The 57,671-nt window shown below is 40.6% G+C and carries 54 protein-coding genes and 2 pseudogenes (1 of these 56 running past the window's edge); 44 read left to right on the top strand and 12 right to left on the bottom strand.

The window, feature by feature from the left end; all coding sequences use genetic code 11:
• Positions 1 to 930: the 3' portion of a glycoside hydrolase family 2 protein gene (locus tag AC1D69_RS22595; RefSeq protein WP_495458387.1), read on the top strand. 753 nt of this gene lie to the left of the window's left edge; 930 of the gene's 1,683 nt are visible here — the last part of the coding sequence; its start codon lies beyond the left edge, outside the window; the stop codon is at positions 928 to 930.
• A gap of 30 nt (positions 931 to 960) precedes the next feature.
• Positions 961 to 3,489, top strand: coding sequence for a beta-mannosidase (locus AC1D69_RS22590; protein ID WP_495458386.1), 2,529 nt, complete (start codon positions 961 to 963; stop codon positions 3,487 to 3,489).
• 118 nt (positions 3,490 to 3,607) lie between these two features.
• On the opposite strand, the gene AC1D69_RS22585 is transcribed toward AC1D69_RS22590, so the two are convergent.
• Positions 3,608 to 3,769 (bottom strand): aspartyl-phosphate phosphatase Spo0E family protein, encoded by a 162-nt coding sequence (locus tag AC1D69_RS22585; RefSeq protein WP_495458385.1) that lies wholly within the window; start codon positions 3,767 to 3,769, stop codon positions 3,608 to 3,610.
• A 559-nt stretch (positions 3,770 to 4,328) separates the two neighbouring features.
• On the opposite strand from AC1D69_RS22585, the gene AC1D69_RS22580 reads away from it, so the two are divergent.
• Complete coding sequence (locus tag AC1D69_RS22580) at positions 4,329 to 4,859, top strand: GNAT family N-acetyltransferase (RefSeq protein ID WP_495458384.1); 531 nt, start codon at positions 4,329 to 4,331, stop codon at positions 4,857 to 4,859.
• 303 nt (positions 4,860 to 5,162) lie between these two features.
• Positions 5,163 to 7,754, top strand: coding sequence for a glycosyl hydrolase (locus AC1D69_RS22575; RefSeq protein WP_495458383.1), 2,592 nt, complete (start codon positions 5,163 to 5,165; stop codon positions 7,752 to 7,754).
• 108 nt (positions 7,755 to 7,862) lie between these two features.
• Here AC1D69_RS22575 and AC1D69_RS22570 read toward each other — a convergent pair whose 3' ends face one another.
• Complete coding sequence (locus AC1D69_RS22570) at positions 7,863 to 8,831, bottom strand: helix-turn-helix transcriptional regulator (protein WP_495458382.1); 969 nt, start codon at positions 8,829 to 8,831, stop codon at positions 7,863 to 7,865.
• Positions 8,832 to 8,940: 109 nt separating this feature from the next.
• Here AC1D69_RS22570 and AC1D69_RS22565 point away from each other — a divergent pair, with 109 nt between their 5' ends.
• The 3 genes from AC1D69_RS22565 to AC1D69_RS22555 all read left to right on the top strand — a co-directional run bounded on the left by AC1D69_RS22565 (position 8,941) and on the right by AC1D69_RS22555 (position 11,597).
• Complete coding sequence (locus tag AC1D69_RS22565; RefSeq protein WP_495458381.1) at positions 8,941 to 9,420, top strand: GyrI-like domain-containing protein; 480 nt, start codon at positions 8,941 to 8,943, stop codon at positions 9,418 to 9,420.
• Between the two features lie 339 nt (positions 9,421 to 9,759).
• A complete protein-coding gene (locus AC1D69_RS22560) occupies positions 9,760 to 10,371 on the top strand; it encodes a DUF8580 domain-containing lipoprotein (protein ID WP_495458380.1) in 612 nt (203 codons plus the stop codon).
• Positions 10,372 to 10,523: 152 nt separating this feature from the next.
• Positions 10,524 to 11,597, top strand: coding sequence for a phosphotransferase enzyme family protein (locus AC1D69_RS22555; RefSeq protein WP_495458379.1), 1,074 nt, complete (start codon positions 10,524 to 10,526; stop codon positions 11,595 to 11,597).
• 95 nt (positions 11,598 to 11,692) lie between these two features.
• On the opposite strand, the gene AC1D69_RS22550 is transcribed toward AC1D69_RS22555, so the two are convergent.
• The gene (locus AC1D69_RS22550; RefSeq protein WP_495458378.1) at positions 11,693 to 12,694 is read right to left on the bottom strand and encodes an aldo/keto reductase; all 1,002 of its coding nucleotides are present in this window, start codon (positions 12,692 to 12,694) and stop codon (positions 11,693 to 11,695) included.
• Positions 12,695 to 12,806: 112 nt separating this feature from the next.
• On the opposite strand from AC1D69_RS22550, the gene pdxR reads away from it, so the two are divergent.
• The 16 genes from pdxR to AC1D69_RS22470 all read left to right on the top strand — a co-directional run bounded on the left by pdxR (position 12,807) and on the right by AC1D69_RS22470 (position 33,066).
• Positions 12,807 to 14,222: a MocR-like pyridoxine biosynthesis transcription factor PdxR gene (gene pdxR / locus AC1D69_RS22545; RefSeq protein WP_495458377.1), complete on the top strand. Its 1,416-nt coding sequence runs from the start codon at positions 12,807 to 12,809 to the stop codon at positions 14,220 to 14,222.
• Positions 14,223 to 14,279: 57 nt separating this feature from the next.
• Positions 14,280 to 14,915, top strand: a complete 636-nt coding sequence (locus AC1D69_RS22540; protein ID WP_495458376.1) for a Vat family streptogramin A O-acetyltransferase — start codon at positions 14,280 to 14,282, stop codon at positions 14,913 to 14,915.
• A gap of 378 nt (positions 14,916 to 15,293) precedes the next feature.
• Positions 15,294 to 15,659, top strand: coding sequence for a GntR family transcriptional regulator (locus AC1D69_RS22535; RefSeq protein WP_495458375.1), 366 nt, complete (start codon positions 15,294 to 15,296; stop codon positions 15,657 to 15,659).
• On the top strand, positions 15,659 to 16,531 hold the full coding sequence (locus AC1D69_RS22530) for an ABC transporter ATP-binding protein (RefSeq protein ID WP_495458374.1): 873 nt from the start codon (positions 15,659 to 15,661) through the stop codon (positions 16,529 to 16,531). The genes AC1D69_RS22535 and AC1D69_RS22530 overlap by 1 nt, the downstream gene beginning before the upstream one ends.
• Complete coding sequence (locus tag AC1D69_RS22525; RefSeq protein ID WP_495458373.1) at positions 16,528 to 17,244, top strand: hypothetical protein; 717 nt, start codon at positions 16,528 to 16,530, stop codon at positions 17,242 to 17,244. Before AC1D69_RS22530 ends, AC1D69_RS22525 begins: the two co-directional genes overlap by 4 nt.
• Positions 17,245 to 17,447: 203 nt before the next feature.
• The gene (map, locus tag AC1D69_RS22520; RefSeq protein WP_495458372.1) at positions 17,448 to 18,188 is read left to right on the top strand and encodes a type I methionyl aminopeptidase; all 741 of its coding nucleotides are present in this window, start codon (positions 17,448 to 17,450) and stop codon (positions 18,186 to 18,188) included.
• Between the two features lie 262 nt (positions 18,189 to 18,450).
• Positions 18,451 to 19,542, top strand: coding sequence for a stalk domain-containing protein (locus AC1D69_RS22515; RefSeq protein ID WP_495458395.1), 1,092 nt, complete (start codon positions 18,451 to 18,453; stop codon positions 19,540 to 19,542).
• 128 nt (positions 19,543 to 19,670) lie between these two features.
• Entirely contained in the window at positions 19,671 to 20,165 is a 495-nt protein-coding gene (locus AC1D69_RS22510) for a pyridoxamine 5'-phosphate oxidase family protein (RefSeq protein ID WP_495458371.1), read from the top strand.
• Positions 20,166 to 20,454: 289 nt separating this feature from the next.
• Positions 20,455 to 23,016, top strand: a complete 2,562-nt coding sequence (locus AC1D69_RS22505) for a rhamnogalacturonan lyase (RefSeq protein WP_495458370.1) — start codon at positions 20,455 to 20,457, stop codon at positions 23,014 to 23,016.
• 237 nt (positions 23,017 to 23,253) lie between these two features.
• Entirely contained in the window at positions 23,254 to 23,967 is a 714-nt protein-coding gene (locus AC1D69_RS22500) for an alpha/beta hydrolase (RefSeq protein WP_495458369.1), read from the top strand.
• Between the two features lie 74 nt (positions 23,968 to 24,041).
• Positions 24,042 to 24,458, top strand: coding sequence for a MarR family winged helix-turn-helix transcriptional regulator (locus AC1D69_RS22495; protein ID WP_495458368.1), 417 nt, complete (start codon positions 24,042 to 24,044; stop codon positions 24,456 to 24,458).
• 63 nt (positions 24,459 to 24,521) lie between these two features.
• Positions 24,522 to 26,282 (top strand): ABC transporter ATP-binding protein, encoded by a 1,761-nt coding sequence (locus AC1D69_RS22490; protein WP_495458367.1) that lies wholly within the window; start codon positions 24,522 to 24,524, stop codon positions 26,280 to 26,282.
• Complete coding sequence (locus tag AC1D69_RS22485; protein WP_495458366.1) at positions 26,275 to 28,110, top strand: ABC transporter ATP-binding protein; 1,836 nt, start codon at positions 26,275 to 26,277, stop codon at positions 28,108 to 28,110. The genes AC1D69_RS22490 and AC1D69_RS22485 overlap by 8 nt, the downstream gene beginning before the upstream one ends.
• Positions 28,111 to 28,349: 239 nt before the next feature.
• Positions 28,350 to 31,007, top strand: coding sequence for a phosphoenolpyruvate synthase (gene ppsA, locus AC1D69_RS22480; protein WP_495458365.1), 2,658 nt, complete (start codon positions 28,350 to 28,352; stop codon positions 31,005 to 31,007).
• 64 nt (positions 31,008 to 31,071) lie between these two features.
• Entirely contained in the window at positions 31,072 to 31,914 is an 843-nt protein-coding gene (gene mle, locus AC1D69_RS22475; protein WP_495458364.1) for an alpha/beta fold macrolide esterase, read from the top strand.
• A 258-nt stretch (positions 31,915 to 32,172) separates the two neighbouring features.
• Positions 32,173 to 33,066 carry a S8 family peptidase gene (locus AC1D69_RS22470; protein WP_495458363.1) on the top strand — a complete coding sequence of 298 codons (894 nt, stop codon included), beginning with the start codon at positions 32,173 to 32,175 and terminating at the stop codon, positions 33,064 to 33,066.
• A 147-nt stretch (positions 33,067 to 33,213) separates the two neighbouring features.
• On the opposite strand, the gene AC1D69_RS22465 is transcribed toward AC1D69_RS22470, so the two are convergent.
• The 5 genes from AC1D69_RS22465 to AC1D69_RS22445 all read right to left on the bottom strand — a co-directional run bounded on the left by AC1D69_RS22465 (position 33,214) and on the right by AC1D69_RS22445 (position 38,177).
• Entirely contained in the window at positions 33,214 to 33,564 is a 351-nt protein-coding gene (locus AC1D69_RS22465) for a YxeA family protein (RefSeq protein ID WP_495458362.1), read from the bottom strand.
• A 26-nt stretch (positions 33,565 to 33,590) separates the two neighbouring features.
• Complete coding sequence (locus AC1D69_RS22460) at positions 33,591 to 35,522, bottom strand: FtsX-like permease family protein (RefSeq protein WP_495458361.1); 1,932 nt, start codon at positions 35,520 to 35,522, stop codon at positions 33,591 to 33,593.
• Positions 35,509 to 36,294 carry an ABC transporter ATP-binding protein gene (locus AC1D69_RS22455; RefSeq protein ID WP_495458360.1) on the bottom strand — a complete coding sequence of 262 codons (786 nt, stop codon included), beginning with the start codon at positions 36,292 to 36,294 and terminating at the stop codon, positions 35,509 to 35,511. Before AC1D69_RS22455 ends, AC1D69_RS22460 begins: the two co-directional genes overlap by 14 nt.
• A gap of 140 nt (positions 36,295 to 36,434) precedes the next feature.
• Positions 36,435 to 37,481: a sensor histidine kinase gene (locus tag AC1D69_RS22450; protein ID WP_495458359.1), complete on the bottom strand. Its 1,047-nt coding sequence runs from the start codon at positions 37,479 to 37,481 to the stop codon at positions 36,435 to 36,437.
• Positions 37,482 to 37,493: 12 nt separating this feature from the next.
• Complete coding sequence (locus AC1D69_RS22445; protein WP_495458358.1) at positions 37,494 to 38,177, bottom strand: response regulator transcription factor; 684 nt, start codon at positions 38,175 to 38,177, stop codon at positions 37,494 to 37,496.
• 133 nt (positions 38,178 to 38,310) lie between these two features.
• On the opposite strand from AC1D69_RS22445, the gene AC1D69_RS22440 reads away from it, so the two are divergent.
• From AC1D69_RS22440 to AC1D69_RS22385, 12 genes and pseudogenes are all read left to right on the top strand, one after another.
• Positions 38,311 to 38,472: a hypothetical protein gene (locus AC1D69_RS22440; RefSeq protein ID WP_495458357.1), complete on the top strand. Its 162-nt coding sequence runs from the start codon at positions 38,311 to 38,313 to the stop codon at positions 38,470 to 38,472.
• Between the two features lie 82 nt (positions 38,473 to 38,554).
• On the top strand, positions 38,555 to 38,860 hold the full coding sequence (locus AC1D69_RS22435; protein ID WP_495458356.1) for an ArsR/SmtB family transcription factor: 306 nt from the start codon (positions 38,555 to 38,557) through the stop codon (positions 38,858 to 38,860).
• 253 nt (positions 38,861 to 39,113) lie between these two features.
• Entirely contained in the window at positions 39,114 to 40,127 is a 1,014-nt protein-coding gene (locus AC1D69_RS22430; RefSeq protein ID WP_495458355.1) for a zinc-dependent alcohol dehydrogenase family protein, read from the top strand.
• A gap of 245 nt (positions 40,128 to 40,372) precedes the next feature.
• On the top strand, positions 40,373 to 40,855 hold the full coding sequence (locus AC1D69_RS22425; RefSeq protein ID WP_495458354.1) for a DUF2975 domain-containing protein: 483 nt from the start codon (positions 40,373 to 40,375) through the stop codon (positions 40,853 to 40,855).
• A 10-nt stretch (positions 40,856 to 40,865) separates the two neighbouring features.
• Positions 40,866 to 41,114, top strand: a complete 249-nt coding sequence (locus AC1D69_RS22420) for a helix-turn-helix domain-containing protein (RefSeq protein ID WP_495458353.1) — start codon at positions 40,866 to 40,868, stop codon at positions 41,112 to 41,114.
• Positions 41,115 to 41,311: 197 nt separating this feature from the next.
• Entirely contained in the window at positions 41,312 to 41,440 is a 129-nt protein-coding gene (locus AC1D69_RS22415) for a hypothetical protein (protein WP_495458352.1), read from the top strand.
• Positions 41,441 to 41,816: 376 nt separating this feature from the next.
• Entirely contained in the window at positions 41,817 to 42,104 is a 288-nt protein-coding gene (locus AC1D69_RS22410; RefSeq protein WP_495458351.1) for a hypothetical protein, read from the top strand.
• A 697-nt stretch (positions 42,105 to 42,801) separates the two neighbouring features.
• Positions 42,802 to 43,443: a hypothetical protein gene (locus tag AC1D69_RS22405; RefSeq protein ID WP_495458350.1), complete on the top strand. Its 642-nt coding sequence runs from the start codon at positions 42,802 to 42,804 to the stop codon at positions 43,441 to 43,443.
• A gap of 205 nt (positions 43,444 to 43,648) precedes the next feature.
• A pseudogene (locus AC1D69_RS22400) lies at positions 43,649 to 43,799 on the top strand (IS110 family transposase); the annotation flags it as partial.
• A 181-nt stretch (positions 43,800 to 43,980) separates the two neighbouring features.
• The gene (locus AC1D69_RS22395; RefSeq protein ID WP_495458349.1) at positions 43,981 to 44,334 is read left to right on the top strand and encodes a hypothetical protein; all 354 of its coding nucleotides are present in this window, start codon (positions 43,981 to 43,983) and stop codon (positions 44,332 to 44,334) included.
• Between the two features lie 120 nt (positions 44,335 to 44,454).
• The gene (locus AC1D69_RS22390) at positions 44,455 to 44,763 is read left to right on the top strand and encodes a hypothetical protein (protein ID WP_495458348.1); all 309 of its coding nucleotides are present in this window, start codon (positions 44,455 to 44,457) and stop codon (positions 44,761 to 44,763) included.
• 148 nt (positions 44,764 to 44,911) lie between these two features.
• Complete coding sequence (locus tag AC1D69_RS22385) at positions 44,912 to 45,412, top strand: DinB family protein (RefSeq protein WP_495458347.1); 501 nt, start codon at positions 44,912 to 44,914, stop codon at positions 45,410 to 45,412.
• A 123-nt stretch (positions 45,413 to 45,535) separates the two neighbouring features.
• Here AC1D69_RS22385 and AC1D69_RS22380 read toward each other — a convergent pair whose 3' ends face one another.
• From AC1D69_RS22380 to AC1D69_RS22370, 3 genes are all read right to left on the bottom strand, one after another.
• Positions 45,536 to 46,693 carry a DUF4179 domain-containing protein gene (locus AC1D69_RS22380; RefSeq protein WP_495458346.1) on the bottom strand — a complete coding sequence of 386 codons (1,158 nt, stop codon included), beginning with the start codon at positions 46,691 to 46,693 and terminating at the stop codon, positions 45,536 to 45,538.
• The gene (locus AC1D69_RS22375; protein ID WP_495458345.1) at positions 46,687 to 47,214 is read right to left on the bottom strand and encodes an RNA polymerase sigma factor; all 528 of its coding nucleotides are present in this window, start codon (positions 47,212 to 47,214) and stop codon (positions 46,687 to 46,689) included. The genes AC1D69_RS22380 and AC1D69_RS22375 overlap by 7 nt, the downstream gene beginning before the upstream one ends.
• Positions 47,215 to 47,420: 206 nt before the next feature.
• The gene (locus AC1D69_RS22370) at positions 47,421 to 47,981 is read right to left on the bottom strand and encodes a TetR/AcrR family transcriptional regulator (RefSeq protein ID WP_495458344.1); all 561 of its coding nucleotides are present in this window, start codon (positions 47,979 to 47,981) and stop codon (positions 47,421 to 47,423) included.
• 158 nt (positions 47,982 to 48,139) lie between these two features.
• Between AC1D69_RS22370 and AC1D69_RS22365 the strand changes: the two genes are divergently transcribed.
• From AC1D69_RS22365 to AC1D69_RS22335, 7 genes and pseudogenes are all read left to right on the top strand, one after another.
• Complete coding sequence (locus AC1D69_RS22365) at positions 48,140 to 49,081, top strand: ketopantoate reductase family protein (protein WP_495458343.1); 942 nt, start codon at positions 48,140 to 48,142, stop codon at positions 49,079 to 49,081.
• Between the two features lie 98 nt (positions 49,082 to 49,179).
• Positions 49,180 to 49,853: pseudogene (locus AC1D69_RS22360) on the top strand (response regulator transcription factor).
• The gene (locus AC1D69_RS22355; protein ID WP_495458342.1) at positions 49,850 to 51,391 is read left to right on the top strand and encodes a sensor histidine kinase; all 1,542 of its coding nucleotides are present in this window, start codon (positions 49,850 to 49,852) and stop codon (positions 51,389 to 51,391) included. Before AC1D69_RS22360 ends, AC1D69_RS22355 begins: the two are co-directional and overlap by 4 nt.
• A 268-nt stretch (positions 51,392 to 51,659) precedes the next feature.
• Positions 51,660 to 52,664, top strand: coding sequence for a hypothetical protein (locus tag AC1D69_RS22350; RefSeq protein ID WP_495458341.1), 1,005 nt, complete (start codon positions 51,660 to 51,662; stop codon positions 52,662 to 52,664).
• Between the two features lie 105 nt (positions 52,665 to 52,769).
• Complete coding sequence (locus AC1D69_RS22345) at positions 52,770 to 53,357, top strand: TVP38/TMEM64 family protein (protein ID WP_495458340.1); 588 nt, start codon at positions 52,770 to 52,772, stop codon at positions 53,355 to 53,357.
• A 276-nt stretch (positions 53,358 to 53,633) separates the two neighbouring features.
• Positions 53,634 to 54,278 carry a hypothetical protein gene (locus AC1D69_RS22340; RefSeq protein WP_495458339.1) on the top strand — a complete coding sequence of 215 codons (645 nt, stop codon included), beginning with the start codon at positions 53,634 to 53,636 and terminating at the stop codon, positions 54,276 to 54,278.
• A gap of 143 nt (positions 54,279 to 54,421) precedes the next feature.
• Positions 54,422 to 54,526: a DUF6254 family protein gene (locus tag AC1D69_RS22335; protein WP_015735743.1), complete on the top strand. Its 105-nt coding sequence runs from the start codon at positions 54,422 to 54,424 to the stop codon at positions 54,524 to 54,526.
• Between the two features lie 75 nt (positions 54,527 to 54,601).
• Here the strand turns inward: AC1D69_RS22335 and AC1D69_RS22330 are convergent, their stop codons facing one another.
• Complete coding sequence (locus tag AC1D69_RS22330) at positions 54,602 to 55,822, bottom strand: sugar efflux transporter (protein ID WP_495458338.1); 1,221 nt, start codon at positions 55,820 to 55,822, stop codon at positions 54,602 to 54,604.
• Positions 55,823 to 56,079: 257 nt separating this feature from the next.
• On the opposite strand from AC1D69_RS22330, the gene AC1D69_RS22325 reads away from it, so the two are divergent.
• Complete coding sequence (locus AC1D69_RS22325) at positions 56,080 to 56,700, top strand: TetR/AcrR family transcriptional regulator (protein WP_495458337.1); 621 nt, start codon at positions 56,080 to 56,082, stop codon at positions 56,698 to 56,700.
• 4 nt (positions 56,701 to 56,704) lie between these two features.
• A complete protein-coding gene (locus tag AC1D69_RS22320) occupies positions 56,705 to 57,052 on the top strand; it encodes a DUF4260 domain-containing protein (protein WP_495458336.1) in 348 nt (115 codons plus the stop codon).
• Positions 57,053 to 57,671: the final 619 nt, after the last annotated feature.

Raw genomic sequence — 57,671 nt, 5'->3', positions numbered from 1 at the left:
CGGGTAGGCTTTCGTGAGATCACAACATTAAACGGCAAGATACAAGTCAATGGTAAGGATATCGTATTAAAAGGATTCAACCGTCATGAGGATCATGGCAGCATTGGCGCGTCTTTTCCACTTTCACTAATGGTTCATGATCTCGATTTGATGACCGATATGGGCTGCAACAGTGTCAGAACAAGTCATTATCCGAATGATGAGCTATTTCTTGATCTGTGTGACGAACGTGGATTCTATGTCTGGGAAGAGAATCACGCGCGGGGCTTGACGATTGAGCTAATGCGCAACCCGAATTTCATCCAGCAGTGTGAGGATGTCAACCGTGAAATGGTTGAACAGCATATTAACCACCCTTCGATTATCATCTGGGCCATACTGAATGAATGCGCGAGTTATTGTGAAGAAGGAAAAGTTCATTACAAACGGCAGCTGGATCAGCTCCGGTCGATGGACCAGAGCCGTCCGCTAACCTTTGCCTCCCATCATCGCGAGAGGGAAATATGTTTTGATCTGGCTGATATTGTATCGTTTAATCTGTACCCGGGTTGGTACGGTCCGGAAGACCCAGGGGAACTGTGCGAGCAAGCTCGGAGCTGGGCAGATGCGGCATGTGGCTTGGGCAAGCCAATGATTATGAGTGAATTCGGCGGGGACGCTGTGTATGGATATAGAATGCCTAATCGTGTCAAAGGAACAGAAGAGCGCCAATCCGATATTATTGAAGAAAATCTGAAGGCGTATCTTAGCAGAGAGTTTATCTCGGGAATGTACATCTGGCAATTCAGCGACTGTCGAGTAACTGAAGAAATCGTTGGACCTTTATGGAGAGTGACCACACAGAATCTTAAAGGAATTGTGGATGTTTACCGGCGACCCAAGCTAGCGTATGAGATCGTCAAAAAAATGTATACTTCATCCAATCACTGAGTTCAATCGAAAATAAGGGAGTAGTGGACTTTGATTATAACTAACAACTGGAAGTTAAAAGGATTCAATGTAGGAGAAGTCCGCGATTTGGAGATTGCGCACCCGGATTATATTGATCATTTTTGGATAGCGGCTTCAGTACCGGGAGATGTTCATTCCAACTTACTGGCAAAGAATCTGATTGAGGATCCGTTCGTAGGACATAACGATATTAAGTGTCAGTGGATAGAAGAAAAAGTATGGTGGTACCGAACAAACCTCATATGGGACAAGGCTCTAGAGGGTAGCGAGAGATGTGAGCTTACATTTGATGGCTTAGATACTTATGCAACGGTGTTTCTTAATGGTATTGAAATCGGTAGTACAGAGAATATGTTTATTGGGCATACCTTTGATGTCACACGAGAACTTCGAGATGGCAAAAATGTCATTGCTGTTAAATTAGATCCACTGTCCAAGCACATCGCGGAGAAAAAACCGAATCCAGGTTTTTATTCCAGTTATGCCAAGGAGCGTATCTGGGTGCGTAAAGCACAAATGCATTTTGGCTGGGACTGGGGTCCACGTCTTGTAGCTGTGGGAATTTGGCAGCCGGTTCGGTTGGAGAGAAGGAAGATAGCGAAGCTAGATCATATTTTTGCCCGGACTGTGAATCTTCAGAAAGACGTTGCTAATCTTGAGGTGAATGTGAAGATTGAAACGTTTGTAGAGACGGATTACTTACAGGTGATCATCCGTTTGAACGATCGAGATAGCCGCTTGGAGAAATGCCATGCTGTAACCAGTGAACACATCCAAATAAGTTTAGAGGTTGAGAATCCTAAGCTATGGTGGACTCATGATTTGGGCGAACCCCATTTATATCAACTTGAGGTGGAACTGTGGAAGGATAATGAGCTTCTCGATACTTATGTTAAAGATTTCGGAATTCGTACGATTGAAGTACTTCAGAAGGACGAGCAGGGAAATAACCGATTTACTTTTGTATTGAATGGAGTGAGTCTGTTCTCAAAGGGAGCGAACTGGATTCCTGTACATAGCTTCTTCGGTACAACTCCAGATTCACGGTATCGTCACTTGATCAGACTATCTCGGGAATCCAACCTGAATATGTTGCGTGTATGGGCTGGTGGAATTTATGAAAAAGATGTCTTCTATGAGGAATGTGACCGTCAAGGGCTACTCGTATGGCAAGATTTCATGTTTGCCTGTGCGTTATATCCTGATTTCAATAAGAATTTCATGCGTAATGTCAGTGAAGAAATTACAGAAGTCGTGAAACGTCTGCGCAATCATACCTGTATAGCGATTTGGTGCGGAAACAATGAAATCGATTGGTGTTATGAGTTTAAATATGCAGATCATAGTATCGAACAGACTCCTTTTTATGGCGAGAAAATATTCCACGAATTAATGCCAAAGCTTCTGAAGGAGCTGGACCCAACGAGATTGTATTGGCCGAGCTCACCTTATGGAGGTAACGACCACAATGATGACAGCGTGGGGGACCGACATAACTGGCAAGTCTGGCACGGCAATGTTTACCCTCGGAAATTTGGAGAACGTACGGTCACAGATTACAGCGTTGAAGGAGTTAGCTTTAAGCATTTTAAAAGTGATAAGGCTTTGTTCATCAGTGAATTCGGAATGCATGCCTCTGCCAGCCGTCATACGCTACAGCGACATATTCCTGAAGGTAAGTTCTATTGGGGTAGCGATGAAATGGAGTACCGTAACAAAGATTTCCACCGACCGAAGGGGATACTTCTAATGGAGGGTTACACGGGCATTCCAGCAGATATTGAACAATACCTGATGTTCTCCATGCTTACACAGGCAGAGGGACTGAAATATGGAATTGAGCACTATCGCCGCAATATGCCTGTGACAAGCGGTGCGATCTATTGGCAATTGAATGATTGTTGGCCAGGGACGAGTTGGTCCGTCATTGATTACGATCTCATTCCAAAAGCCGCCTATTACTATTCTAAGAAATTCTTTTCTAACGTGTTGCTGACCCTGAACCATGATCGAGGACAAGATTTGAAAATATGGGTGGTAAATGATCTGCTTGAGCCCTATGAGGATGTTATTGAGCTAGCCGTATATGATTTTACAGGGATTGAGGTATTCAGCATTGAAATTCCAGTCAGTCTTTCTGCACAATCGGCAAGTCAAATTGGGCAACTGGAGGAGAAGGAGGCGTTAAACGGGTATTTAGCTGGAGATGTTGTCGTATTGCTCCGGTCACAGCAAGGGAAAGCAAGGGATAACACCTATCATCTAATTGAGCAAAAGGAAGTGCGCCTGCTACCAACTGAGCTTGAAGTTGAGGTGAGTATGGAGAGGAATCAAGTGACAATCCGTGCGGATCGCTTCGCCCGTTGTGTCCGTTTGGAAATAGCTCAAGACATGGTTACATTCAGCGACAATTATTTTGATCTGTTACCGGGAGAGACCATAACGGTGAACATAGGGCATTTAGAAGAATCGCCCTTGTTATGGGAGTCACTACGCATATCAACTTTAAATGAAATTATCCATTTGGAAACGAAATAGCGAATGAAATATGAAAGTGAAGGTGAAGGTGTTAAGCAGTTCAATAATGAACTGCTTAACCTTTTTTTAGCTAAGAGGAATACATTAGTTAAGGAGCCGCTTTCGCGACTCCCGTCTATCAATTAACCGTTTTCTGTTTTAATAACATGTAGTATTGATTCAACGCTTCATCTAGATGTTGGCTAGTTTCGATGATTTCCCGGTCAGCTAGACGTTTAATCATAGATAGTTTATTCAACTCTAACCGGAGTTCTTCAATTCTCTGGATAATTCTATCCAAATTGAACAGCTCCCAAGATCAAATATCTATATAATACGTTCGCCGTGCACTGCGACCGTGGGGCGGATCTCCGCGACCAACCAAAAGATAACGGTAGGTTTCGTCTATTCCGTTCTAGACTCATCAGGCGGATAATTGTGATTAAGGGTCAGCAAGGGAATGACCACAGAGGTTATATAACCCAAGTGGCCATTATTTCAATGAATAAATTGATTACTCGTGATACGTGTTCTCCAACTATAACGGGTACCCTCAGCGTTCATTTCTGAAACGGGTCGGAATCGCTCATTATTTATATTAATTTGTTATATTTTATCATCTAATTCATCACAAACCACCACCATCTCCTAATATTCAACAAAATATACAGAAAACCTCTAAAAATCTTATATGGACTTTAGAAAATGCTATTTTGTTGTATAATCATCGATACAAGCGTGTGGCTTGGATTATTGAAACGATGGAGCAAGTGCAAGTGCTGATGTCAGTAGATATAGTTTAACAAGAACTTTTCTTAATCTAATGAATTGAAGATAGCAATTCAAAGGAGAGATCAACGATGTACAGCTACTTAGAGTTTGAAAATAACATGGTTGATGAATTAGTAGATTTTTTAACATCTGAAACATGGAGCTTTCATGGACAAGAGAATCCTACTGCGGAGTCTATAAGAAAAAATTTAGCCAACGGAAATTATAATGGAAATGAAAATCAGACATTTTGGATCATGGATAATGATACAAAGATTGGTTTGATAAGGATTTTTGATTTAGAAGATCCCGTATGTGTATTCGATTTGCGATTGAAAGAAAACGTTAGAGGCAAAGGAATAGCAAAGCATGTCCTTCATTGGTTAAGTACACATGTATTCAATAATTACTCTCATATTATTAGAATCGAAGGTCATACTAGATTTGATAATCTTGCGATGAGAAGAACGTTCCTTAATAGCGGATTTGTAAAAGAATCTTATAACCGTAGATCTTGGAGACAAAATGGACAATTATTTGATTCTGTTGGGTATGCAATGATAAGGGAAGACTGGGAGAACAATACCAAAACATTAATAGAAGATACCATTCCATACTAACTTAAAAGGAAGCATAGCGTTTATCGGGTACAATTATATAGCAACTTCTCTTACCAATAAGGGCGAGCCAAATAGGGACTCGTTCTTTTTTTGCGGGAATCATGATATGTAAATTCGGTGGTTAACGATGAGAAAAAAGAGTGCGCAAGAACAGAGCGATTGTGGTGAAAAGGATTTCTTATCTTTTGAAAATGGATATATTTACATAATATGGCACGCATGCTATATTAACTATGAAAGCGCGTCCATAACTTGGTAGATTGCATTAATATTTATCTATTCAATATGGAAGGAACGATGGAAATGAAAAAATCGATCAAAAAGGCAAACGCAATGTTGCTTGCACTTTCTCTGGTATCTACTATGATACTTGGAATGTTGGCAACGCCAGTTCATGCAGACACGGCACCTGCACTGTTCACGATTGAAAGCGAGAACGCTCAGCTCACCTCAGATCTTCAAGTGGTGACACAAATTTATGGACAACCTAAGCCCGGATTCTCCGGAAGCGGATTTGTCTGGATGCAGAATTCCGGTACTATAACTTTCACAGTGACAGTCCCAGAAACCGGCATGTATGCGATCTCCACTCGATATATGCAGGAGTTGAGTCCTGACGGCAGACTTCAAAGTTTAGCAGTAAACGGCGTTACTAAGGGTTCGTATATGCTACCGTACACGACTACGTGGTCAAATTTCGATTTTGGCTTTCAAAAACTGAATCAAGGAAGCAACACCATTCAATTGAAGGCGGGTTGGGGATTCGCTTATTTTGACACCTTCACTGTGGATTATGCCGATCTTGATCCCTTGGATGTGCAGCCTGTCCTCACAGATTCTCAAGCCACACCGGAAACCCAGATTTTGATGAATTATTTAACGGAGGTTTACGGCAACCAAATTATCTCCGGCCAGCAGGAGATATATGGAGGCGGAAATGACGGGGATTCTGAGTTGGAGTTTGATTGGATCTACGATTTAACTGGAAAGTACCCAGCCATCCGTGGGTTTGACTTAATGAACTATAATCCGTTGTATGGTTGGGAAGACGGCACAACCGATCGGATGATCGATTGGGTGAATAACCGAGAAGGGATCGCAACTGCTTCCTGGCATATCAATGTGCCCCGAAATTTCACCACATATAAGCTCGGAGATTTTGTGGATTGGAAGGAAGCGACTTACAAGCCAACCGAAACCAATTTTAATACTGCCAATGCTGTGGTTCCTGGTACGAAAGAATATCAATATGTGATGATGACCATTGAGGATCTAGCGGAACAGTTGGTGATTCTGCAAGATAATAATGTACCGGTGATGTTCCGTCCTTATCATGAGGCGGAAGGTAACGGTGGGCTGAATGGCGAAGGCGCATGGTTCTGGTGGGCATCGGCAGGTGCAGATGTGTACAAGCAACTATGGGATCTGCTCTATACCGAACTAACGGAAACCTACGGCTTACACAACTTGATCTGGACCTATAACAGTTACGTGTACAGCACTTCTCCAGCATGGTATCCTGGCAACGATCAGGTGGATATTGTCGGCTATGATAAATACAATACGATCTACAACCGCTATGACGGTCTGTCTGGCGTCCCCAATGAGGATGCCATTACCTCGATCTTCTATCAGCTTGTTGATCTAACCGACGGTACGAAAATGGTTGCCATGACCGAGAACGATACGATACCAAGTGTACAGAATCTGACAGAGGAAAAATCGGGATGGCTCTACTATTGTCCATGGTATGGTGAACATCTTATGAGTTCCGCCTTCAACTATCCGGCCACCCTGACAACACTTTATCAAAGTAATTATGTCATCACATTAGATGAGTTACCCAATTTAAAGGTCAACAATCCAACGCCAAATGCGTCGATCACTCCTACAAACATCGAATTTGACAAGTATGCATCCAATCAAACTGACAAAGTCATATCCTTAAATGTTAACGGTAATACACTAAGCGCTCTTCGAGTAGGAGCCACTGCATTGACCTTGACGCAGGATTATACCTTGAGCGGAAGTACGTTGCTGCTGAAAAAAGAGTTCCTTGCCACGCTTCCAGTGGGCGAGCACTCGATTGTTTTTGATTTCAATCAAGGACAAGACCCCATATTAAAAGTCGAAGTTGTCGATTCAACACCAAGCGCTGCGATCTCGCCCGTGAATGCGACATTTGATAAAGCGGCGAATCTGCAACAGAATATTTTTCTATCCCTTACCTTAAATGGACAGCAGCTTACAAGCATATCGAATGGAAATGTTACTCTTCAATCTGGACAGGATTATACGGCATCAAGCGCTACTGTCGTCTTGAACAAATCCTATCTTTCTACGCTGCCGCTGGGCCAGAATGTGTTAACCTTTCATTTCAGCGGAGGAAATAACGCTGTTCTATCCGTGAATGTAGCGGACAGCAGTGTTGCTGTACCAGCGGGAGACATAACGGTCCAAGCCTTCAATGGCAACACAAGTGCCTCCACTAACGGAATATCACCGAAATTCAAAGTAATCAACAATGGTGATTCGGCAATTCAGTTAAGTGATGTTAAACTTCGTTATTATTATACGATTGACGGGGAAATCCCACAGAGTTTCTGGTCCGACTGGGCAAGTATCGGGAGTGCGAATGTAACCAGTAATTTCGTGAAACTGATGACTCCGGTTACCGGAGCCGATTATGTTCTAGAAATTGGTTTTACGAGTTCAGCTGGAACGCTTAATCCGGGTCAAAGTGCAGAAATTCAAGCCCGATTCTCCAAAACCAACTGGTCCAATTACAACCAGGCTGATGATTACTCATTTAAGTCTTCCAGCAGTCAGTTCGTAAATAATGAACAGGTTACAGGCTATTTGAACGGTCAGCTTGTATGGGGAATTGAGCCGTAACGAAGTGAGGAAGAAGGGACGGATCGGGGTTTTCACCCTGCTCCAACCCTTTTTTTTGTTGTGTTAGGGAACATATAATTTCTTTTGGACACCATTCCCATGGAGCAGTTATGGCACGTGGAGGTAGAAGTCTAATCTTTCTTGTAAAGTTGCTAAGACTTCTGCTGGCACTTCCCTGATTTTAATATCTTCACCTAGGAATAGAAGCCAATTGGTGATTTCGGTTATTTCTTCTGAAAGATGAACATTGATAAAAGTCTTTAGAATGGCTGTGGTTTGGTAAGGATTCGTATAGGCAATCGAAACTCTTATAGGATGGTATTTTTTGAATTGGGCAATCGCTCTTGGACCAAGTTCAAGGATAAGGTTAATGACTTCTTCCTGCTTGCTTAGTTGTTCTACAATCTTTTTCTTACTTACTCTCTTTTTTGTAGGGTAGGGTTTTACATCGGTGAGATTGTCGACAGGAACAATCCTTCTTCTCTGTTCCTCTAAATCAAAGCCTTCGATTAGCCATAAGCTTTTTTCACGATAAAGGTGCAAGAGATAAATAGGATAAGACTTTAATTCCTTTTCTTCTGTGATGGTAACCAATATATAACTGTCCAACAGTAGGATTTGGATGAGGTTTTCTAACATAGGATGGGGCAGGTCGGACAGATCAAGAAGGTCGGGATTATGAGGGTTGGTTCCTTCAAAAAGCAATATTTGATTTAAAAGAACAAGGTCATCTTGTTGATTTTCTGAGATGAGGCCAAGTAATTTTTCAGATAATGACTGTCGACTCTTTAGATAAGGGAGTTGTTGATTTCTTGTCGCCATAAAGGCAATAAATAGAGCTTTAATCTCATTGTCGGTAAAGCGGACAGTGGGCAGAACAGAGTTGTTCATGACAAAATAACCCCCATCCCTCCCAACTTCAGCGACAAGCGGCATCCCCATAGCTTCAATTTCTCTGACATCTCTAATAGCTGTCGAGCGAGAGATATTAAATTCTTGCATGATTTCAGAAATGGTAAAGTGAGCGCGGTTGTTAATATACCGCATGATGATGTTAATCCGTTCAACTTTTTTCATAGGATCCCCTAAACAGTATCATTTTTTGACATGATTTAAGGATATTATAAACCTATCAAGTGAAAAGACAAATCGTTTGATAAATTTTAAAAAAAGGTAGGTTTTGAACATGACCAATTATACGGTTGAAGAAAAAGACAGCTTTATTGTTCTAGGTATTGGAACGGAGCTTAAGAGCGATTACACAGACTATGCGGGCATCAATAAGGAGAAAGCAGACTTTTGGTGCGCCGTCGAACAAGATGGAAGGCTTGACACTTTAAAGGCCATAGCTACAAATGACTACATATTTGCCGTGAACGAAGCGGTAAATAACAAGATGATGCATTATGCTGGTGTCATGACAGAGGCATCGGTATCTGAAGAATCGAGAGTTATCCAATTTCCTAAAGGAGACTATCTTGTTGTTAAAGGCGAAGGGGAAACGTCTGCTGAGTTGACTAACAAGCTCGCTGGCATAGCCTTTGGTCAAGCCTTGCCGGAAGCAACGAATTTTGCCTATGTCGGGGGACCCAATACAACGGTTGAGATGGGACAGCGAGATGGTTTGATTTTTGGTGAGATGTGGATTCCTGTTGTAAGGAAATAAGAGGGATAAACATGTCTTATAAGCATGAATTTTAAAGGATAATATTAAGGTGTGCACTGAGAGTTATAGGGATCAAGGGATTAACCGATGAATTCAAGTTTTAAAACTACTGGTTTGAAGTTGAATCAGTGGTTTTTTTTATTATTGATGAAAGATTCTGTTTTTTACCTTATGGGTCCAGAGTTTTCGGTTCTAATCCCTTCATTTGGGTAATAACTCATAAATAATCATATTTATATAACGAAGTCAACATGATGTTGCCGCAACAGTACTCAATGGACCAACTAAAACATCTATAGAAAGGCGTGATTAATTGTGTATCTAAAGTATTCTGCTGTCATGAAAATCTCGATTTTTGTTATGGTTCTAACTCTATCAGCATGCTCTGGATCAACTGACCCTGCAGCCAATCCTGAGCCTTCAACACCGGATAATGAAGTGGTCACGGCTCCTGTATCTGAGAACGAGAAGACTCCCGATATGAAGCGTCCCAAGACTGAAACTTTTGATTTGATGACGGGTGAGGGGAACCAATCATATACGGCCACATTGCATCAAGGAGAAGGATTTTCCTTATACGTATTCGATAAATTTGATTTCGACGCGGCCAAAGGACGCCTGTTTCTTACCAGCAACCAAGAATACAATGTCGATATCGAATCGCTTCCTGCAAATTATGATTTAGCGAAGCTTGAGACTACAGGAAAAGAAGAGTTGAAAGAGTTCGGGGAAGTATCCGATTATAGTGGTGAGCTTGTCGAACATCCCCTAGGTTCCGCCGAGATCTATCTTCAAGTCTCGAGTGGTGAAGGGATTCACGATTATATCGTGTGGAAGTCAGAAGCAGGGGAGGCTTTCCTGTTCCATCTTCACAATCCAAAAGGTGAGGAAGCTTCGGATTTTGCCGCTCCGGTGTTCGTTTCATTATCAACGGTTCAAAGTGATTCATAATGGGATAATTTATTTATAATTATTTTTACTCTCGAGTCTTATCAGTAGAAGCTGTTAAACTGTATCTATATTTTCATTCTTGATGTCTCAAACCAATTGGGTTAAAGATTAAGTGCATCCCGCATCCCGTATGGAACAAAAGGAGAGATGCTATGATTTATAACGAAGTTGTTAAAATTGGTGATGCACATTTACTTCCATTAATATCGGAGTTGTACGAGTTAGAAGGCTATGAAATAAAGTTAATCCCTGCACATGAAGGTGGGAGGAATGTCGCTTATAACTGTAAGAAGGAGAACGCTGGGGCAAAAATAATTAGAATTGCCTTCTTAGATGACCGAAATCGGGCAGATTTTCTGGGTGAAGTTGAATATATTAGGTATTTATACGAGCATGGCAGCAGTGTCTCGAATGTAGTTACCTCTAAGAATGGGAATCTGTTGGAAGAGATACAACATAATAATCATACCTTTTTTGTCTGCCTGTTTGAAAAGGCCGGGGGAAAAATGCTCGTGGAAAATCATTATCAGTATCGGGAAGGAGTTCCTATTACTGAGTACTATTATAACTGTGGTAAAGTCTTGGGAAAAATGCACCAATTATCGAAAGAATATACTCCTGTCCATTGTCGGTATAGTTTTGGTGATAAATACAATGCAGAATATATCGATAAACTGATACCCGACTCGTTATCTCTACTGAAGAAGAAGCTGGTAGAACACATCAATACTTTAGAAGAGCTGGAGAAGAATCGCGAGTCTTATGGTATGGTTCATTTTGATTACAGCGATGGGAATTATATGATAGATTTTGATACAGGGAACATCACTGTTTTTGACTTCGATAATTCATGTTTCTGTTGGTATATGTATGACCTAGCCAATCTATGGACACATGGCGTGGGCTGGATACAATTTGAACAAGACGCCGAGAAACGTAGAGAGTTTATGGAGGATTATTTTAATACAGTACTCGAGGGATACAAATCCGAGACCGAGATTGATGATTCGATGTTGGATAAGTTGTCATTATTCATTCAAACAACCCTCGTTGAAAATATAGTAGATACATTCGAAGTGCTGCGGAACAATGGAGAAGATCCAGCGTGTGATGAAGAGTTGTCCTATCGAATAAAATGTCTGGAAGACGATATCCCTTATGTGGGATTTTTTCATGACATTTACTCGTGTGAAGAACCCTTTGAGTATGAGGTGCGGAATATTTAGTCTTTAGATCGGAAAAATTTCAATAGTCCAAGGGTTCCATGACTCTTCATTAGCATAGAACCCTTGGTACTGATGATTGAACTATATTAATCCCGTCAAAAGATTCGTAATCCAGAGTTTTCAATAATATCATCGATCTCACTCACTTGCGCCTGCGTAAGCGGCCCGAACGTCATTGCTGTCGCGGATTCAATCACTTGTTTAACGGTTTTCAACCCTGGAATCGGGATGGTTCTGTCACTTTTCGCCCAAATCCAGACTAAAGCTCCTTGCACCAGGCTTCGGTGCTCCGAAGTAAGGATCTCCTTCACCGCATCGAGGGCGTCCAGCAATTCCTTTCTCGGCTTGCCGTTCCTAAAATAGTGAACCCACTCATGCTTGCTTCCCCTAACGTCGTCAGCCGATAGGCGGGAATCTTGATTGAATTTGCCGCTCAGCAGACCCATAGCCAACGGAGCGTTATTAATACTGCTTAACTGATACCGTTCGCACAGTGCGACCATTTCTGAATCCCCAAGCAAAACGTTGAAAGGGTGTTGGATGGAAACGCCAGAAGAGTTCTCAGCGAAAACTTTTGCTCGTTCAATATCCGATGTGCTGAAACCATACGAACGAATCCATCCCTCTTCTTGAAGTTTTTCTAAGGTCTCTACTGTGGTATTGATCTCCTCGAACGAAATGCCGCCGGCATGAATTTGATACAAATCAATATAATCGGTTCCAAGCCGCCGGAGAGAAGCCTCGCAAGCTGAACGAATATAGTCTGAAGATACATCGACCCTCGAAAATACATTGCGTGTTGCAGCATCAAAAGTAAATGCGAATTTGGTAGCGATTACTGCCTCGTGCCGCCGCCCCTTTAAAGCTTTACCGATCACCTCTTCGCTTCGCCCGGTTCCATATACGTCGGCAGTGTCGAAAAAGTTGACACCGTGTTCCAAAGCAGCCTTGATCGCAAGGATCGACTCGGCATCGTCCACTTTTCCCCAGCCATCGGGCAGTCCGTCCAACAAGAATGGCCCTCCAATCGCCCAACAGCCGAATCCGACCGGACTGATTTCAATTTCTGAGTTTTCGTTTATTTTTCTCGTTTTCATTTTTACTTCCCCTTTCTTTTGCTTGAATTCAGTATAATAAAGGTAATTGGTAATAATAAGAGCCATTAATTATAAATTTCAAGGAACCAATTTGGCAGGAGGGAGGAAAGATATGCTCGGGATTTACCTTGAACCCGTGTCGCCCATGTCCAAGACAATGCAACTGTGCAACCAAATCCGTCATAAAATCGAAAGAGGAGAGCTGAAGGAAGGCATGCGACTTCCTCCGACTCGAAAGTTGGCGCAAGAATTGGGCATTGCCCGAAACGTAGCGATTGACGCTTACGAACAACTGACCGCCGAGGGTTACTTAATCGGTCAAGCCGGCTCCGGTACTTATGTAGCGAAAGGTATTGTCGCTACTACCTCCTCTGAAGAACTTTCAGCGATGGAGAGTCACGCTCTGAGCCTAGCGACTCGATCCGAGTGTGGGAAGATCATCGATTTCGATACGGGTGCGCCGGATATGAGGATCTTCCCTCGAGCTTTGTGGGCCAAATATTTGAAGTCAGCGGCAGAAGATTCCACGAGCGCAACTTTCGATTATGGGGACATCCGAGGTGAAGAGGAGCTCAGAAAAGAAATAAGGGACTACTTGTATAGAACGAGAGGGATGCAGTGCCTTTCAGATCAGATTATGATCGTCTCCGGATCCTCAGAAGGCATTTCATTGATCGCCAGCTTCATGAGGAGGAGCTATCATTCCATATACTTAGAAGATCCCACGATCGATTTTACTCGTCACATCTTTAATCAGTTTCGATATCGGATTAAGCCAGTGAATGTTGACGAGTCCGGTATGAAATTGCATGAACTTGATATGATTATGAACGGGCATTTACTTCTTCTAACACCATCCCACCAATTCCCAACCGGCAGCATATTATCGATTCAAAGAAGACAATATGCGGTAAGTATGGTGGAGCGAGCCGACTCCTATATCATCGAAGATGATTACGATGGAGACTTCCGTCTGAAGGGTGTCCCCATACCGCCGCTGTATTCGCTGCTTCCAAATAGAGTTTTTTATGTGGGAACGTTCAGCAAGACGCTTGCCCCCGGTCTTCGTCTAGGTTTCTTGGTATTACCTCGACACCAAGTACAACCATTCGTGGAATATAGAGAGGAGCTGAATCACCGTACCCCTACCGTTCCGCAGATTGCGCTTGCTCGGTTCATGCGGGATGGTCGATTAGACCTTCACATTCATAAGATGAAAAAGATTTACCGGAATCGACGTAGCTTGTTAATCAATACATTGATGCGACATTTCGGGGAGCATGTCGTGGTGAAAGGTGACGAGGCTGGGATGTATCTACGTGTGGAGTTTCCGGAGATAATGAATCATGTGGATTGGCATCATAGCGTTTCGTACGGGGTGAAAGTACATACTGTAGAAGATTATTGCTTGGTTAAAGGCCATTGTCGCCATCAAATTGTATTAGGATACGGCAACGTCAGCGAAGATAATATCGAGTTGGGTATTGAGAGATTACATCAATTTTTATTGTCTGAATTACGTTCATGATGGGCATTATTTATTGTCTTAGCCTCGTTTTTTTATAACACAAAGGAGGGCTTTTCTATGAAATATGGACCTGATCCTAATGCAATCTACCCAAATGAAGCGATTAAAAGCATATGCTATATTAAAAACGTAGTAACGCGCTCAAATATTACTGTCGGTGAATACACCTATTATGACGATATAAACGGTGCTGAAAACTTTGAAGAGCGTGTCACACATCACTATGAATTTATTGGAGATAAGCTGATTATCGGAAAATTCTGCGCAATAGCAAAGGGTATTGAATTTGTGATGAATGGTGCAAACCATAGAATGAGCAGTGTCACTACCTATCCTTTTAATATTATGGGCAATGGATGGGAGAAATCGACTCCAACGCTGACAGACTTGCCTCTTAAAGGTGACACTGTCATTGGAAACGATGTGTGGATTGGTCAAAATGTCACCGTAATGCCCGGTGTGCATATTGGTGATGGAGCTATCATTGCAGCCAATTCTGTCGTTGTAAAAGATGTGCCCTCGTACCATATTGTAGGCGGAAATCCCTGCAAAGTTATTAAGAAAAGATTTGATGATGAACTTATCGATTATCTCCTTACTATTAAATGGTGGGATTGGCCTGCTCGTCAAATTTTTGATAACCTCGAAACTTTATGTAGTGGAGATCTGACAAAAATTAAGGAATTATATTAGCTTATTATGAACAAAATAGGAAGTCGAGAATAGAGTTTTTGGCTTCCTATTTTGCTGTTTTCTTTTCTGTTCATACTCATTAAAGATTATCCTCCTCACCATCAAAGTCACTTATCGAGAGTAATACGTCGAAGCTATTATATGGATGCGTCTGAGCAAAACATAATTGAGAGCAAGTTCAGTGTGACCAAGCGAAGGTTCGGGCTCGGTCGTATTCGTGGCACATTCTGCATCCTTCTGCCTCTTCATGAGGTAGAGGGTTATTTTCATTTATTTGGGCCGCAGTGGTGATAGACAATAATTGCCAAATCATATATAGTTGATTACATGAGTAACCAACCGTTCAACGTCAATTGTTTTAGAGAAAAGAGGTACTAGATGAAACCGACATTGGATGAATCCCAACCAATCTTTCAGCAGATTGCCCAAATGATGATGGACGAAATCGTGGGGGGTGAATTGAACGAAGAGGATCAAATTCCTTCCGAAAATGAATTGTCACGCTTTTATAACATCAATCGGGCGACAGTACGCAAGGGTCTCGAGGCTTTGGTGGATGCAGAAATTATTTATAAACAAAGAGGAATAGGCATTTTTGTAAAGAGTGGAGCGAAGCTTCAATTATTGAAGGAACGTCAGCTTCATTATCGAGAACAGTTCATCCTTCCCTTGTTGGAAGAAGCGAAGAGAATCGGATTAAGCAAGGAATCGGTCGTTCAGTTAATACAGGAGGAGGAGTATTGATGCTATACGTAAACGAAGTCGCATATTCGTACGATAACGTACCCGTTCTCGAAAAAGTATCGTTCGAGGAGAAGGAGCCGGTGATCGTAGGGTTGTGGGGTCGCAATGGTGCTGGTAAAACTACGCTGATGAGACTACTGGCCGGTCATCAACGACCTCACGGCGGAACGGTTCAAGTTATGGGCTCGGCACCTTACGGTAACCCGGCGGTAGTTCGGCATGTTTGCTACATGCAGGAGGATCATCCGTTCAGCTCGATATGGACGGTACAGGATGCACTACGTTTCGGTCGATATTTCAATCCCAACTGGGATCAAGCTACGGCAGACCGTCTGGTCGAAACTTTCAGATTGGACCGCAAGAAGAGAGTCTCCAAACTGTCCAAAGGGATGAAATCTGCGCTACAGTTTATTATCGGGTTATCTAGCCATGCTGACGTAACGATACTTGATGAGCCGACGAACGGTCTGGATGCCGGGATGCGGAGAAAACTGTATGAGGCATTAAGAGAAAGCCATGAGGATTCTCCTCGTCTAATTCTGATTTCGAGTCATCATATTGAAGAAGTCCAAGCAATCTGCGAATCGTTGATCGTTATGCACAAGGGCAAGTTGCTACATCATCAACCGATCGACGAGTTCCGCGAGCAAGGTATATGGTTGGTTGGCGAACGGAGCGCGGTGACAAACGTTCTTGACGGTCATAAAGTGCTGGAGCAAAGCACGATGGGATCGAAAATCAGGGTGATGCTCGACGCTCCATACTCGAAGCAATGGAAGGAGCAAGCGCAAGCTCATGGGCTTACCATTGAGAAAGCGGACTTGCAAAATTATTTGCTAAATATAACGGAAGATGTGGGGGTATACGTATGAACGCAAGGAGCGCGGTATTTCGGTTGATGTATGAGGATGCGGGCTGGTATTTTGCTAAACTCTTGTTGCTGTTCATTACTGTTCCGTTAACGATCGTATGGATCATCGTCGGCTTGGTTTTTGATCTCGACAGGGAAACACTTGCTTCGATATCCGGGCCGACTTATTTCTTTATCCCTTTTTTCTGCCTCTTCGGATTCAAATCCCTCTTTGCGATCTCGATCGGGATGGGTAGTACGCGGAAACAATTCCTTAAAGCTTTCTACGGCATTGGTTTGATAGGCGTTATTTTTAGCATATTATGTCTGAACTTATGCCAATACGTGCTATTGACGGTCTATCAATGGAATTCGGTAGATGCAGGGATTATGCATGCTGCGAGATTGTTTTTTGGGGAGTACCATTTCTTCACCTATTTGTGGATAGATCTGATGGTGGGCATGGTTGGCTTCGGTCTTTCTTTCTTCGGCTATGCCATCGTGTATCGGGTAGGATTTACACGGAGCGTTATCATGCTCATGATTGTAATGATCGCAGGCATATTTCTTTATTATGGAGGCACTATTACGGCCTTGTTCGACTGGATATCGAATTTCAAGATGAGTGCGATGGTGATCGCTTCGTGCGTAGGGGCAGTGAGTCTGGCTGCATTATTTGCCACGTATCCGATGCTGCGCCATGCGCCATTACACCCGACGCCGAGAAAAGGGTAACGAATAAATGGAAGGAGTTTAAACGTCCATTGTCGGGACTTTTCTAGAAAAGGAAATCGATATTTATGATAATATAGAGAAGAGATTGTGGAGAATGTAACATAAAGCAACAGGCAGTTCATTTGAAGGAAAAACGGCTCCGTTTATGCTAGAATTATAAATGGATACTAATTAAAAGATATTTTAAAAAGTGAGGATATACGATGATAGCAAAAACAGAAGAAGATTTTAATGGTTTGAAAGAAATCGGCAAAATTGTTGCCTCTATTAGAGACGAATTGGTACAGAGAGCAATTCCAGGTATAACAACCAAAGAACTTGATGATATAGCCGGAGAGCTTTTAGAGAAAGCAGGTGCAGTTTCAGCACCCAAAGGTGAATATGATTTCCCTGGCTATACTTGCATTAGTGTTAATGAAGAAGTAGCACATGGTATTCCGGGTCAACGGGTTATTCATGAAGGGGATTTAGTAAATATAGATGTTTCTGGTTCCAAAAACGGATATTTCGCAGATACAGGAATCTCGGTTGTAGTAGGCGAAGGAGAAGAAGTATTAACGAAGATATGCGACGTTGCTAAAATGGCATTTGAAGCAGGTCTTAAGAAAGCCAAACCTGGTTCTAAAAAAAGTGGATTGGGAAAAGTAGTCTTCCAAACTGCAAGACAGAATGGATTAACGGTAATTAAGAACCTTACAGGACATGGTATTGGACGTTCAATCCATGAAGCGCCTGATCACATTTATAATTATAATGATACTTCTGATGATGAATTGTTAAAGGAGGGAATGGTTATCGCATTCGAACCATTTATCTCTACACTTGAAGAGGAAGTATTCCAAAAAGAAGATAACTGGACCTATGCAACAGAAAAAAGTTATGTAGCTCAATACGAACATACGATTATTCTTACGAAGAATGGACCGATTATTACTACCTTGTAAGAACTAATAGTAAGAGCGCACCTAAGATATAAGAAGCCCAATACCTATTCATACAGGTATTGGGCTTTAATTATATTGGAATTTGCTTAGCGTGCACAATTTCCAAATCGCTGGCTGTACCTTTTCTAGTTTTCTAATGGAATTAGTATATTTATCTAGTATTTGCAACATTTCCTGATTCCCTAACGTTTATAGAGGGTAACTAATGATTATACCTCTATATGGAAGTAACTCCACGAGAAAGGGATGTTGTAAATTGAAAATGAATAAAGGGAAAAGAAATTTACTTACGGCTACACTTGTTGCAACTCTGTTGGCGGCGCCTATGGCGATGTCATTACCAGCTGAGCATGTAGCTGCAGCAACTACTATTTCAAAGCTTAAGACGATAACAACACCGTTTAGCATAGAAGGAACTCGCACGAATATTAATACGATCAATAAGAATAACACAACCTACATTGCGTTACGCCATCTTAATGACAGTTTAGGTATTAGTACGAATTATGTGAAGGCAACCCAAATGGTTAACATTGAGGGTAGAAACCGGTTACTACAGATTAACCTAAAGAATACAGCAACCACACTTAACGGGCAGCAGCTTGTCTATGGAGCGGAACCAATTCTTCAAGACAATACTACTTACCTGCCGCTTCGCTTCGTTTTAGAGCGGATGGGTTATGCTGTTTCCTATGAGCAAGCCACCAAAATGATTGGAATTCATGCAATTCAAGAGAATAAGCTGAAGATTAACTCAGAAGTAGTCGGCGCAGATGGAGATGGCAAGTCATTGCTTGTGTATTATCCGGTTATCTCGGGTTATGAGAATACTGCCGTTCAGCAGAAAATAAATACATTTTTGAAGAACGAAGCGGATAGGAATATCGCAGCTGGCTCGAAGCAAATGGATCAGGTTGTAGCCGGTAACAATCAAATCTTAGCCGATAATCCAAAAGCTACGATTCGACAACCGAGCTTCGAGGGTCATTATACGGTAACTTATAATGAACAGGGTCGATTGAGTCTATACGTCGATTACCATATCTATTCTGGGGGAGCTCATGGGGATACTGCCCGTATTCCTTATACGTTCGACCTAGCAACTGGTGATGTAATCTCATTGAAAGAGGTCGCAAATAACAATGAGAAGTATGTATCGATTATTAACAATAAGATTAAATCTCAGGTTAAAAGTCGCAATTTGCCATTGAATCCTCCTTTCCAGACGATAGAGGCGGATCGTGATTATTTCCTTAATCGCAATGGAGTTGTCATCTACTTTACACAAAATGAGTACACTTCCTATGCGGAAGGAATGCCGGAGTTTGTTATTCCATATACAGACTTCCAATAAGAGAATACGTATGAGTTTTGACTTGACACTGGCCCTTCATGGGTTAGTGTCTTTTGTTTTTGTTATCATAATAAGATTATGAATTGGAAAAGATATAAAGAGGATAAAAAACGAAATGAGGTGAACACATGTCGAATCATTCATTGTCAAACCAAGAAGCAATTGAGACCGTCAGAGATTTGATTAAAGGGATCGACACAGCTATGCTGACGACGGTAACGGAGCAAGGATTGGTATCACGACCAATGAAGACACAAGAAGTTGAATTTGACGGTGACCTGTGGTTCTTGACGAAAAAAGACACTAACAAATATCAGGAACTCCTCCGAAATCGAAGTGTAAATGTAGCATATGTAGATAAGTCCTACGTATCTTTACGAGGAGAAGCAGAGTTGGTATCGAGTCCTGCCAAAATAAAAGAATTCTGGAACATTGCTTACGAGAAGTTGCTGGAGACGACACCCGATGATCCGAATCTCGTTCTGATAAAAATAAAAGCGGAGTCGGCTGAATATTGGGAAACGGGAAGTAAAACGAAGATGGTGAAGCAGCTATTCTCGAAAATTACAGGAAAAGGATCTGATGAATCAGATCTGAACCATACCGTTGACTTGAACGGATAACTGATGATCCATAGTATAAATTAAGGCACTCCTTAGGGGTGCCTTAATTTATGTTACTCTCATCACACTTGTATTCGCGAAAATACACTGACTTTTAATGGAAAACAACTGTTTATTGAATATTTCCGTCCGTATAGGAACGGTACAATAGAGATGAATTACGAGTGAGCAGAATTTGAACTGAACATCATTGGAGGTGAATTCACGACGATTTAAAAGCGTATTCAAAAATCTCGAATGAACGAGAATGTCTTGTCTTAAAAAAAGAAGGAGAAGGTGATCAGGAAAAATGGGAAAGAAGAGCATCGTTAGTAAATTTCTATTGCTATCTTTCGGAGTAATTCTATTGGTTAGCATGGTTGGTATACCTAATGTGGATGCTAAACCAAACCGAGATGTAGAGATGAATGGGGGCATACAATTAGAAAACCTAGACAGGGGACTCATCACGGCTTCAACATCGGATGGTATATTTCTGAGTTGGCGATTATTAAGCCATGAAGTAACGGGTCACTCGACGACTGGATTGACAGGCGTAGACTTCAATATCTATCGGGATAACGTCAAGATTGCCACAGTTAAGGATAGTACTAATTATTTAGATGCAACTGGAACGATGCAATCGAAGTATTCTGTATCCACGGTTATTAATGGAAGGGAAGCAGAGCAAAGTGCAATGATATCACCTTGGGCAAATAACTACTACGATATGCCACTTCAGAAACCAGCGGACGGTGTGACTCCTGTAGGTGAAAGTTTCACTTACTCAGCGAATGATATGAGTGTTGGGGATGTGAATGGGGATGGCCAATACGAACTATTTGTAAGCTGGGCGCCATCGAATTCTAAGGATGTATCCCAGAAAGGATATACCGGAGAGACTTATATTGATTGTTACAAAATAAATGGAACCCTTCTATATAGAATTGATATGGGTGTAAATATAAGATCGGGGGCCCACTACACTCAATTTATGGTATACGACTATGATGGGGATGGTAAAACAGAAATGATTCTCAAGACAGCTCCTGATACTAAAACAATAACATATGATAACGCAGGGAAAGTAAGTTCAGAGCAATATGTCACGATGCCAAAAGAGGATATTCAGGCTGGTTATAGTCATCAAGATGATTATAGGATGAGTAGTGAAGACTACTACAACCATATGGTTGAAATATTCAAGAACTGGGATAAGCATGAAGAAGTTCTGAATGGACACTGGCCAACCACAATCGAAGAAAGCTTCGGAATCGAGAAAAAGTATAGTTACCCGCTTACACAAACAGATGCGGAAAGCCTCACGGATTATTTCATGGATGTCTATGCTCCGAGCCGAAGCGATAAAAATAAACTCAGAGAATTTGAAGGTTTTATTGTCAATGGGCCTGAGTATATTACGGTATTTGAGGGTGCGACGGGTAAGGAGTTGCAGACAGCTCCGTATAAGCCAGGGCGGCATGACGATGGTCTAATGTGGGGAGATTATGCGATGGCTCGTATCGAACCAGGCAATCGAGTAGATCGCTTTCTTGCAGGTGTAGCTTATTTAGACGGGGAAATACCTTATGCAGTATTTGCTCGGGGATACTATACTAGAACAACAATGGTAACTTATAGTTGGGATGGAAAACGGCTCAAGGAACATTGGTATGTAGACAGTGGCTGGACTCCGATGAGTAATCCCTTTAATGATGGACCACATGGTAGGGATGGAACAGACCCAGAATTTGCAACCCTTACGACGCAGGGGGCACACTCATTGAGTGTAGCAGACGTAGATGGCGATGGTAAGGATGAAATTGTATACGGTTCTGCAACAATTGATCACGATGGTAGTCTTTTGTACAGTTCGATGGATGTTATGCCTCCTCAAAGTGCAGCACCGGGTACGATAGCTAGATTAGGTCATGGGGATGCGCTTCATGTTGCGGATATTGATCCCGACCGTCCTGGACAGGAGATATTTATGGTACATGAGGGGGCCAGTTGGGCACCTTATGGTTATACTTTACGTGATGCGAAGACTGGTGAAGTTATTTATGGTGGTTATACAGGGAAAGATACGGGTCGTGGAATAATCGGGGATGTTGATCCATCCCAACGTGGACTTGAGACGTGGGCTGTTGGACTATGGACGGCTACTGGGCAACAGATCAACACGAAAATTCCAGGTACAAATATGAATATTAAATGGTCAGCAGACATGACGACCCAGATTGTCAATGGAGCATTAGAAGTAACACCAACGATCGAAGATTGGACCAAAGGCGTCCTTCTTACAGCTACAGATACTAGAACAAACAATCATACGAAGGGAACACCATCACTCGTCGCTGATCTATATGGTGATTGGAGAGAGGAAATGTTAGTCCGTACAACCGATAGTTCTGCTATCCGGATGTATGTAAGCACCGAGGTTACGAATCATAAGTTGTATACTTTAATGCACGATGCGCAGTATCGTACAGGAATTGCTCGTCAGAACACAAGCTATAATCAGCCATCCTATCCAAGTTTCTACTTGGCATCCGACATGGATTGGTCTAAAGTACCATTCTCCCCCTCTGTTTCAATTCATGTAAACATCATGGATGCTTTAGTAGAGGAATATAGTTCATCAGGAGAATTGAAGGGGGCTATCCAGAAGGAGTTAAGCCAACTTATGAAGCAGATGAAGCGGGATTTAGATAAAGTTTCAGATAAGGATATCCTTAAATCTATGAAGAAGGTTGTTACAATTCTTGATAAATATAAGAATAAAAATAACAATTATATATCTCCTGAGGCGCAACAGAATCTAACCTATTACGCCACACTTACCATCGTAGTCGGTGGGAAGGATAAGTAGTAGATAGGGATGCATGTACCGAAAGTATGCAATCATTCATGATTGTATACTTTTTGTTGTTGTTGAAATCATACTAGCAAGTGTCGTAATCTATATTTCAGAGTTAAAATTTCAATGATTTATTTTGGAACTTGGATATCATTTTTACAAAAGATATGGAAAGAGAGGTTGTCATATACGTATCCTTCCGTTTATTTCGGGAGTATTAGTTCATCAAAAGGAGGGGACAAGGAAATCATGATCGAGACATACGTATCCTCCCATAGCACATGTACATCTAAGTGCCGCACGGTGGTTTGTTTTTTAGCCGGTGTACTAACGTATCTCAATAATTTTGAAGATGCTGCCAGTGAGATTGCGAAAAGGTATCAAGATGTTAAAGTTGTGATAATCTTTCCCTTTGGAATTGCAAACGGCACTACGGGTTCCTCGTTAATCCCTCTACTGGCAAGACAAATTACTCAGGTTGGTTATGACCTAACCCATGCCCAGTCTAAGCGGGTAACTAACGTATCGCAAATCATCCGCGAGCATGCAGCAGTGTCGGATCAGGTAATCCTTATCGGGCATAGTGCCGGAGGTGTGATTGCCTATCGGACAGGGATTGATTTGGAGGAAAAATACGGCTTTCAACATATTCAAGTATTTGCAGTAGGATGTCCAAAGTTTCATTTGAAGAACATTGCATATAATAACAGGTTTACCTATATCACTGGTCAGAATCCGGACAGGATCACCCAAATAGGCAGCTGGCGTAAGCCGGGTTCTAGAGTATACCGAGGCAGACCGGGACGCGAAATTCAAATGGAATTTAATCCAACTCATCAGGGATGGCAGTTTCATGCTTCGTATTTTCTGAAGTCAGCCTGGACGGATTCGAACCAAGTGTTCCGTACCAATTCTGCAAACTTGGTGTCCACAATCTATGAACTGTACCCGGGAGACACATGAGAACTGTTCAATTAATTTGCATCTACTTATCTTTTAGTGTAAGATAAATTCATTCTGAAACCGGGTGATCAAATTTGAGTTATCAAAAATTAGCAGAAGAATTTTTAAAATTTATGGAAACGGTGAGAAATGGACCAATACCACCGCTACCACATCCAATGGAATTTTCTAGAGGAGAATTGGGGATTCTTGTTTATCTAATTCATCAGGATGGTGGTGTGTCAGCTGGAGAGCTCAGTACTTATTTGAGATTGACAACGGGGCGAATTGCGGCAGCACTAAAGACATTAGAAAAAAAGAAATATATAGAAAGGAGAACGGATTCGTCTGATGGACGAAAAGTATTGGTATATATAACTGCACTCGGAAATGAAATAACACAAAGTAAAAAGAAACAAGTTATTGATCGTTTAACGAAAGATCTAGAAAAGTTTACTATCGAGGAAGCCGAACAATTTGTTCAGCTGACTAAAAAATTTTTCACCCCTTAGAGCAGTTAACCGACTGCTTTTTTTATAACAAAATATCTTATACTAGAAGGTAAAGGAGCACTTATGTTAAAAATCTTAAAGTATTTAACGAGAAAAGAGTGGCTGTCTGTTGGTCTTAGTTTAGTATTTATCATCATGCAAGTTTGGCTAGATTTAAAGTTACCTGATTATATGGCTGAGATTACATTACTTATACAGACAGAGAGTACAGTGGTCTCTGATTTATGGCAACCTGGTTTGATGATGCTGGTATGTGCAGTAGGGAGTATGATTGCAGCCATTATCGTTGGTTATTTTGCTGCTAGAATTGCTGCAGGCTTAGCAAAACGAATTAGAGGTATGGTCTTTGATAAAACAATTTCATTCTCACTGGCAGAAATGAACCATTTCTCTACGCCGAGCTTGATTACGCGTTCAACCAATGATATTACTCAAATTCAAATGATTGTCGCAATGGGATTACAAGTGATTATCAAAGCACCGATTCTAGCGGTGTGGGCAATCATCAAAATATACAATAAAAACTTTGAATGGACAGCTGCTACTGGTGTTGTACTTTTATTACTTGTGTCGTTGATTATTGTATTAGTCCTAGTTGCCATTCCGAAATTTAAAGTTATTCAAACCCTAACAGATAATTTAAATCGAATTACACGTGAAAATTTAACAGGGCTACGTGTCATTCGTGCATATAACGCAGAAGGTTATCAATTAAATAAATTTGAAAAGGCTAACTCAGAAGTAACCAATACAAATTTATTTGTAAACAGAATAATGGCGTTAATTAGTCCTTCAATGATGCTACTTATGTCAGGGTTGAGTGTTGCAATCTATTGGATCGGAGCATATTTAATTCAAGATGCCAATGCGATGGATAAATTACCTCTGTTTTCTGATATGGTTGTATTTTCCTCTTATGCGATGCAAGTGATTATGGCATTTATGATGGTAAGTATGATTTTCATTATGCTTCCGAGAGCACAAGTATCTGCTAAACGTATTTTGGAAGTGCTGGATACAAGCCCAACCATTAATGATGGAGAGCTTACAGGTGGATTTGAGAGTGGTATACAAGAAGTTCAATTTAACAATGTTTCATTCCGATATCCAAACGGCGAACAAAATGTATTAACGAATTTACAGTTTACAGCGAAAAAGGGTGAAACCATTGCACTGATTGGTTCAACAGGTAGTGGGAAAACAACGGCTATTCAGCTTATTCCTCGTTTCTTTGATGCTAGTGAAGGAGAAGTTCTAATCAATGGTCACAATATAAAAAAATATAATCAGAAAACATTGCGGGATGCGATTGGTTATGTTTCACAATCTGCCTTTTTATTTAGAGACACTGTACAATCGAATGTCATGTATGGTTCCGAAGAAGACGAAGTGAGTCTTATGTGGTTAGAGGAAGCGATATCTATTGCTCAAGGAACAGAATTTGTAGAACAGATGGAGAATTCCTATGATGCAATGATCGCGCAAGGTGGTAAAAATGTATCTGGTGGACAAAAACAGCGTTTATCGATTGCACGTGCCATTTATAAGAAGCCTTCAATCTATCTATTCGACGATTCGTTCTCAGCACTTGATTATGCGACGGATAGAAAATTACGTTCAGCATTAAAAGAAACAACGGATGATTCAATTACGTTCATTGTGGCACAACGGATTGGTACGATTAAAGAAGCAGATCGTATTCTAGTATTCGATGAAGGAAGAATTGTCGGAAACGGTACCCATGATGAATTGATGACCCATTGTGAAGCATATCAAGAAATTGCGTATTCACAGCTATCAAAGGAGGAACTAGTACATGAGTAATCAACAGCAGATAGATGTAAATGAGCAATCGAGCAGCGCTGAACCCGCATTTGGTCCTCCTCCAATGGGATCGACTGAGAAGGCTAATGATTTCAAGGAAACAATGAAAAAACTCATGATGTATAGTCAAGGATTTAAGTCCATTATTGGAATTGCTTTAATATTGGCCATAATTGGTACTGCATTTACTGTATATGGTCCACATTTATTAAGTGATTTGACAGACAAAATACAAGAAGGATTATTTGCAAGTATTGATTTGGATGGGATTAAAAAAATTGGCTTATTATTATGTTTAATGTATGGATTAAGTTTTATATTTAGTTATTTACAAGGCTATATTATGGCAACAGTCACACAACGTATCACGAAAAAAATGCGTACAGACTTGGCAGTCAAAATGAACCGATTATCGTTGAAATTTTATGATAAAACGAGTATCGGAAACATTTTAAGTCGTGTAACGAATGACGTGGATACGATTGGTCAAACATTAAATACAAGTCTCGGTCAGCTTGTCATATCTGTTGTTACATTCGTAGGCGTGTTATGTATGATGTTTTATACAAATTGGATTATGGCCATTACCGGAATAGTATCAACACTAGTTGGTTTTGCTTTAATGGCACTGATCATGAAAACTTCGCAGAAATATTTTGTCGGACAACAAAAGCAACTTGGTGAATTAAACGGTCATATTGAAGAACATTTTACAGGGCATCAAATCGTAAAAGCATATAATGGAGAAGAAAAGGCTAAGGCGAAATTTCATTTAGTCAATAATGAGTTATTCCATAATGCATGGATGTCTCAATTTTTATCAGGTTTAATGATGCCAATTATGCAGTTTATCGGCAATTTTGGATATGTAGCTATTTGTGTAGTAGGTGGAATCTTAGTAACAAAGGGATCAATCTCTATCGGTGTCATTGTAGCATTTATGATATATGTTCGATTATTTACTCAGCCATTAGCCCAAATGGCACAAGCAGCAACAAGTTTACAGTCTACTGCAGCTGCAAGTGAACGTGTATTTGAGTTTCTAGAAGAAAAAGAGTTAGAAGATGAATCTAGTAAAAAGCTTGTTCTTCCAACTATTAAAGGGAATGTATCATTTGATCACGTATCATTTGGATATGATGAAAACATCATAATTAAAGATTTCTCAATAGATGTGAGAGAGGGTCAAAAAATCGCGATTGTTGGTCCGACTGGGGCAGGTAAAACAACCCTTGTGAACTTACTCATGCGTTTTTATGAAGTAAACGGAGGTACAATTAAGATTGATGGCGTCTCTATTAAAGATATGACGCGTGAGCAGGTGCATGATCAATTTTGTATGGTTCTTCAAGATACATGGTTGTTTGAAGGCTCTGTTCGAGACAATATTGCTTATGCTAAACAGAATGTTACACAAGAAGAAATTGAGACAGCAGTAAAAGCAGTTGGTATTCATCATATGATACAAGCTATGCCAAAAGGTTATGACACGATATTAGATGAGAACATCACGTTATCTGTGGGTCAAAAACAGTTGATTACGATTGCAAGAGCGATCGTGGCAAATGCACCGTTGTTAATATTAGATGAGGCAACAAGTTCCGTAGATACTCGTACTGAAATGCTCATCCAACAAGCAATGGATACTTTAATGAAAGGAAAGACTTCATTTGTAATAGCGCATCGATTATCAACGATCAGAAATGCTGATGCAATACTCGTAATGAAGGATGGTACCATTTTAGAAACAGGAACCCATGAACAACTTCTTGAACAGAATGGATTCTACGCCAATTTATATAATAGTCAGTTTGAAACTGCTTCATAGTGGATCAAGTTTCAACAAAAAAATAATAAAGTTTGATAGAAAAGAAAATCATCTCTTTGGTTAAACATAGAGGTGATTTTTTTATATTGGAGAAAGCTAGTTCTTACATGTTTCATGTCATCAGGCGCGATGATATAATCTTTTGTATCTGATGATATATATATTTACATAAATAATGATCTTCCACACTAAATGTACATGCCACTAAAGCTCTTATTAAGGATTAGGAGAGATGTTCAATGAGGCCGCTGGTTCTCGACTTTCAGGAAGTGGAACATTCGCAACTATTGCTTGTTGGCGGAAAAGGGTTGAATTTAGGGAAATTATCAAAAATTGAAGAAATTCAAGTGCCTGAAGGATTTTGTGTGACAACCGTGGGATATCAACAAGCCCTCGAACATAACGAAATGTATTATGCTTTGCTGGATCAACTAACCATGCTACAAGTTGAAGATCGTGAACAAATTGGTCAAATCAGCAGGAAGATTCGAGAAATTATTATGGAAGCAGAAATTCCATCTGATGTTGTGAGAGCAGTTACTCACGATCTCTCCCGGATGGGGGATGAACATGCCTATGCCGTGCGGTCTAGTGCGACTGCTGAAGATTTAGCACATGCTTCTTTCGCGGGTCAACAAGACACCTATTTAAATATCATTGGCATTGAAGCCATCTTACAGCATATCAGCAAATGTTGGGCTTCACTATTTACGGAACGCGCGGTAATCTACCGTATGCAGAATGGATTTGACCATAGTCAGGTTTATTTATCCGTTATCATTCAAAGGATGGTTTTCCCGCAAGCATCAGGGATTTTATTTACCGCTGATCCGATTACTTCTAACCGAAAGTTACTATCGATCGATGCCAGTTTTGGACTTGGAGAAGCACTAGTCTCTGGCTTGGTGTCTGCGGATTGTTATAAGGTACAGGAAGGGGTAATCGTCGATAAGAGGATAGCTGTTAAAAAATTGGCGATCTATGGGCTAAAGGAAGGTGGAACAGAGACCCGGCCGATCGATCACGATCAACAAAAGGCTCAAACACTTACTGAACCTCAAATTTTAAAATTAGCACACCTAGGAAGACAGATCGAAGCTTATTTCGGTCAGCCACAAGATATCGAATGGTGTTTAGTTGACGATGCATTTTATATTGTCCAGAGCCGGCCTATCACGACTTTATACCCGATCCCTGAAGGTCATGATCAAGACAATCATGTCTATGTATCTGTAGGCCATCAACAAATGATGACAGATCCCATGAAACCTCTCGGATTGTCCTTTTACCTGTTAACGACTCCTGCACCCATGCGAAGCGCAGGTGGAAGGTTATTTGTTAATGTCACACCAATGCTTAGTGCGCCTAGTAGTAGAGACATGATAATAGAAGCTTTGGGGAAATCAGATCCGCTCATCAAAGACGCACTCCTGACCATCGTTGGGCGAGAAAATTTTATAAGAACGACCCCAGATGCCGAAAAAGTACCAAGCCCCAATAAAAGTAATGAAGGTACATCGTCTGCAGGTGATCCAGCACCCCTAGAAAACGATCCGACCCGTGTCTCTAATTTGATTAAGAGCAGTCAAACTTCGATAGAAGAGCTGAAATATAACATTCAATCGAAATCAGGAGTTGAGTTAGTTGATTTTATTCTGGAAGATATCCAACAATTAAAGAAGATTCTATTTGACCCGCAAAGTATGAGTGTGATTACGGCTGCTATGGATGCTTCAGCATGGATCAATGAGAAAATGAACCAATGGTTAGGTGAAATAAACGCAGCAGATACGCTTTCACAATCTGTATTAGGGAATATCACTTCAGAAATGGGGTTGGATCTCCTCCATGTCGCAGATGTAATTCGTCCTTATCCAGAAGTCATTGATTATTTACAACAAGTAGAAGACGATAACTTTCTAGATGAACTAATTAAGTTGGATGGTGGACAGGAAATCCAAGAGGCATTCTATGAATATCTCAATAAATATGGAATGCGATGTGCCGGAGAAATCGATATTACTAGAACACGTTGGAGTGAAAAACCAGCCACGCTTATCCCCTTGATTCTTAGTAATATTAAGAACTTTGAGCCTAATGCGGGCCATCGGAAATTTGAGCAAGGGCGACAGGAAGCTTTAAACAAAGAACAAGAGTTATTAGATCGATTAAAACTATTACCGAATGGTGAGCAAAAAGTCAAAGAAACCAAACGAATGATCGACATAATCCGGAATCTAAGTGGTTATAGGGAATATCCCAAATACGGTATGGTTAACCGCTACTTCGTTTATAAAAAAGCTTTATTGAAAGAAGCCGAACAACTTGTACAAGCTGGCGTTATCCAGGAAAAAGAGGACATTTACTTTCTGACTTTTGAAGAACTTTATAAGGTCGTAGGTACACATGAACGGGATGACCCGGGTTGTCTAGTCGAGCAGCAAGCAAAAATTCCGACCAGACTAATCATCAACAAGCGAAAAGAAGAGTACACATTGTATAAGAAACTAACTCCACCACGTGTGATCACATCTGATGGTGAAATTATTGTAGGTGTGTACAAACGCGAAAATCTTCCAGCCGAATCCATCGTAGGTCTAGCTGTTTCTAGCGGAGTAGTAGAGGGGCGGGCACGTGTCATCTTGAACATGGAAGAGGCGGATCTGGAGGTTGGTGATATATTAGTAACCACCTTTACTGATCCTAGCTGGACACCATTGTTCGTATCCATCAAAGGCCTGGTTACCGAAGTTGGCGGACTGATGACCCATGGAGCAGTTATCGCACGTGAATATGGCTTACCAGCGGTTGTCGGAGTAGAGAATGCTACTCAACTCATAAAAGATGGGCAACGAATTCGCGTACATGGAACAGAAGGGTATATCGAAATACTGTAAGGCTGAATACGGAAAGTAAGTAGCCTGTGTTTTTATTTTATATACAAAGATTGGAGGAGTTTACATGAACGAACGATTAATAAAAGTAGATGGAATTGAAATATGTATCGACAATTTCGGAGAACCCGTTAACCCGGCTATATTGCTGATTATGGGTGCCCAATCTTCATTGATATGGTGGGAGGAAGAATTCTGCCAGCGGTTAGCAGATGCAGGGCATTATGTCATTCGTTATGATAACCGTGATGTTGGACGTTCTACAACTTACGAACCTGGTCAACCGGGTTATTCTTTCGAAGACATGGCAGATGATGCCGTACGAGTATTGGATGCTTATAAGATTGAGCAAGCGCATGTCTTAGGCATGTCCATGGGCGGTATGTTGACTCAAATGATAGCTCTCCGGCATCCAGAGAGAGTTCTAACCATTACTCTCTTATCAACGTCCAATTTTGCTCCGAATCTGCCTCCGATGGAGGAAAGGATTATGGATTTCTTCTCGAATATGGGAGTTATAAATTGGACAAATGAACAATCGGTAGCTGAATTTACTATTGGTAGATCAAGAATTCTAGTAGGTTCAAAGTATTCTTTTAATGAGGAAAAGGTTGGAATTTTGGCTAAAAGGGAATTTGCAAGAAGTAACAATATAGCCAGCATGAGTAATCACGCCTTGGTGACAGGTGGTGAATCCTATCTGTCTAGAACGGCTGAAATTAAGGTGCCCGCACTGATTATTCACGGTACTGAAGATCCCATTATTCCGTATGAACACGGGAAGAATCTTGCTAACGAAATTCCTGGTGCGGTTTTACTGACACTGGAAGGTGCTGGGCATGAGCTTCATGAAGACGACTGGGATTTAGTAATCCATTATATTTCGAAGCACACTTCAATGCCAAATTAGTTCACCGAGCAAATCTCCTATCATTTCATTTTCCTAAACCGCATTTCATGCGGTTTTTTTACGTTCGTACACATGAAAGACTTGTACACAAACAATAAATATATTTATTGATTAAATTACATTATTTCTATAAAATGGTATTTATGGATAACTTAATAGTCTTAATTGTTTCAATTCTATGTACTAGAATTTGAAACAATAAGTAAGAACCGTTACAGCCAACGTATTTTCACTTTTATTCTTGAAGGAGGAGATAGAATGAAAACGGAAGTTAAGCTAATACCTTATCAGGTCGTATCGGTGGAGGAGCAAGTAAGTGAAATTCCACAAGGGATTGAAATGATTCAAGCCCCCAAGATGTGGAATCAATCTAAGGGAAAAGGTATCGTAGTAGCTATACTAGATACTGGCTGCGAGATTACTCATCCAGATTTAGCAGGAAGAATTATAGGTGGCAAGAATTTTACTGATGATGATAAGTCAGATCCTGAGGTATATATCGACTATAACGGACATGGGACACATGTGGCGGGTACAATTGCGGCAATTAGTAACAATACTGGTGTAGTAGGTGTAGCTCCAGAAGCTAGTATGCTAATTATTAAAGTATTAAACAAAAGAGGCTCCGGTCAATATGAATGGATTATTAATGGAATTAATTATGCGATAGAACAAAAAGTAGATATCATCTCGATGTCACTTGGTGGACCGGAAGATGTGCCTGAACTACATGATGCTATAAAAAGAGCCGTAGCAGCAAATATTCTTATGGTTTGTGCAGCGGGTAATGAAGGTGATGGAGATTCTAGAACCGATGAATTTGGTTATCCTGGTTGCTATAATGAAGTGATTAGTGTAGGTGCTATTGATTTGAGCCTAAATTCTACAGATTACACGAATTCGAATAACGAGGTAGATTTGGTCGCTCCTGGTAGTGAAATTATATCAACCTATTTGAATGGGCAGTATGCGACGTTAACAGGGACTTCTATGGCCACGCCTCATGTAACTGGCGCTTTGGCTTTGATTAAGCGAACGATTCCTCTTGGTAATTCCCCACGACTAGAAGGTAACGGATTACTCTACTTAACCACATTGGACGAACTAACCAAAATATTTAATCCAGAAGTCATAGTGAAATTATTAGCATAAATATAAACGAAACCGAAGAGAAGGGTTCCACGACATTGCGTTGTCATGGAACCTTTCGTTTGTTTCGTATAAGCCTAATCGTTAGCAAATTGCCAAGTTAAGTTATCTATTTGAAGTACAGTATAGGTTGACCCATTCTGTTGGAACTCATTGAGTTAACTTCAATGCCTTATCTGGAATGTCTTCCTTTTGTATTATTGTCCAACTTTTCGTGTAAGAACCTTTGGCAAGTACTTTCACATATGTGTCCTGTTGCTGTTCTTCACTTGAAGAGAACGTGATTGCTGTCTTCTCACCCTGCGCTGTGTAACCAGTTAGATTATATCTGTAGCGGGTCCATTCATTTTTACCTTCAGTCTTGGCAGGTATATTGATGACTGCATAGACAGTTGCCTCTTTATAAAAAGGATTAAACTGATCAAAGTCCCGTTTGAATGTTAGATATAAGCCCGAGCAAACAATAATAGCGATTAGTACAAAAATAAACTTTTTTTTCATGGAAATAAACCTCCTAATAATAGTTGTTACAACATAGCGTTCTTAACGACTTTTCGATAGTAACCGAGAGTGAAGAGAGCGAACATGAAATAGATAATAGTATAAGCTGCTATGGAAATGATCGTAGGAATGGTAATGTCGGAAATAAACATAAAGGAAGCTGCTTTAACTGCAAAGATCGAATGGAGAACTCCAATACTCAGCGGGAGAAGAAATACAACCATCTGCTTTCGCATAATGCCCTTCATAAGCATCTTCTCGTCAAAGCCAAGCTGCCGTAGCGTCCTGAAGCTCTGTTTCTCCTGCTCAGCCTCAGTCATTTGTTTGAAATACAGGATACTGCCTGTTGAGGCAAGAAAAGCAAGTCCTAGAAAGGCTGCTATAAAAATCAATATCCCCGTTAACTCCAGTACGCTTCTATATTGTGAATAGAAATCGTATGAGAAATGTTCATCTAGTTCATATTTCTCGTAAAGGGAGGAGGCCAGCGCAAGCTCCGTCATGTCCGGAATATGATACGTGTCAAACTGTACCTTTTCAAAATCAGAAGTTTTAAACATTCTAGCCTCAATATCCTTTAATGTGGCTTCTGAGACTACAATCTGACTTCCGAATATATTGGCATTAAGCATATTCTCCAATACTAATTCATTTAGTGCATAGCTGACGTTCTGTCCAACTGCCTGGACCTCAATCCTTGTGGGATAACGCTTAGAGAGATCAATGTCGTCAAATGCATTCATTCCTCCAGCATTGTATTGTAATGCCTCACCATCGGAAGGTACGGATAGATTTCTCCCCGCATCTTGAAGCTGTTCGGCCGGGAGCCATATCAAATCTCCCTCCCTACGGCTGGATTTATCTAGTCGATTCAGGATCACTCCCGTTGTCCGGATCGCTTCGATTGTATTATGGTTGAAGTGAATTCCTTTGCTCTCCAGCTCACTCGTAAACTTCTGTGCATCCAGTTGTCTATTCTCAAATGCGAAATCATCAGGCATAGCCATGCGGGTATCATGCTCTGCAGAGTAATAAAAAGAATAGGCCATCGTTACAAGTGTGATTGTTAGAGCTGATAATACGGTAATCAAGGTAAGCGAGTTGGCATTTCCTTTCATCCGGTGCATGAGCGGAGCAAGGGACAGACTGTTGTACAATCCAAGATGCCCTTGTTTCCGTCGACGGATCCAGGAGAAACACCATCTGATCGTTACACGGAACAATATATAGGTTCCTGATATAGTTGCTACCATGACCAGTAATGCATTCAACACTAATTGCTCATCTACCATACGACCTGATAATTCATATCCATAGCTAAGTAGCACAACACCAAGCACGGCATAAATGGCCGTAGGAATAGACGGAGGCTTGCTGGATAGATCAGGCTGTTGATCAGCTTGAAATAAATTTAGCAGCGAACTGCGATAGATCATGACTACGATTTGAACGGAAGTAATCACAACAACAAGAACAAAGACGAACACCGTCTCGATGGCTGCTGGGAAAGAAAAGTCTATGGCAGGTATACCATCCAAGCGGAGCAATTTCATTAGAATTAGGAAAAACAGACGGGATACCAGTGCTCCACAGATAATCCCTGATAGTAGCGCACCTAAACCGAGAAGAACATTTTCAATGATTAGATAACGAGCAACCCAGCCTTTGGATAGACCGATGAGTTGGTACAATCCGACTTCACGGCTACGCCGGCGCATAAAGATACGGTTAGATGAGACTGCAAAGATGACGATAATTACAATCAGCAATAGGGCTGCAGATTGAAAAGCTACCAGAAATTTATCACTTGAATCCAACATGGATTGTACCTGCTGATCGTGCTGCAAGGAAGCGAATACGAAGAACAGACTCATACTGAAAATTAGAGCGAAGAAATACAAATAGTAATGCTTCACATTTTGCCGCATGCTACGGAGTGCTAATTCAATGACTGTCAATATGGTCGCCCCCTAATACAGCCTGCACGTCGATGATTTCTTTGAAGAACGACTGTCTGGATTTCTCCCCTCGATACAGTTCAGAATAAATCTTCCCGTCCTTTAGGAATACCACACGATTACAGTAGCTGGATGCAACTGGGTCATGCGTGACCATAATGATGGTAACCTGTCTTTCTCGGTTCACCTCTTCCATGACTGATAATAAAGATGAAGCGGACTTTGAATCCAAAGCACCGGTAGGTTCATCTGCGAAGATGATGGAAGGCTGATGGATAAGGGCACGTCCAGCGGCAGTGCGCTGTTTTTGACCACCAGAGATTTCGTACGGGTATTTTTGCGATAGTTCCTTGATACCGAGCACATCAGCAATGGCGTTGAACTCTCTCTCTGCCTTCTTTTTGCTTATTTTACTAAGGGATATAGGCAGGAGGATGTTCTCCTTAACCGTTAATGTATCTAGAAGATTGTAATCTTGGAAGATGAATCCAAGCTTATTTCTACGAAAAGCTGAAAGGGCCGTATTGTTCATGGAAGAGATATCTTCGTCCTCGATTAGTATCGTCCCATCTGTAGTCCGGTCAATCGTCGCCAGTACGTTAAGCAAGGTTGTCTTCCCAGAACCGGAGGGACCCATAATTCCTACAAATTCTTTGCGGAGAACACGTAAATCGATTCCCTTTAATACCTGTTGAGCAGCGCCCTTTGAACCATATGATTTGTGAACGTTGCGAGCGTGAAGGACTGTTTCTTGTTCATGCCATTCATTCATGTTGAACCTCCTAAATTTGATTGTAGCTTAAGTGTACGTTGAACTCCCCGGCTTGTCGCACGTTCTGGGTGACGAGTTGAACAGGTAGATGACAGTTTTGTCATGTTCAGAAAAAAACAGTCAAGAATAATCTTGGCTGTTTATAACGGTATATTTTCCTCTGGACCTCGTCTAACCGTTTCGAATGCATTGGGATCCGTAAAAGTGATTCGCATCGTCGTACCTTGCCTCTGATCAGCTAGGACATGGAGTGCAACACCTATTTTTCCTGCTACAGTCTGGGCAAGATAGAGCCCAAGTCCAGTAGCAGCATTATGAATTCTTCCATTCTCGCCTGTGAATCCTTTATCAAAAATACGAGGCAGGTCATGCGGTTGTATCCCCGGACCTTCATCAATCAAATCTAGGATAACATTCACTTGTTCTGACATCGTTGTTACGAATGTAATAGCCTTACCGGAAGCACTGTATTTAATAGCATTAGTCAATAATTGCCGGAGGATGAAGCGGCACCATTTACGGTCTGTAACGACCATAGCATCATCACCTTCGATGCTGACCTCTAAATTCTTCTCCATACACCATGGAGCCAATTCCCGGATTTCTTCTGCCGCAAGACGTTGTATCGAGACTCGTTCAAGCGCGTAGTCTGATTCCAAGGCAGGAAGGCGAGTCATATACAGCTGGCGGTCGATAAGTAAATGAATCCGCAGCCATTCTGATTCGATTCTACGTAGACCCGCATCACTAGGTCGTGCGTCTAAGATTAACTTCATAGCAGTAAGCGGAGTTTTAACCTCATGAATCCAGGAAGCCGTGAAATCATTTTCGATCAGTTGGGATTCCTTCAATTGAGAAAGCTTACGTTTGAACTGGTAAAAGGCCTCTCGTAATACATCGTTCGTTATGCGATCCAGATGATTATCAGGTTCCGGAAGACTCTCCATCCAATCCGAGGCCATGACTTCTTGCAGCTTAGCGAGGGCTGCTATATATTTCGTTTCTTTTTTGTAACGCCATACAAAAAACACAAGAAATATAATGACATATAAAGTATTTAAATAAAGAAGAGAAGTCAATTCAACATGAATTCCCTGCTCGAAAAGGATAAGGACATCGGTTAATCCTAGTAAACTAGCAATTAGCAGAATCCAGCTTTTTCTTGTTATGATGTAACGGATAAACATAGCGGTATCCTCCTATAAAGTGACGGCCATATAACCCATCCCTTTCTTTGTAACAATTCCGTCTGAAAGTCCCAGCGGTTCTAATTTATTTCGTAACCGGGTAACATTAGCTGTAAGGGTGTTATCATTTACGAACTGTTCGTCTTCCCATAGCTTACGGAGCAAGTCATGACGGGAGATAATCGTATTATTAGCTTTCACGAGCGCGATCAACAAAAAGAATTCGTTCTTGGTCAAATCAGCTTCCTCATCTGATTTACGGATAACGCCTCGTTTTAAATCAATCAAAGCACCGTTCCATTCGAGAATATCTGTCTGGCCTTCTCCATAAGCATAAGTTCTGCGAAGAATTGCCTGAATTTTGGCATATAACACATTCGCATGAAAGGGCTTCTGGACAAAATCATCCGCCCCCATATTAAGCGCCATCACCATATCTAAGGGGTGATCGCGTGAGGATAGGAAAATGATAGGCACCTCGGATACCGAGCGGATTTCTCTGCACCAATGAAAACCATCAAATTTAGGGAGCGTGATGTCCATAATAACGAGATGTGGTTGTTGTTCCTGAAATGAACGCATAACCTCGTCGAAATCATCCGGTCTCGTTACCCTGAAATCCCAAGCTTCCAGTCCTGTTTTTAACGCTTCAAATAGCGCATGATCATCTTCCACTACAAATATATTAAACTCCATAGAGTGAACCTCCCAATATATACTAGACGATAGTTACGACTTCACCTCTGCTTAAGTTATAAAGCATGTTATTATAAAATGCAATTTTAACCAATACATTAAACTCTCTATCTACGCGCTAAAGGAGAATAGTATGAAAGTCAAACTGCTTGAGATAGTGCTATGTATTGTGTTAGGTTTTTTTACGGGAATATGGCTGAGCGGTAATGGGATTCATTTGAACGAGAGTGGCGTTGAAATTCTACTTGGTTGCATTCTATGGATTTTGATCTTTGCTTATTTCAAAAGAAAATAAACCTGCAAACGAGGATGATATGGTAATCATATTAACATTATATAGTTTGACATATTGCAAATAATTAATATACAATAATCACATGAATAACCCAATCGATATTTTTAAAGCACTATCTAATGATGCTCGTCTTCAAATCTTGGAATGGCTGAAGAATACAGAAGTTCATTTTTCACCCCAGGAAGGAATTGATCTTGTTGAAGTAGGGGTATGTGTGAGTCAGATAACTAGTAAGTTAAACATGAACCAATCTACTGCATCTCAATATCTCTCTATTTTACAACGAGCTGGGTTAGTTAAAGCTACTCGTATTGGTAAATGGACATATTACAAAAGAAACGAAGATGCAATTAATCTGATTGGTTCGTATCTCCAAAAAGGTGAATAATACTGATAGATCGTATTGAATTCAGTATATTCACTTTTTTGTAAAGCATCATATTGATATATTGCAATACATCCATTTTATTTACACGCACATATCGACATATTGCAATTCGTTAAAATATAGTTTTCTTATATAACAAATTTAATTCATCGAGATGGGTGACAGATAGTATTTGAAACACAAAGGAAATTGCATTAAGTACAGCAAGTATTTTACTTACTCCAATATGAAAAATAGAGAGGATTTGATTTAGATGAAAGCATGGCAAAAACAAGGTGTAGGACTAGAAAATTTGAAATTAGTAGATGTGGAAGTACCACAACCAGGACCGAAACAATTATTAGTTGCAGTAAAAGCTGTATCTCTTAATTTTCGAGATAAGTCAATTATGGATGGCGATTATTTGCCGGATTTAATGAGTAAACCTTTTATTCCCGTATCAGATGCAGCCGGCGTCGTAGTAAGTGTAGGTTCAGAGGTTACAGAATTTAAAGTTGGAGATCGAGTAGTTTCTCATCTTTATACTAAATGGGTTGAAGGTGCTCCAAGCCAAGATTATGCACCAACTGCAGTGGGTGGACCTAATAATGGTGGACTCGCAGAATATATGCTTTTAGATGAAGCAGCAGCTGTCATGACACCTGATAGCATGACTGATGAAGAAGCATCTACACTGCCAATTGCTGCCCTTACGGTATGGTTCTCACTTGTGGAATATGGAAAAATAAAAGCAGGTGATACTGTGGTCGTTCAAGGTACTGGAGGCGTATCTGTTTATGCCGTTCAAATTGCATCTGCACTTGGAGCTCGGGTTATCGCGACGACTAGTAGCGATGAAAAAGGAGAACGTGTAAGAGCCTTAGGAGTGAAAGAAATTATTAACTATGTAAAAACACCTGATTGGGAGAAAGAAGTATTAAGACTGACCAATGGTAAAGGAGCAGAGCATATCTTAGAAGTTGTCGGCGGAGACAGCATTAATCATTCGATTGAAGCTCTAGCTCTACAAGGACACATTTATATTATTGGTTTTCTGAAAAGTATGATGGCGGAAGTTAACTTATTTTCACTTCTAGCTAAGCAAGCTAATATACAAGGAATCTATGTCGGTCACCGCAAAGCATTCGATGAAATGAACAAGGCTTTTGAAGAATTGAAGATTAAACCCGTTATCGATACCGTTTACTCATTTAATGAAGCTATTGAAGCATATGAACATCTAGGCCGAGGAGCTTTTGGGAAAATCATCATCCGAGTTTCAGAATAAACAATAAACTTTAATTATAATAGCCAGTATTAGATTAAGAATGAGCAAATTAATACAGATATGAGTTCAGTATGGCCTGATAATTCAGGCTTTTTTTATTTTTTTAAGGCATTTCTTTGTAATGAGAAATCCTTTTTATATTTTAGAAAATAACCATTATATTGTACATAACAATAAAAATATATTGTTTTACAATAAAATTTATGTTAGATTCATATTAATAAAAAAATTGTGAGGTGCTTTTTATGAAACGAGGAACAACACTTATTTTAAAGATAGCTGTTATTCTTATTGGAATTCCAGTTCTTGCTTTGTGTATATTTTTGGTGCCTGAGATAGCGAATTTTGCAGCAGAATTGTATCCTGATCATGCTTATATTAAATATCTCGTTTTAATCGACTTGTATGCAACGGCGATACCCTTTTACTTTGCTCTATATCAAGCTTTTAAACTTTTAGGCTATATTGACAAGAATAAAGCTTTCTCGGGATTATCTGTACGAGTTTTAAAGAATATAAAATACAGTGCTATAGCAATAAGTATCTTATATGTGGTAGGCATGCCACTTTTCTTTCTGATGGCGGACATGGACGATGCACCAGGTATCATACTAATTGGATTAGTCATGATTTTTGCTTCATTGGTTATCGCAGTGTTTGCTGCGGTTCTTCAACGGCTTTTACAAGAAGCCATCGATATAAAATCAGAAAATGACTTAACAGTCTGAGGTGAATAACATGGCGATTATAATCAATATTGACGTGATGCTGGCTAAAAGGAAAATGAGCGTGACAGAACTTTCAGAAAGGGTTGGAATCACAATGGCTAATATATCCATATTAAAAAATGGAAAGGCAAAAGCGATTCGATTATCAACTTTAGAGGAGATTTGCAAGGCTCTAGAATGTCAGCCTGGAGATATCTTAGAATACAAAAGTGACAAAGACTCTCAAAGCTTAAATGGACAATCAAACGATTTGAACTAACGTGGAACAATAGTTGAATAATACACAATGATGAGCAGGAGTTACGTATCCTGCTCTCTTTTAATAAGCTCTAACGGGAAGTTATACGCATAAATACAAAAATTTCTTTAAACACTCCATTATCCATATACCAATTTAACGGTAAACTGACTTAGAGGAAGAAATTTGTATCCTAGATTGGAGAACCCGTACAAAAATTGGATGAACCTTATCGTCAATATGTTTATTACTTAGGTAGAGCAGGATTAGGAGTAGATGACAGTTTGTTACGACTCAATTTTAATAAGAATGATGAACTTGAGAGTCATGAGGTAACACATGATTAGGTAAATCGCACCGAGGGAGTTCGATTTTTCGCCTTTAATGGAAAGCGGTATTGGTAAGGTAATTCATTGAACTCCCATGGAAGAACGGAATTACTTCTATCATCTGTGGTACGGCGCTTGCGCTGCATGTATGGCTAACGGGACATTTAAGTTGAATGATACACATTAATGAGCAGGCGCTACGGTAGCCTGCTGTTTTCATTGAAGTAACGGGCAGTTTAACGCACCGCATTGAACGCATTTTTGTAATGTTATGGTATAATATAACAGCATTATACATCCGAAGCGATATTTATCATAAATGACCTGTTGAGCTTAACAAGCAGGATAGTATTACTGATTTGCCTAAATAGAAGTCAGAGTGAATGGAGAAAGTATGAGAAAAACAGACTGGATTAAAGTAATTTTAGTAGTATCACTAATCGGGAATGTTGCCTTATTTAAAAATCAAGAACGTGTTAACAGAAATCAAGAATTGAAATATGAGTTATTGAATTCAGCCATTTACCGAGATTTAGGGCAACTTGAAGCAACTATACAGTATCAGCTAGATAATAATTGGGAAAATGAAGCCCTTGTTACACAGAAACTAGATGATGCCATCGATTCAATTATCTTAAATCATGGAATGGAAAAAGATAATAATAAGGAAGATGTCCTTTGAAAATTGTACGATTACTTGAATGAGTTTAAGTATGGTGACGGAATTTTAGATGTTAGCCTAAACGATAAGCAACGTGCCGAGTACATCTATTTAGGAGAGAGGCTACGTTCTAGTGGGTGGATGTATAATGTAGGATATGATAGCAGCTGGGATAATTTATCATCAAAAATAAAGGAGTTAGTTGGGGAATCATAGATAAACATCACCTTAAACAGATTATTGTTCTTATTGAACTCCCATGAAAATTAAACTAGCTCAATACTAGTAAAAGAACATAAAAAAGAAGACCCAGAAAAGCACTTTTAAAAAAAAGCTGAGCGTTATGTGTACTTATATAAAGTTAGGCAGACCGGAAAACAACAAACTTCCTTCTACAACCAATAAAGGCTAGGCTGGTGCAATAACCAGAGTAGGATTAATCTCCCATGAGTGCTTCCCAAAAGGGAGCGACAATCTGTGATGCACCGTGGTCGTTGGAGTCAGACTAACGGATGGGCTCTAAGGCACCATAGTTCATCGACCTTCTTCGCCAGCCGTAGTAGCAGTATTGACTGAATATAACCATTTTCATCATCTGTGGTGCAACGCTTGCGCTGCATGGATGACTAACGGACAGTATACTTAAAAAATTGTGTTCTAACTATGGGTTGGTTAATGGTGAAATTAAACAATATGAAAAGAAGGGGAGTAAATTATTTTGCAGAAGCTAAGTCTCATCGGTTTGATACTTATTATTGCTGTAATGCTGTGTTCATGCTCAAAGGATGTATCCAACCAACCGGAAACAGCAGTAACAAAACAAGTTAAAGGAACTGCTTTGCACGTGGAGCCAATCGATTTATTTGCCGGAGAGGCAGGGAAGTTCCAACCTTTTCTTGGCACGATGTCGGGTGCAGTGAAATTGAATTACGGCGGAAACAAAAATGATATTTCTGCTAAAATTGAACTTTGGGAAAACGGAACGAAAACGAAGACATACAGTTCCATTGGCACCTCAATGCAGGATTCACAAGATAAGACAAAGGACTATGAAGGCGAATTTATTGCATCGATTAAGACAGTTTCAATTGAAGGCAGTAAACCACTGTATGAGATCACAACAGCTTTTGCGAATAAAAACGGTACAGCATCAAGTATTACATACATCGATCGTGATATTAGAAATACAGGAAGCAATACTATCCAACTAAATGAAAGCTTGGATGTCTCAGAAAATGACGAGGTTGCTGTATGGGGGATGCAGTCCACAGATAAGAATGATTGGGAAACCATTGATTTAACTCCGGAACGATTGAAAAACGCAAAATGGGCTTTGATATTTAAGTTATCTGTAAACTGACAAATCGTGGTTTATTACGCTAAACGGGACACGAGAGTGGAAGATCATGCAACGTTGAGCTATCTCTTGTTTATTGAAGTAACGGGCAGCATTCCTGTAATGAGAAAGAATGACGTTTGAACAATAAAATACCTCTTGATATCATAAGAATTGTCCTAAGCTGGCCAGCGAAAGGGACGAATTCGAATGTCAGGAGGCAGATAATATGAATTATAACCAAAATGAGAAGATAGCTCAAATCACTTCTCAAACGCTAATAGTTGGCGTAGATATCGCTAAGTACAAGCACGTTGCACGCGCACAGGATTTTAGAGGGCAAGAGTTCAAGAAAGCTTTCCATTTTGAAAATACAAACTCAGATTTCAATCACTTTCTAGGTTGGATTCAACAACTAATGAAAGATCAAGGGATGGAAAAAGGCATGTTCTGTTCTTGGGTAAATTAGCTCAATAAATTCTATAAATAAGATTATATATGGTATAATATGTAAACATATTTTAAAAATACTAAAGCGTTATGAAATGGTGGACTAAACGAATGGAACGTACAATTCAATTAATGGAAACCCATTTAAATATCGATCTTGGAAATCCGCCCTTTTTTAAATTAGATAACGGGTTGCAAATTCCATACTCTTCGATTAAGGGGATAACAACAGGTAGACCCATACCAAATGCTTTCAAGCTTTATGGTGCTTCTTTTGGAGGAACAAGAAATGGATTATTTAGATTCAATGGAGGTTATCATCTCTACTTTTTTTATAATGAGGTTGATACCCTTCATTTTGACTTGAATAATTTTCTTGTTGGTAAATTTAAAATATCAAAGTTAATTATTGATGTTAAAAACCCTGAAGAAATAAGTAAAACTATCTCCGAAAGATTGACGTGATAGTTCAATACCGAAAGGTCTACCGCACTGGTTGATCTCATAATACGAACGGGCAGGTTAACGTAAGAAAAGGTGGAATTTATAAATTAAGAAAATGGTCCTACAAAAGGAGTTCAATCAATGAAGCTTTTCACAAAGGAAGTAAAGAAAATCGTAATTGATGAGTGCTTATTTCATTGCATAATTGACCAATCGCCTTCAAATGAGTCAATAAGTTTTAAAATATATCCTTCAAAAACTAAAACATCGTATTTTTTAATACTATTTTCTTGGGAAGTTAATTGGTCCACCAACTTATGTGAACCGAGTGTTTGTACTAGTATAATTAAATATACAATAAAAAATGGTTGGGATTATACAAAAGAAAAGAGCGTAATGAAAATAGAGCAAGGTGATTTTCTTGTCAATGAATTAAAATTAAATCCATAATTCATTAACGGGGAACTTTAGTTGAATGATACACATTAACGAGCAGGCGTTAGCCTGCTGTTTTCATTGAAGTAACGGGTAGAAAACTTACAATATATGCTAGTATACAATAGAGTAGATATCATATAAACGAGGAGAGTGAAAACCTATGGTGAAACAACTGATTATCGGGGACGTCATGCATGAGCTGGCCAGTACGCGTCGTATCCTGGAACGCTTGCCCAAGGAGCATATGACGTGGAAGCCGCACGTGAAATCAATGACGTTGGGCGGGTTGGCCACGCATCTGACTAATCTGCTGAACTGGCAACTCGAAATTCTTCTTTACCCGGAACTCGATCTTTCGACCGTGCCGCTTCGGCGGGAACCATTGGAAAGACGCGAAGACGTGCTAGAGGAATTCGACGCTAACGTTGTCAAGATTCAAAAGCTGTTAGCCGAATGCGACGAGAAAACGCTCGGTGAGGAATGGAAATTACGGAACGGTGACCTTATCATCTTATGCCAACCTCGGGCGATCGCGCTTCGCAACTTCGGATTGAACCACATGGTTCACCATCGGGCGCAACTAGGGGTTTATTTGCGACTTCTCGATATTCCGGTGCCGGGCCTCTATGGTCCCTCGGCCGACGAAATACAAATGAACTAAAGCTCGCCAAAAAGTCGCAGGACCTCGGCATGACCGCCGGTACTCTGCGACTGATTTTTTGGGACGAACATTTTCATGGGGCATAAATAAAAAGACGAAGCCAATTATGGCTCCGTCGATGAACTATTGCACCGAAAATACAGTCTCTAGCTCAGGAATATATCCCTTGACCATATTTTTGTGTTCCACCAGTCCCGTATCCCCAGCTGGGATTTGACCTTCGGATACGACTAAATACGGTTTAATGGTTACGGTACGTGGTTGAGTCTTGAATGGCTCAAAGCGAATGTTATAAGATTCGCTAAGAGGGTGAGCACCGATGGGCTTCAGTTGAACACCATGTTCATCCACAATGTCATATTGAAGAGCGATAACGCCCCCGTTAGCACCCTTGTATTTCGAAGGGATAGAAGCGAGCATTTCTTCTATGCTCTGGCCCGGTTTGGTTGTGTACTCAACAGATACCTGCGTTGTGATGGGGGTGATTTCCAACTTGCTGATCTGTAAGTTAATGTTTTCGTAATGCTGGATCTCCTCTGAAGTTAGAACGGTAACGGGTGTTGATTTTGTAACAGGTAGAACGAATTGGAAGGGGTCATCGTAACCCTTTAACGTTACATTTACAGTCAAGTCAAATTGATCAGAGAACTTAATAGACTGGTTTGTGCTAGTATTGCTGGTAACCTGAACGATTAGACTGGAAGCAGTCTCACCGTCCATGAATTCATAACCTACGTTCAGAGGTTGGTCTTTATAGAGAACCTCTAACGTATCCACCGCACCTTTATTGGTATCGGAAGGTGGTGAATTGGGCTCCGAAGCCAGAAGGTTTCCAGGAGTGGTTATATTCATAAGAATTCGGGTCCCGTCAAATAACAACGTTGGAATGTTCATTGTCACATCGCCATGGGTCACGCTTTGGTTAACGTTTGTGATGAATTCCTCGGCTTGTTGAACACCGGGATCTAAGTTCGTCTCACCCCATAATGAATAGATTTGTCCTAGAACCGGAATTTGCTTAAGTGCATCTGCCATTGCGGGCGATACAAATCCGGAAGCTATGAGGGTAAGTCCAAGGATTGCAGCGGCTGCAGTGGTAACCCACCATTTATTAAAAGTTCTTGATCCATTTATTTTGCTCTGAATGGGGGGAATGGAATGATCGGTTTCTCTGATCATTTGGTAAGTCTCATTCAGCTTGGAGCGTGTAATATCCGATATCTGATCGGGAAGTAAGCTTTGGCAGTTCTTTAATTGTTCTTCTAGCTTAGTGTTTACCATGTCGCAACTCCCTTGTCTTGATTGATTTGAGATGAATGCTTTAGCTTCTTGCGAGCACGATGCAGCCGGGTCTTCACCGCTACCGTAGAAATTTCGAGAATGTCGGAAATTTGACTGATCGGCATGTCCTGTAAGTAATGAAGGAGAATGACAATCCGTAGATTCTCCTCAAGATCTTGTACGGCATCCCATAATTCGATATTCTCATAATCCTTGGAAGTGGAAGGGACGTCGGGAAGCTCTCCATAAGGGAGGGCTCTAGAGTTGCTTTTGACCATTTTGTTGCATTCATTAATCAGAATTCGATAGATCCACGTTTTAAAAAAAGCGGGCTCTCTGAGTGTATGGATGGACTTAAAGGCTTTAAGCATCGTCTCTTGGAGGGCATCTGCACAATCTTCGTCTTTGTTGACGATGGACCGTGCAGTTCTATATAAAGGTAACTCTAACTCTTGCATCAACTGCATGAATGCTTCAGGGTCCCCAGCTTGGGCTTTTACGACAATAGGATCTGTATGCAAGGGTTCACCTGCTTTCTTGACTAGAAGTATTAGAATTTTTGTAACGTTACATATATTAGATCGAGTAGGTAGCTAGAAGGTTACATGGGGAAAAATACCAACCTATTCAGGGGACTGTATCTCGTTTATAACCAAAACACCTAGGTCCACCAATAGGTGTAGCTCCGGATCTCAACCGTTGAGATGAGTTATTTCTCCGTATCAGCCTAAGCTGGGATCATCTGATTCTGTTCGAGTAGTGACCATAACTGTTCAGTTATTTCTTCTACAGAACAGGGCATTTGTTGAGTTAACCACCATTCAATCACTCCAACAATCGCCGAACTCAGAAATTGTACAAATATCTCTTTATTCAACTCATTAAGGTTTAAATTATTATTTCCAACGATTTGTTCCATTACTTGATTACCCATTATTTTTTGTAAATGGTTTCTGAACGAAGGAATGCCCTTATTGCTTAATAAATTCCTATAAATGAGAGCGTTCTTCTCCATTTGTGTAAGTGTACGGAATAATGAAGACTTTGATGGAGAAGATTCTGTGCCATCCTCTGAGGAGCAACTTTCGATCAAATGATACAAATGAGCCTCTAGGCATTTATCCAATAGATCGTATTTGTCCGCGTAATGATAATAAATGGTGCCTCGATTGACATCAGCACGGTCTGCGATGTCATTAATCGTTATTTGTTCGAAATCTTTTTTTCCTATTAAATGAATTAATGCATCCATAATGGCTCTTTGGTTCTTTTTTGTTCTTCTATCCATGGAAACACCCCTTTTTTTAAACAAACCATTGTATTCTGTTGAAAACCCAACAAAATCGATAGATCTAGCGATAGATACTTGTTAAAGATGTTGGTAATCTTACTTTATTGAACAAATGGTCAAAATACAACAATTGTTAAAAAAGAGGGGATATAACCATGAGAATATTAGTTTTTGGCGCCGGAGTTCAAGGAAGTTATCTTGCTCATGCCTTAGTGCGCGGAAGAAATGATGTCACAGTACTTGCTAGAGGTAAGCGTGCTGAACAATTGATGAAAGATGGAGTTGTCATACATCATTATTTTCAGCATAAAAACACGGTCGATGAAGTAAAGGTCATTCAGGAGCTTCAACCTGAGGATCTGTATGATCTCATTTTTGTCGTGATGAAATACAATGATTTCCTATCCGTGCTGCCTATTCTAGCTGAGAATCAGAGTCAGAATATTGTTCTTATCGGTAACAATGCTGATGCCCATGGGATGCAGAACATTCTTCAAGAAAAGAGCGATGTAGCGAAAAATATAATCTTCGGTTTTCAGATAAGCGGAGGACTCCGAGAAGATAGCGGTCGTATCATTTGCATACGCGGAGGTGGACAACTAATACTTGGCAATCTGGATGGGGAGATCACAATAAAACCTTTACTAGAAAAAGCGTTTAAACATGTTAAATTTAAATTAGCTTATCATGATGATATGGATGCTTGGCTCAAAAGTCATATCGTCGCAATAGTAGCTTTAAATTCTGTTGGATATCTTTACGATGGTGATTTGAAAAAATTATCTAAGGACAAGAAGCTATTAAAGCAAGCTATATCAGTCATGGACGAGGGGTTTCATATATTAGAACAATTAGGATATACGATCACTCCTGCAAATCAAGTTAACTTTATTCGAAAACACAGACAGAGTGTATACTATGGTCTAAAAATAATACATAAATTACCGTTTATGAAATTGATGAATGGATCTTACAGCGAAATTGCAGCTTTGTTTGATTCGTTCGATCTGTTAAAACAACGATTAAACATTGCGACACCCCATTGGGACGAACTTGAGAAACAAGCGATGACCAAGTTTAAATCAAATAATCATTGAACTAACCAGGACTAGGTTAAGATTCTGTTTAACTTCAGTTTACATTGAACTGCTACACTATTTTGATTATGTGGTTGACCGCAGAAAGGAGCCTCATTATGAATAAAATTTTAGTTGTTGACGATGACCCGCATTTTCGTGAATTGGTGAAAGTTGTATTGCGGAAAGAGGGTTTTGCCGTATATGAAGCCGATGACGGTCTGGACGCACTTTCAAAATTAGAAACGGTAAAAGCGGATTTAGTTATCCTTGATGTGATGATGCCGAATATGGATGGCTTTGAGCTGTGTCGTGAGCTTCGAGTATCTTATTTATTCCCTTGCTCATGTTGACGGCAAAAGGTGAAACCTCACAAAAAGTAAAGGGCTTTCAGTTGGGAACAGATGATTATTTGGTGAAACCATTTGAGCCGCTGGAATTGGTGGCGAGGGTAAAAGCCATGTTAAATCGCTACCAGATTATCGCTTCTCAAAATGTTCAAATCGGGAAACTGGTGATGAACCAAAAGAATTATGAAGTAACCGCTGGAGATGAGAAAATTACACTCCCGCTCAAAGAATTTGAGCTTTTGTTTAAATTGGCCGGGCAACCCGGACGGACATTCTCTCGCGATACGTTACTTGAAGATATATGGGGCTACGATTTTGAGGGAAACGAGCGGACGCTGGACGTTCATGTCAACCGCTTACGCCAGCGTTTTCCTGAGGGGAAATGCGCCTTTAGAATCACAACCATCCGGGGCTTGGGCTATCGCTTGGAAGTGGAATCATGATGAAGAGTAAGGCTGTCCATTTTGCAGAGCGAGCTATTTTAGAGTTGTTTGCGTTAATCATCTGTTTTGCTAACGCTTTTACTGCTGCGGTTACAGTGTGCTTTATCATCGTTTTACTTTCGGGAACCGAATTAACAGACGGCGTGATTTCTGCTTTTTATGTGTCTGCCTTTGCAACGTGGATACTGCTGTTTTTTTTAGTAAAAAAAAGCCAAAAGGTCAAGTCATTTTTGGGCATTGAGTTTGCCTCAAGAGCAATAAATATCCGAAGGATTACCTTAATCTTAATGATAACTGCAGTTCTTCTCCTTTGTTTTGCCATCTCACACGGCCTTACCAGTATCGGTTATGCGATTATCGGGTTTATGCCGGAGGCCCAAACCTCGCGGGATTTTTGGGTTTTTAACATTCTGCTCTGGGCGCTCCTTTTGTTTCTCGTCAAAAAGTTCTTGTGGGCGAAGCTGCCTTTTGGCAATCGATTTATCAGCAGGGGGGAAGTCGTTCAATATGTTGCCCTGACGGTTGTTATCGTTGCGGTCATATTGGGAGGGTTAGTCGTTGCTTACTTCTTGGCTTTCGTTCTGTATGTCTTGTTCACTGGGCAAAGATTACCGGAGGAAGGTCCCCCTTTGTTTCATCTCTTTTGGCATTACTCGGGTGTATTGATTTTCCTCTTGCTTCGTTGGTATTTCAAGAATTCCAATTTCACGAGTAATATCCGTTTGCTATCCGAGGTGATGGACGCTTTAGAAAGCATCTCGAAAGGTGATTTTAGTGTTCGGCTAAACCACGGTATGAAAGAAGTCGAGCCTTTTGCCAGATTAGTTAAGAGCGTTAACGAAATGGCTTTAAATTTGGAGCAGACGGAAAGTATGCGGCAGGAGTTCATCTCTAACGTGTCGCACGAGATCCAGTCCCCCCTTGCTTCTATTAAAGGGTTTACCTATGTCCTGCAAAGCGATGAATTAACGCCTGAAGAACGAAAGCATTTCCTAAGCATTATTGAAACAGAAACTGTGCGGTTGTCCAGATTGAGTGAAAACTTGCTGAAACTTGCCGCGCTTGAAGCCGACAGCATGAAATTTGAGCCGAAACCATACCGGTTGGATAAACAGATTCGGGCTTTAATCCTAAGCTGTGAACCGCAATGGAGCGAAAAGAAGATACACATGGATGCTTTTCTTGACAGCGTGACCGTCATGGCGGATGAGGATATGATGAGCCAAGTGTGGGTAAACCTCATTCATAACAGTATTAAATTCACACCAGAGGGCGGCAGTATACGGGTGGATTTACACAAACACGGGAAAGCCGTTGAATGTAAAATATCCGACACAGGCATAGGAATTGATGAGGACGCGCAAAAACATATTTTTGAGCGGTTTTACAAAGTGGACAAATCAAGAGAGCGCACCAAAAAAGGAAGCGGGCTGGGACTTGCTATAGTAAAGAAGATTGTGGAAACACACGGTGGAAAAATTGCGGTGCAGAGTGAACCGGGAGTAGGAACAGTGTTTACAATATCCTTACCCGTGTAGTACACAACTTGTTTTCTGATTGTTTTCTGATTGTTTCCTCTATTTGAGTAACAACAACCAGTAATTGCTTGAGACTAATACCGTCTCACTCCCACGGCATAACCCGGGGGTTATCTCTCACTCAATATAGAACAATTTTACCTGTCGAGGTAAAATTGTTCTTTTTCTGTGTTGGTTTAAATTCAGTTTATACAGCGTCAATATGATGGGTTTACAACGATGGAAACAACGATTCCACTTTGTAATTAATATCATGGAGATGGTTTGAATGAAAAGATGGTATAGACTTGATAACACGGGAAAGCTCTACTCTGCGGTGACGAAGAAGACAAACACTTGTGTTTTCCGTCTAGTAGTAATACTGACTGAAAATGTTGACCCAAGGGCGCTTCAGCAAGCTACCGATATAACGATTAAACGATTTCCCACAATGGCGGTAAAATTGAAGAAGGGATTATTTTGGACCTATCTTTATGAAAACAACAATCCGCTGGTGGTACAGGAAGAATCAACCTATCCTTGCACGTCGATTATGGTGACCAAAGAAAATCACCCAATTCGGATTTCTATACCGGTTAATCTTCGAGGGTTGTTCCCGTCAAAAACACTGAGAAACTTTATTTCTCAAATCAGTGTAAGTATACCAGCAGATCCTGAGCAAACCTTTGACGAACTAGTGGAATCTGTAACAACGCAAATGAAAACCTCTATCACAAAGGAAGGTTTTGCTTCCATTATAGCAACATACGTCGGATATGAAAAAATGCTCGTGAGCCGAGTTATTCCGTGGTTTATCAAAAAGACGATAATCAACTTTGTATCAAAGCGGTCGGAAAGTACAACAACTGCGGTTCTGACTAACCTCGGAAATATTGAGTTGCCTAAGTCGATGGAGCAATATGTTGACATGATAGAGGCGATGCCATTACACAAAAGGGCTGCCTCTATAAACTGCGCTATCTGTTCTGTCGGTGGGAAGTTGAATATCTCTTTTTCAAGTAATATCTCTGAATCCGATGTGATAGAACACTTCTTCGACTTGGTTTTCGAACAGACCGGATTGGAAGTTGAGGTTTACTCGAATTGTCGGAATGAAACCGATACGCAGCCGGCAGATGCGCAAAGCCTCTATCCGCCTTATGCGGCGGTAGCACCCAAATGGACAAGAAAAATCCGAACGCGTGTAGGTAATTACTTGTACCAACCCACAAAAGGAATCAGAACGAGGTTTGTCAATCTCTTGCGCCAATGGAGAGCAATCATTCATGTTTAAGCATTAAAAATAAGAGGCTACGAGCTATATTCCAATGAAAGCATTTTGCGGCAATGGAAGAGCTTTTATCATAGAAAACGGCAGAAAAAGAGGATAATTGAACGGATGACTGGTGAGAAGATAACATTAAAAACAGTGTTTCATATAACATTTATAATGGGGCTGCTTCTGATCTTGATTTTGGCTATTTATGGATGGAGCAACGGAATTTTCACATCGTTGGAGTCGTTAAAGAACTTTGTCCAGAAAACTGGAGTTTGGGGGCCTATGGCGTTTGTGATCCTCCAAATCGTGCAAGTGGTCATACCGATCATTCCGGGAGGCATTAGTTTACTGGCGGGCGTGTATATATTCGGTCCTGTGGAGGGATTTTTGTACAACTACGTTGGGATTGCCGTTGGATCGGTTATCGCGTTTCTATTGGCGCGCAGATTGGGGATATCCTTTTTACAAATTGTTTCTTCCAAAACAAATTATGATAAATTTATTGGCTGGCTAGACAAGAAAAACCGCTTTGATACTAGTTTTACCATTGCCATTTTAATACCGGTAGTACCCGATGATTTTCTGTGTATGCTGGCCGGACTTACAAAAATGAAACTCGAAAAATTTATTGCAATCATCTTTTTATGCAAACCGCTGTCCATTGCTTCATACAGCTTTGGCTTTTCATGGATTTCGGGTATCGTTTAAGATTGGGAAACGCACAGCGGCAAAATCACGGTATAAGCCGAGGGTCGGGAACTGTGTTTACAGTATCTTTGCCCATATAGAGCGCATATCTTGTTTTCTAGCGCTGATAAAAGGAACAATCTTACCTGTCGCGGGGTAAAATTGTTCTTTTTCTTTTTGGTTTAAATTCAGTTTAAATGGCGTTAGTATGATTGATTCACAACGATGGAAGTATTGCTCTTAAACTCTGTGGCTTCCTGCTTGAACTAATACCGATTTCATAAGGAGGTTGACGAAATGATTGCAATCATCCTACACGAACAGGGTGGCATCTTTGGATGGAAACTCATGAGCCGTCAGAGTACGCGGTTTCATATGTACGGTAGGAATGGGGAGTACAATATGAAGTTCATATCTGCGGATGGACATTTTGAAGTGATTTACAACATAGATGGCGTAAAACTGACGATGGAAAACGACCCAATGAATATGGGAACGTTTAACTATGGAAATCCGATAAATGAAAAGTTCCGACACGCTGTCTATGATGTACTGCCGTACTTCGAGTGGGGAAATTCACGGACGTCTGTGGAACAAGTTAATGGTTTGTCAGCTGGTCAGCACATGACTGGCGAAAATGACCACGTAATAGAGAGGTTTGAGCAATACTGGGAGTTGTTGTATGGAGAAAACCCAGAAGAGATGGGCGAAAGTGGACACGACCTACTGAGAATGTTGTACTTTTGCTTAGCCCTGCTTGCCTTGTCAAGGGGAATTCATCCGCTGATGGGAGATAGATACACGTACGTCCCCCTGGGGCTTGACGCTGGCTTGTCGTACATGTTCAGTTTCGGCAGGGGGCGTGCGAGCAAACCGTTCATTGGATGTTTCAAGCGTGAGCGGTTAAATAGAGGGATACCCGGCAGTAGGGGACCGCCATAGGCGAGGTATTTGGAGACTGTATGCAAGCAAGCTGTTTTTTTGATTAGCTTTCCAAGCAATATTATGGAATGAAAAGAGTCAAGGAATGGCAATAAGAAAGTGGTATATAATCTCAATCCATTTTCCAAAGGAGGGTACTTGTTATGGCACACCAGAAGAGAAGGAAAGAAGCTGCCTGGAAGTCACGAAAGCAAGAACAGCATCCGCATGGTAAAATCAAATCGCTCAAGGAATTGTCCAGCGAATAGGACGAGGAGTATACTGCTTCGACAAAAAAGACTGTCGGTGATTTCACCGGCAGTCTTCTTCTTTGTTTTCGTATATTAAACCGATAACTTCTGTGGTTCATTTACAGTGTAACGTCCACTTACTGCAAGCATGATTAGAGAAATAATCATGAGTATACAACAGAATACAAATGAATACCGGTACCCTACAATACTGGCTAATCCTCCGCCAACAAGACTACCAACCAGTCTACCGATTGTGGATGAATTAGAGTAGAGCGTAGATGCATACCCAGGCTTACTCGGAAGAAGATCCTGAATGTAGCTAATACCAATCGCAGAAATTACGGCAACAAACACGGCAAGCAGAATTTGAGCTGCAAGCATCTGCCACATGGAGTCTGAGATCATGACAACGACGTAATACACTCCTCCTAGAATGGAGCCACACATCATCAAGATTCGATTACTATACTTTGCACTGAGTATTCCTAATGTAATCATAAAGGGAATTTCTAGCGCAGCACAAATGCTGCTGACTAGACCAACATCGCGAGTCGTTCCCCCAAGATTGTTCGTAATAAAGAGGGCGGTATTAAGACTACTCGTCCAGTGAGCTATGTACATGAGTATTAGAATTAAGAAGGGAAGCAGAATATTAGGGTTCTTATCCTTATCCAGAGGGAGACTTTTCACTTCCACTTTAGCATTACTTTTTTTCGGCTCATCCGTTTTTGATTTGAGAAACAGGAATATAAGCAACGGAGCAAGTAGGAATACACCGATCGTACCCGAGAAAATCCCCTTAAACCCAACAGCAGCAATTAACATAGTCCCGATTAATGGGCCAATAATGAAACCAAGCGAGAAAGCAGAACGCAAAGTAGAATTAGCAAATGCATGATCAGTAAAATCACTCTTCGTCACTGCTTCTCTAGAAATAGCGAATAATTGAGGCATACCTGGTGCACCGAGGGCAGTAAACACCGTCATATAGATAAATAAGATCGTGAAATCCTTAATGAGCAAGTATCCGCTAAAAGCTAATGCATTACAGAGCATGGAGACCATGTAAATGTTTTTACGATTCATACCGAGGTCAGAGCGTCTCCCGATTAGCGTACTGATCCATATCCCTGCAATTAACGTGACAGCTAGATAAATACCAAATAATCCGACAGATACTCCAAGCTGATCCGTGAAATATATGGATAAAAACGGTGAGCTGAGCGAAAGACCCATGCCCTGTAGTAACATACATAAAAAGAGTAGGCCATACGAAGGAATTGAAAATAGTGCAGTAAGTCGTTTGATCATGATCTGAAGTTACTCCTCTATATTTGGTTTAGATAGTCAATCTCGTTATAGTATACTTGAAAATGACAGTAATAATATATGTGATATTTTATCGTAGTGGATGGATACCTTACTGCTATTTGGATAGTAATTGTAGGGCTTGTAAAACTAGTTCGCTCCAGAATATACAATACCTATTGACTGTTCGAGCAAACAGTTTTATGATGGATACATAACAACTGACTGTTCAACCAAACAGTATTGGAGTGTGAGAGAACATGGCTAAGACACAAACGCCCAACCAAGACGAACGAAGAAGCGCCATTATGCAAGCAGCATTCACAGCATTCGGGCAGGTGGGTTACACGAAAGCAACCATGAAGGATATTGCAGCTAAGGCTGGCGTGGCGCAAGGGCTAATCGGATATCATTTCAGTACAAAAGAAACATTGCTAGTCGAAGTGGTTAGAGAGTGGATGATCAACAAAGGAATGAAGGCAGCCTTTGCGAACCTGGATCTACACGTATCTCCTTCGGAGATTCTTCAGCAGGGACTACGCCATGTGGTTAAATTTCGAAAAGAAAACCCAGAGTGGTTCACGTTATTAATCAGTCTTTGGACGGAGAGCGTGAACAATGAAAAGCTTGCCAAAGAGTTACTGGAACTGTACAAAGAAATGAAAGCGGGGATAATGGAGATTATTGATCGCATGGATCTGCAACTGGAACGGAGTGAAAAAGAGACTTTAGCGGTACTGATCCAGGCCGTTATTGACGGATTGAATCTTCAAGCTCCTGTACTGCTATCTCCAGATCCGATCTCCTATGAGCAAGTATCACGAGGAATCGGATGGATGCTTGACGGAATTCGATCTGAAGACCAAGAAAAGGGAGGATGAAACCATGAATAATAAGTTAATTAGAATCGAAGGATTGGTCGTTTTAGCTCTAGGTACTTTTTTATACTTTTCTAATGGGTACAACTGGGTGATATTCCTTCTGCTGCTGATGCTGCCTGATGTGTTCATGATCGGATATGCGTTTAGCAAAAAGGCGGGAGCGTATCTGTATAATTTTGCCCATACATTCATTACACCTTTGCTACTGTTACTGTTAGGGTTGGCTTTCTCGGTCGACTTCCTCATGATGATCGGCTTCATCTGGATGGTTCATATCGGAATGGATCGGATGATGGGCTATGGATTGAAATACGTAACCGATTTTAAAGACACGCATATTCAAAGAATATAACATTAACATATCGCACGGCCTATACGTCAACCATTGCTATAATGAACGGATGTAGCAGGTTAACAATTGGATAATTTATAGAACTATTAAACAACGTTGTCAGAAGAGGAAAGAACATTTTCAGAATAGAAAGAGATTATTTTCAGAATAGTTTCAGAATAGAAAAAGAATATCGTCCCTTTAGAAGTCGCTAATTTAGCGGCTTTTTTGTTATAAGAAATCAAGGTTTGTCCCTAACTGAGGACATTAACTTGGTAGCTATAAGGATTGGAGCGGTTGAAATTAGAGGGCAAGATTTTGTTTCTGATAGTAATCTTGTAGGCGAACGCTTTCGCTACTTCAAGGCGCGATAATCTGTGCCTGAATTCATTTACCGGGAAAAATCCCGTTAAATGATGGGTAGAACCCCCTAAAATCCAATATAACTGGAAAATGTCCCGTTAATATAAGCTATTATTCAATAATTTCCTTTTCACGAACGGATTAAATGTAAAATTGTAGCTAGAATAAAAAGTGGACACCTGTTAAGAGAAACTGGATAATTTACTTAACAAAGAAAGAGGTGTCCTTTTATGAGGGAACAACGACAACGGTTTAATGAGGAATTCAAAAAACAGAC

The sequence above is a fragment of the Paenibacillus sp. Y301 genome (assembly GCF_059445505.1).
Note: the sequence above shows the minus strand (reverse complement) of the source record. Positions and strands in the feature narration are given on the sequence as shown.

Coding starts and splice junctions, on each gene's coding strand:
- AC1D69_RS22580 (WP_495458384.1), top strand. CDS start 4,329: ATGTACAGCTACTTAGAGTTTGAAAATAACATGGTTGATGAATTAGTA.
- AC1D69_RS22575 (WP_495458383.1), top strand. CDS start 5,163: ATGAAAAAATCGATCAAAAAGGCAAACGCAATGTTGCTTGCACTTTCT.
- AC1D69_RS22570 (WP_495458382.1), bottom strand. CDS start 8,831: ATGAAAAAAGTTGAACGGATTAACATCATCATGCGGTATATTAACAAC.
- AC1D69_RS22565 (WP_495458381.1), top strand. CDS start 8,941: ATGACCAATTATACGGTTGAAGAAAAAGACAGCTTTATTGTTCTAGGT.
- AC1D69_RS22560 (WP_495458380.1), top strand. CDS start 9,760: ATGAAAATCTCGATTTTTGTTATGGTTCTAACTCTATCAGCATGCTCT.
- AC1D69_RS22555 (WP_495458379.1), top strand. CDS start 10,524: ATGATTTATAACGAAGTTGTTAAAATTGGTGATGCACATTTACTTCCA.
- AC1D69_RS22550 (WP_495458378.1), bottom strand. CDS start 12,694: ATGAAAACGAGAAAAATAAACGAAAACTCAGAAATTGAAATCAGTCCG.
- pdxR (WP_495458377.1), top strand. CDS start 12,807: ATGCTCGGGATTTACCTTGAACCCGTGTCGCCCATGTCCAAGACAATG.
- AC1D69_RS22540 (WP_495458376.1), top strand. CDS start 14,280: ATGAAATATGGACCTGATCCTAATGCAATCTACCCAAATGAAGCGATT.
- AC1D69_RS22535 (WP_495458375.1), top strand. CDS start 15,294: ATGAAACCGACATTGGATGAATCCCAACCAATCTTTCAGCAGATTGCC.
- AC1D69_RS22530 (WP_495458374.1), top strand. CDS start 15,659: ATGCTATACGTAAACGAAGTCGCATATTCGTACGATAACGTACCCGTT.
- AC1D69_RS22525 (WP_495458373.1), top strand. CDS start 16,528: ATGAACGCAAGGAGCGCGGTATTTCGGTTGATGTATGAGGATGCGGGC.
- map (WP_495458372.1), top strand. CDS start 17,448: ATGATAGCAAAAACAGAAGAAGATTTTAATGGTTTGAAAGAAATCGGC.
- AC1D69_RS22515 (WP_495458395.1), top strand. CDS start 18,451: ATGAATAAAGGGAAAAGAAATTTACTTACGGCTACACTTGTTGCAACT.
- AC1D69_RS22510 (WP_495458371.1), top strand. CDS start 19,671: ATGTCGAATCATTCATTGTCAAACCAAGAAGCAATTGAGACCGTCAGA.
- AC1D69_RS22505 (WP_495458370.1), top strand. CDS start 20,455: ATGGGAAAGAAGAGCATCGTTAGTAAATTTCTATTGCTATCTTTCGGA.
- AC1D69_RS22500 (WP_495458369.1), top strand. CDS start 23,254: ATGATCGAGACATACGTATCCTCCCATAGCACATGTACATCTAAGTGC.
- AC1D69_RS22490 (WP_495458367.1), top strand. CDS start 24,522: ATGTTAAAAATCTTAAAGTATTTAACGAGAAAAGAGTGGCTGTCTGTT.
- AC1D69_RS22485 (WP_495458366.1), top strand. CDS start 26,275: ATGAGTAATCAACAGCAGATAGATGTAAATGAGCAATCGAGCAGCGCT.
- ppsA (WP_495458365.1), top strand. CDS start 28,350: ATGAGGCCGCTGGTTCTCGACTTTCAGGAAGTGGAACATTCGCAACTA.
- mle (WP_495458364.1), top strand. CDS start 31,072: ATGAACGAACGATTAATAAAAGTAGATGGAATTGAAATATGTATCGAC.
- AC1D69_RS22470 (WP_495458363.1), top strand. CDS start 32,173: ATGAAAACGGAAGTTAAGCTAATACCTTATCAGGTCGTATCGGTGGAG.
- AC1D69_RS22465 (WP_495458362.1), bottom strand. CDS start 33,564: ATGAAAAAAAAGTTTATTTTTGTACTAATCGCTATTATTGTTTGCTCG.
- AC1D69_RS22455 (WP_495458360.1), bottom strand. CDS start 36,294: ATGAATGAATGGCATGAACAAGAAACAGTCCTTCACGCTCGCAACGTT.
- AC1D69_RS22450 (WP_495458359.1), bottom strand. CDS start 37,481: ATGTTTATCCGTTACATCATAACAAGAAAAAGCTGGATTCTGCTAATT.
- AC1D69_RS22445 (WP_495458358.1), bottom strand. CDS start 38,177: ATGGAGTTTAATATATTTGTAGTGGAAGATGATCATGCGCTATTTGAA.
- AC1D69_RS22440 (WP_495458357.1), top strand. CDS start 38,311: ATGAAAGTCAAACTGCTTGAGATAGTGCTATGTATTGTGTTAGGTTTT.
- AC1D69_RS22435 (WP_495458356.1), top strand. CDS start 38,555: ATGAATAACCCAATCGATATTTTTAAAGCACTATCTAATGATGCTCGT.
- AC1D69_RS22430 (WP_495458355.1), top strand. CDS start 39,114: ATGAAAGCATGGCAAAAACAAGGTGTAGGACTAGAAAATTTGAAATTA.
- AC1D69_RS22425 (WP_495458354.1), top strand. CDS start 40,373: ATGAAACGAGGAACAACACTTATTTTAAAGATAGCTGTTATTCTTATT.
- AC1D69_RS22420 (WP_495458353.1), top strand. CDS start 40,866: ATGGCGATTATAATCAATATTGACGTGATGCTGGCTAAAAGGAAAATG.
- AC1D69_RS22410 (WP_495458351.1), top strand. CDS start 41,817: ATGAGAAAAACAGACTGGATTAAAGTAATTTTAGTAGTATCACTAATC.
- AC1D69_RS22395 (WP_495458349.1), top strand. CDS start 43,981: ATGGAACGTACAATTCAATTAATGGAAACCCATTTAAATATCGATCTT.
- AC1D69_RS22390 (WP_495458348.1), top strand. CDS start 44,455: ATGAAGCTTTTCACAAAGGAAGTAAAGAAAATCGTAATTGATGAGTGC.
- AC1D69_RS22385 (WP_495458347.1), top strand. CDS start 44,912: ATGGTGAAACAACTGATTATCGGGGACGTCATGCATGAGCTGGCCAGT.
- AC1D69_RS22380 (WP_495458346.1), bottom strand. CDS start 46,693: ATGGTAAACACTAAGCTAGAAGAACAATTAAAGAACTGCCAAAGCTTA.
- AC1D69_RS22370 (WP_495458344.1), bottom strand. CDS start 47,981: ATGGATAGAAGAACAAAAAAGAACCAAAGAGCCATTATGGATGCATTA.
- AC1D69_RS22365 (WP_495458343.1), top strand. CDS start 48,140: ATGAGAATATTAGTTTTTGGCGCCGGAGTTCAAGGAAGTTATCTTGCT.
- AC1D69_RS22355 (WP_495458342.1), top strand. CDS start 49,850: ATGATGAAGAGTAAGGCTGTCCATTTTGCAGAGCGAGCTATTTTAGAG.
- AC1D69_RS22350 (WP_495458341.1), top strand. CDS start 51,660: ATGAAAAGATGGTATAGACTTGATAACACGGGAAAGCTCTACTCTGCG.
- AC1D69_RS22345 (WP_495458340.1), top strand. CDS start 52,770: ATGACTGGTGAGAAGATAACATTAAAAACAGTGTTTCATATAACATTT.
- AC1D69_RS22340 (WP_495458339.1), top strand. CDS start 53,634: ATGATTGCAATCATCCTACACGAACAGGGTGGCATCTTTGGATGGAAA.
- AC1D69_RS22335 (WP_015735743.1), top strand. CDS start 54,422: ATGGCACACCAGAAGAGAAGGAAAGAAGCTGCCTGGAAGTCACGAAAG.
- AC1D69_RS22330 (WP_495458338.1), bottom strand. CDS start 55,822: ATGATCAAACGACTTACTGCACTATTTTCAATTCCTTCGTATGGCCTA.
- AC1D69_RS22325 (WP_495458337.1), top strand. CDS start 56,080: ATGGCTAAGACACAAACGCCCAACCAAGACGAACGAAGAAGCGCCATT.
- AC1D69_RS22320 (WP_495458336.1), top strand. CDS start 56,705: ATGAATAATAAGTTAATTAGAATCGAAGGATTGGTCGTTTTAGCTCTA.